We start from the raw sequence: 57,671 nt of genomic DNA on the forward strand, positions 1-57,671 counted from the left end.
TTACCGAAACACCCATCTGGAAAAGCGCTAAATGAATTAAGTGAGGAAGAATTAGCGGAAATCCAAGGGGCATCGGATGTACAACCAGAAACAACACCACTTTGTGTGGGAGTAATTATAGGAATAACGGCATCAATTAAAATTTGTAAGTAGATAGGTTTCATTCGAAAGGGGTATTCATCTCCTTTTGAATGAAACAGATTCCAATATTCGAATGCGAAAAATCGAATGTTGGAATCTGTTTCCCCTGAAGGGGACCAATTTATTGGAATATGGATTTTAAAATAAGGAAGGGGATTAAATTATTATGTTAATTCACTCATATATAAATGAAAAGGCATTTGCGAAGAGTCTTAATTTGAAAGAGCGTTATAAAACGCTAAAGAGTAGAAGAGATTTATTATTATCGGAGGATTTAAATTTAGCCCAATTAAATAAATGGATAGATAAAATGTTTAGAAGTAATAAAGCTGATTTTGATTTTAAATTAAAAATGAATGAAATGACAAAAGAAGATTTTGCGAGTTTAATTGAGAAAATCCCTGAATCAAAAGAGCATTTATATATAGATGAATTAAATGAACATGTGAATTTGCGCGTGTTAGAAATAGGAATAGAGTTGTGTGAAAGTAAGCCATTAAGTGCAGAGGAAGATTTAGGGTTTATAGAATTTGTTAGGCCGTTTGCACTTTATGCAGCCGAAATGATAGATAGTTCGTTGAAATATAGATTAAATAAGATACGTTATGAGCATGAAGAGATTAAAGAAATGCTAGTGCGATCTTTAGTAGAAGAGTTATTAAATAATGCGGTGCGATCACTAGTCTTAGAATTTAATATTGCAAAACTAAGGGAAGAACTAGTAGGAGAGACTCCAGAAGAGCGATTTCTTTCCTTTGTCAGAGAGAAAGCTAGAAATAAGGAGAATTTAATTGCGTTCTATGAGGAATACGCAACATTAACACGAAGGTTAATTTTGAGAACAGAGTATTTTATACAAAATGTTCAAATGTTACTATTTCGTTTGAATGAAAATTGGCTACAGTTACAAAAAGAATTTCAATTGCAGGATGTATCATTAAGCGAAATTAAGGTTGGATTAGGAGATACACATCAAGAAGGGAAAACAGTTGTCCAGCTTGTATTCTCTTCAGGTAAAGAAATTTTATACAAGCCAAAGTCTATGGAAATTACGAAATCGTACCATGCATTTTTAGAATGGATGAATGAGGTAAGTGGAAGTATACAACTTCCATCATATAAAGTTTTAGACTTTGGTGAATATGGATGGGAAGAAAAAATATTGTATAAACCGTGCTCTTCTAAAGAAGAGGTGGAGCGCTACTATTTACGTTTTGGTAAGTTGATTGGTTTAATGCATATGTTAAAAGGTGCTGATTTGCATTTTGAAAATATAATTGCTCATGGAGAGTATCCATACATTATTGATTCGGAGACGATTTTTCATCAATATCCAAAACTGAATTTTCCGGATAGTGCGGAAGTAAAATTGAAATATGAACAAAGCGACTCAGTGATAGGATCTGGATTGTTACCGCAAGCTATGTTTCAAAACATCGATGGAAAAGGTATAGATTTAAGTGCTTTAAATGGAAAAGAGCAAGATTTGCCGTTTAAGGTGCTGGCCTTAAGTCAAAATAGTAAGGATGAAATGGAATTTACTATGAAAGAAGCCAAAAGTCAAAGTGCTAAAAATCTACCGAAACTTGGAGTAGAAGAAATTTATGTAGAGGATTATTTAACCTTTATTATTGATGGTTTTCAGGAAATGTGTAAATTTTTTATTGAGTATAAGGAAGAGATTTTATCAGAAAGAGGACCTTTAATTACATTTAGAGAAAATAAAATTCGCATTGTTGCTAGGGCGACTCAACAATATTGTAATTTCTTACAAGAGTCTACACATCCAGACTATATGAGAGATTCAATTTTATTGGAACAATTATTTGAAAGAGTATGGTATTACCCATATGAAAATAAGGGGCTAGTCATTCATGAGATTCAAGACTTATTACGTGCGGATGTTCCTATATTTACGACTTTTACAGATTCACGAGATCTATATAGTAGTACAGGTGAAAGGATGGAAGACTTTTTTAAGGAGAGCGGTTATGAGCAAGTATATAATAGAATTTATCATTTTGATGATAAGGAATTGGAAAAGCAACGAGGGTGGCTGAAGTTGGCAATACAGGGAAATAGAGATGTTGATATTAAAGTGAGAAGAAAAGAGGATTACAGAAGTGAATTATTAGAAAATCATCAGGAGACAATCTTGCAGGAAGCTATAAATATCGGAGAGTCTTTAGTAGAGAATGTAGTATTATCAGATGATAAAACAACAGCATCATGGTTACAAGCAAATGTTATTCACGACAAGTGGTATGTTGCCCCGATGAAGCAAAATTTATATGACGGTTTAGGTGGCGTAGCACTATTCTTATTGTATCTAAATAAGGTTACAGGAAACGAAAAATATTTAGAGGTTGCTCATAAGGCGTTGAAGTCAGCGATGAACCCTTTATCGAAAGCGAAGGGGCTTCTATCGACCTTCTTGGGTAAATATTCATTGTTATATCCATTAGCACATTTTCAATCTATAAGTCCTAGAAAAGAATATCAGGATTTTTTAGAAGAAATAAAAGTAGAATTAAAAGAAAGGCTCAAAGAAGAAGAAGAGTTTGATTTGTTAAGTGGCTCAGCAGGAGTTATTCAAGTGGCTCTTAATTTATTTGAAATGACAAAGGATCAAGATTATTTAGATCTTGCTGATATGTACAGTAAGCATTTGGTGGAAAATGTATCAATATTAGAAAGTGGAGTAGCGTGGAAGAATAAACATACTAACAGTTATTTAGGCGGTTTTTCTCATGGGACGAGTGGTATCGCTTGGAGCTTATGGCGTTCAGGGATTATGAATAGGAATCAAGAATATATTGATTTAGCTAAAAAAGCATTTGCTTATGATCGATCATTGTTTGAAAAAGAAGAAAGTGCGTGGAAAGACACAAGAGAGAGTGAGAAGAAGTGCTTACATCAATGGTGCCACGGTTCCACTGGAATAGGATTGAGTAGAGTTTTAGTAAGAAGCTATGAAGAAGATGTAGAAATGGACGAAGAAATTCGAGTGGCTGTAGATAATGTACGAAAGTATGGATTTAAAAATAATGATACATTATGTCATGGGAATATGGGGGACACGGAATTACTATTGGCTGTTTCACAGTTGTATGGTAATAAAGAATTGTATGAACAGGCGTTACAAATTGGCATACAAGTTATTAATAATTATAGAGAAACTGGTAGTTATCAATGTGATGCACCAGATGATATTCAATCATTTGGTATGTTTGTAGGGATAGCAGGAGTTGGTATGCAGTTGTTAAGACTATTACAGCCGAATGAAATTCCATCCGTTATGACATTAGAGAATGTAAAAGGATAAATGAAAAGACATTCTACCTTTTGGTAGAATGTCTTTATTATACATTTACATTTATTATACCTTTTCGAACAGCTTCAGCTAATGCTTCAGAACGAGAACTCACCTTGAACTTTTTAAACAGTTTCGTTAAATTATATTCAACAGCCCTAGAACTCATATATAATTCATCTGCAATTTGTTTATTACTTTTTCCTTTCGCAATGGATTCAAGAATTTCTAATTCTTTTTGTGTAATTGTAACATGGCTTGATGCTCTTTTCGTATCTAAGTTATCAACAGTCATATCTTCAACTCGAAGTTGTCGCAATAAAGAAATTGGAATTAAAGTATACCCATTTAAGACGGCCCGAATAGCCATTAATAACTCTTGCTGTGATGCTGATTTGCTAACAATACCGCTAATACCAGAATCTATTAATAAATTAAATTGTGATAAATATTCGAAGCCTGTGTAGAGAATAATTTTTGCATCTGGTTGTATGTGTAAAAGTTTTTGAGCCACATCAAGTCCACTATAATTAGGCATGTTCATGTCTAAAAGATATATATCAAAAGGTGTTTTTGAACTTTGAGAAATTGCTTCCTGTTCGTTTAAAATGTATGTTGCTTGAATATCTTCTTCTAATTCGATCATATTTTTCGTACCTTCACCCACTATTTGGTGATCGTCTACAATCAAAACGTGTATCATTTTATTCACCTCGGTATAGTAATATTTACTTGTAGTCCATTTCCTATTTCTGAAATAAGCTGAATTTCGCCTCCTATTCCTTGAACGCGCCCTTTGATTCCAGATAAACCCATATGTTTATTTGAAGAATAGGGGGCTTGGGTATTAAAACCGATGCCGTTATCACGATAATCTAGATAAATACAATTATTTTCTTCCCATAAAAATATATTAATTAAGGTTGCATTAGAGTGCTTATCAGCATTGTTTAATAATTCTTGGATAATACGATAAACAGATAAAATTTTATCAAATTCGTAATGATTCTCCTGTATTGAGTCATATTCAAATTGAATTCGGAAATTAGTACGTAGTTGCATTTGTGCTAATAGCTCTTTAAGTGCACCTATAAGACCAATTTCAGATAGAAGAGCCGGTTTTAATTCATTACAAGTGTCACGAATTTGTTGAATAACATCAAACATACCGAATTTTATTTTTTCTAATTGTCCCTGCAATTCACCTGGTACAGTATGTTCTTTTAATACAGTTTCTAGTTTACGATACCAGACAATTTGGTCTTGCAGGGCAGCGTCATGAAGATCCGCAGCAAGCCGACGCCTTTCAGTTTCTGAGATTTGAAATAGTAGGCGTGAAAGAGTTGCTGAGTGTGTTTTATTTGCTATGCTTTCTTTTTCTAAAGATTGAATGATTTGATTAACTGAATTTAGGTTTTCATAAACTAGACGTACATATTTTACGATAGCAATAAACCAAGTTTTTTCATTGATATTAAATTTAATATTGTTGGTTTTATTTCCAACCCAAATGTAATGCTTTGTGTTTTGGGTAGAATATAAATAAATACCGATGCATCCGTCATCTTCTAATAAATCATTTATATACCCTGATTCCATTCCCCATTGTTTCTTTTTCGAAAGATTAAATTTTTCTGTTTCTCCGTAACTTTTATAACAATTGTATGTATTTTGTTTTGTATCAAACTCAATAAATTGTATAAAACACGGTTTTAGTAGGGAGATAATTTCATTCATAAATTTTTTCTCTAAATCTTTTACTTTCATAATGGAAGAAAGTTGTTGTGCGAATTGATCAATACTTACATGTAAATTGGTTTTGCTTCTGAATAATTGATTGCGAAATGTGAAATCTAATCGTTCTTTTATTACAAGAAACAGTATGTTTAAAGGGAAAATGATAATGAAATTTTGCATGAGTCTAATAAAGAATCGCTCATCAGGATTAATACCCCAGCTTATAATTAATGTAATAATGATAGTTGGAAGTAATGAAAGCAAAGAGTAGTACCGAACACGATCAAACATAAAATCAATATCAAAGATTTGCTTTGTTAATATTAAATAAAAGTAGCCAATTGGAATGCAAAATAGGAATAATGCTGCAATATCAGCCCTAATAATGGCTGCATTAAATAATATCCTTGGAAGAGCATATAGCATTATAAATGGCCCGAAAGAAATACATTGGATAACTAACATAAATTTAAAAAAAGGCCTGTGTAAAGTATTTCTATATTTTATGTATCCTTTTAAAAGGAAATATACACTTAAAAGAATACTAAAACATAAATAAGCTAAATCTGTGTAAGCAGAGACTTGTTGCAAATTTGGAAGAAAGGTAACGGATAATAAGCCGGTAGTAATAACGGTCATGTATAGAAAAATGTGAAATCTAATCACATTTTTATGTATAATAATAATTTCCTTCCGCTTAAACAGCTGATATAAAAATAAAGTAAGAAATAAAGATACACTTTGAAAAGAGATACTTATAATTAAGAGTCCGCCAAAATCAGATTTACTAGATATAGAAGAGGCGGAAAGGCTAATAGAGGTTGCTAATAAAAAAAGCATAAAATAACGCTCTTCTCGCCTTATAGCTTTATTTCTATAGACAATAAAGCATAAGCTTAAAATGGTCAGAGAAAAAATCATTGGTAGATATAATGTAATAATTAGCTCTTCGTTGTCTGAAGTAGCTGTTGTGCTATAAGTAGAAATCCTATCATTCTGTATAGTTTGAATTTCAGTTGCATTTAAAAATTGATTTTGGTATCGCTTGAAAACCCCTAAATAAGGATTCGCCCCATCCACTTTGTAAATTTCATCACCTGCTTTTAAGGCTGTTTTTGCAGCCCAACCCGACGTATCAATTTGACTGATTGTATATGTATTATGTTTTTCTTTAGAAGCGATAATGCCACTGTAAGGCTGATAAAAATTGTAGAGGATGTAACTTTGTATGATTAAGTAAAAAATTATTAATGAAATTACGAAATAAATTGGACGTTGTTTAATCATTGCTAGAATTACCTCACTATCATATATAATTTCGGAATCCCGCAATAGGATTGCGGATAATAGCAAAAGAATATGTAATAATATAAAACTATAAAAATTGGTGGGGTGAACGATATATGATTAGAGAATTAGTTGAACGTATATTAGAAGATATTCAATTTAAAAATGTGTGTAGTCAAGGAACAATAGCCATTGATGGTATATCAAAACAAGAATTAGAAATTATTTTAGGTACTTTAAATAAATCGTCTTTACTTAGTAAAGCTGCTGAGACATGGAAGTAAACTAAATTAGAGTATCAATTAACCTATCCTTATTTGCTTGACTGAGTGAAAGTTGTTCGATGTATCCTTTTGATTTGTATACATATAGGTTCTGCATAACGGAGCAGTACTCCATTGATCCACCGTACAGTAATATGTGTTTTAAAGAATCTAATGTTTGATTATTTAATTCATCATATTGTATCTCTTGATTAAAGAACTTTTTTATAAGTATAAAGTTATCATTTTTACTATTTAAATAATATAGTATTGGTAAAGTTTTCTTTAAATTAAGAAAATCATTTTTCTTATCCCATTGCATAATATCACGCATGTCGTTTTTTATTTGATTAATAACGCCTATACATAGTGCGTAGTTTTCAATTAAAGAACGCTGGATAGGGTTGATATTCCCTGTTCCTAATAAGCATGCAAGTTTAATTAGATATCCAGATTTGTGAGTTACCATATCAATATAATCTTTCTCGGAATGGATTTCATTTTTAAGATCTAGTTGTTGTCCATTAATAGAGTTTAAAATAGAAGAGTGTATTTCATTTTTGAGCCAGTTTTTCATTTGAATTGAAAGGGAAGCCTTGTCAACTTCTTGCAAACAAATAAGTAAAAATCCCATAATTATATTGAGATTTGTGGCAATTGGATGTTTTGTCCAAGGTCCTTCTAAGAAATCTTCGTCTTGAATATCATCCATAATATCTAGAGCGAGCATAAGTAATTCTATAATTGTTAGCAGTAATTGTTTTTCCTCTTCATTTTGGTTATCTTGAAATATTTCATAATGTACGAGAGTGATGTTAGCAAAACGAGTAGAATCATTGAATTTGTATTCAATATATTCTGAAGAACATTGACGTAATGTAGATTCGAAAAAATGTCCATAAACCAGTTTTTTTGCACGCAAAATTAATTCATTTTGTAATGAATAAATCACTCGCAGCTCCCCTTTTGTAAAAATTCGGAATATTCCAATTGTAACATAAGAGGGACATCTTCACAATTAAGCATATCGCAAATGCGATATGTTTTTTTTATGAAGATGTTGCGGAGAATCCCGCTAATTTGTTTGCGGTAACTACAACGTGCATTGCGGACAATAACGTTTAAAAGAAGGATATGATATGAGTACAGATTAAGACAACACAGTTTAATAAACGAGAAAAAATAATCTAATATGGATTGAGAATAAAGGAGGAGAATGATGAAGAAAGTTTTAAGTGGTCGAGAAAAAGAAGTAGCTGTGTTGATTGCACGAGGTTTGAAGGATGTTGAAATAGCAAGGGAGTTATTTATTAGTAGAAGGAGAGTGGGGGAATTAGTAGCCTCAATTAAAAGAAAGTTAGAAATACATTCAAGGGTCCAAATTGGAATAGCTGCATATTTTTTAGGATTAATTACATTTGAATTTAATTTTAATCATGGTAACCATGAGGGTGTTGCTATGATTAATAGTTAAAGAGATAGGGGGGAATAAAATGGCAAAGGTGCCCTTTATAGAACAGATGGAACATAGCGAATGTGGATTAGCCTCATTGGCGATGGTCTTTAGTTTTTATGAAAAGCATGTTTCGTTAGCTGAATTAAGAGAAGAGTTTGGTGTTCCGAAAGGTGGTACATCTTTATACCAGCTTATGCATATTGCTAGGAAAAATGGTTTTCAAGTAAAAGGATATAAAGCTGAATATGAAGCTTTAAGTGAAGTTAAATTACCAGCAGTTATCCATTGGGAACATAAACATTATGTAGTCCTAGAGAAAGTGACAAGAAAGGGGGCTATAGTTATAGACCCTGCTTACGGAAGAAATAAAATCTCTAAAAAAGAAATGGAGGAAAAGTATTCTGGATTTGTATTAACACTAGAACCAGATGAGTCATTTCAAAAACAAAAAGGTGTCTCTCATTTGCAATTCTTTTTATCGTTTGTGTTAGGGAAAAAGAAATTAATAGCTTTAATTGTATTAGCCTCTTTGATAATTCAGGCTTTTGCGCTGGTGATTCCATTTGTCACAAGTTGGATGACTGACCATGTAATTATTCCGAGAGATCCGAGCTATATGAATATGATAGGTTACAGCATTTTAGTATTGCTAATAAGTTATCAAGTATTTGCTTCGTTAAGAGGTTTCCTAATAGCGAAGTTGCAAACGGCAATTGATATGTCTTTAATGCAAAGTTTTATAGAAAAATTATTAAGTCTTTCTTATAACTTTTTTGAGAATCGCTCTATGGGAGAACTGTTATTTAGAGCAAATTCCAATGTATATATTAGACAAATATTATCTACTAAGGTAATTTCCTTTCTTATAGATGGAATTCTGCTTTTCACTTACTTATTCTTCATGTTTCGTTATTCGACCTTATTAGGATTCGTTGTGTTAGCAGTTGGGAGTGTTATATTCGCCCTACTTGTCATGAGCACGACTGTTTCTAAGAAGTTAGCTGATAAAGAGGTTTCGGCTCAAGCTCAAGTTCAAAGGATTTTGTCTGAGAGTATTAATGGGATTAGTGACGTGAAGGTTATGGGATTGGAAAAGCAAGTGTATAAAGAATGGCAAGAACGCTTTGGTTCTCAGCTTATTCATGCAGAGAAGAGATCTATATGGACGGCATTGATGAATACATTAGCGGGTTCTATTCAATTTATCTTACCGTTGTTTCTGCTTTGGTTCAGTGGACAACAGGTGCTAGCTGGAAATATGACATTAGGAAGTGTACTCGGCTTTAATGCGTTAGCGATTTCGTTTATAACTCCGATTATCTCCATTGGGAGTGGCTATGGTGAATTGATTTATATTAGCTCCTATATTCAGCGGATTTACGATGTAATGCATGCGAGATCGGAGAGAGAGGTCAATCAATTTTCAGGAATTAAGAAACTGAATGGTGATATTGAGTTTGACAATGTTTCTTATCGTCACAATTATTTCAGTGAAGATGCAATTCAGAATGTTTCGTTTAAAATCAAAGCTGGTGAGAAGGTCGCAATTGTTGGGGCGTCTGGGTCTGGAAAAAGTACAATTGTAAAAATGCTTCTCGGACTATATACACCAACGAATGGGAAAATCCGATTTGATGGGATTGAAAGCGAAAAGTTAAATTTGAAATTTTTAAGGAAATCAATAGGCGTTGTTTTCCAAGAAGCGAGATTGTTTAACAAAACGGTAGGAGAAAATATCATTGCGCAAAGGAAAGGGGTGCCTCCGAATGGAGTAATTGAGGCATCGAAGCAAGCGAATATATTAGAAGATATTATGATGCTACCATTAAATTTTCAAACGATGGTATCTGAATTTGGAGTTAACTTCTCTGGTGGGCAAAGGCAAAGGTTAATATTAGCTAGAGCATTGGTAACAAACCCATCTATTTTAATATTGGATGAAGCGACAAGTGCACTCGATACATTGTCTGAAAGAGTTATTGATGAGAATTTAACTGATATGTTATGTACAAGGATTGTCATTGCACATAGATTAAGCACGGTTAAGAATGCAGATAAGATTATTGTTATGGATAAGGGAGCAATTGTAGAGATAGGATCACATACAGAGCTACTTGAGAAGCAAGGATATTATTATCAATTGTCAAAAGCTCAGGAAGTAAAAGGAGGGATTAAAAGTGAAAGATTGGCTTAAATATCGAAACACAATAGCGAAAATAGGTGCTGGAATTACTGTGGGATTATTATTAAACCTTCCTATAGTTGGAGTTAGTACGATAAGCGCTGAAGAAATGAAACATAATCAAATTAAAGAAAATTCGTATGTGTTTACATTGAGGCAAGGTGAAAATACGGATGAGATGATAAAGGAAATTAGAGATAAATATCCCGATTTAAAGCTAGAAGTAATAAAAGAAATTAAGATGCTGAATATTGAAGGTGATAATTTAGAAAGAGTACAAGAAGCGAAGCAGCATTTATTAAAAAATTATAAAGGGATAATTGAAAAAGCAGGTAGAGAGGATGTAGTGGAATTAAAGCCGCCCACTATAGTAAAGAATCCTTCAAATAAAATAAAATACGCACCTTCACAATTAGAACAAGAAGAGGCCGATTATAGCAAATGGAAATGGGATGTCGATAAGGTAACAGAAAATGGGGAGAGCTATAAAATTGAACAAGGAAATCATAGTGTAAAGATTGGTGTTATTGATAGTGGGATTGATGTAAATCATCCTGCGTTAAAGGGAAATATAGTTAGTCAGGGGAAAATTTTAGTTCCGAATGTAGAATCAATTGAAGATAATATTGGTCATGGAACAATGATTGCGGGGTTAATAGCTGCTGATGGGAAAATAAAGGGGGTAGCGCCCAAAATTGGGATTGTACCATATAAAGTATTTCAAGGTAGTTCTGCAGATTCAAGTTGGATTATTAAAGCTATTGTAGAGGCTGCAAATGATGGTATGGATGTTATTAATTTAAGTTTAGGAACATACAAGTCCATTAAAGATCCAGAAGAAGGAGCTGTGTACTTAGCTTATAAAAGAGCAATAGAGTATGCGAATAGTAAAGGGAGTTTGCTAGTGGCTTCCTCTGGAACAGAAGGATTCGATATTTCAAATCCTTTTCAATTAGCTAAGCAAAGAGGATATGAAAACGACTTACAACTTCATATGCCAGGAGGTTTACCGGGGGTAGTAACTGTTGCGGGAACAAATAAAGATGATCGATTAGCTTATTACTCTAATTATGGAACCAATGTTGATATTGCAGCTCCATCAGGAGATTATGGATCTTTGTGGGAAAGTGAAAAAGTGGGAGATGAAACAGCTATGGTATTAACCACGTATCCTACAAACCTTCCGCAATCCCAGCTAAGTGAATGGTTAGGGTTTGATAGAGGGTATGAGCTGATGATTGGAACGAGTCTAGCAGTTCCTAAAGTTTCTGCTACAGCCGCACTTGTAATTGCGGAATATAAAGAAAAATTTAGGCTGAAGCCTAGTAATGGATTTGTTAAAACAAGATTATATCAGGGGGCAAAACCGGCATTAGATGACGGAAAAAAATATTTTGGAAAAGGTATTGTAAATGCGAAGGGTGCACTTGATTTTCGAAATACAAATTTCAAAAAATGGGAGAGATAAAGATGAATTTTAAAAAGTTTTTACTTATGATTGGCGGAATTGCTTTAGGAATGGCAGTTATTTACTTTATTAAACAGTAAAGGGGATGTTATATATGGCATTTGAAATTCAAGGATTAAATAAAACATTTGGTGAATATAAAGCCGTTAATGATTTAAATATACGTGTAGAAGAAGGTGGGATTTTAGGGATGCTGGGCCGAAATGGTGCTGGTAAGACGACAACGATTCGTATGATCTTAGATTTAATCAAACCGGATAGCGGCCAAATTCTATGGAATAATCGCCCTTTTTCAAAGAAAGACCTATCTATTGGCTATTTACCAGAAGAGCGTGGATTATACCCGAAAATGAATGTAGTGGAGCAATTGGTGTATTTCGGCAAGTTAGAAGGAATGCCAGCTAATCTTGCAAAAAGGCATGCGTTACAGTGGCTAGAAAAATTAGAAATGACACCACATTTAAAGAAGAAAACAGAGGAATTGTCAAAGGGAAATCAACAAAAAATTCAATTGATTTCAGCGATATTGCATAATCCGGAATTCATCATACTAGATGAACCATTTAGTGGATTGGATCCTGTAAATGCAGAGATGTTAAAAAATGTTGTGCTCGAGTTAATCGCGCAAAGAAAAACGATTATCTTCTGTAGTCATCAAATGGACAGTGTAGAAACGTTCTGTGAGGAAATTTGTATTATGAAAAATGGTCAACTTGTATTATCGGGTGCCTTGTCAGATATTAAGAAAAGTTATCAATACAAATATATGACGTTGCAAACGGAAGGGGATATTGAACCTATTCTTAAGAAGAAAAATTTCAATTTTGAAAAAGTTAATCGTACGTTCATGATTAAAGTTAATGATGGAGAGGATGCATTTTCGCTGCTTGAAGACATTAAAACTAAACAATATATCCGAGATGTTTCTATTAAAGAACCTTCTTTACATCAAATCTTTGTTGAAAAGGCGGGTGCATAAGTAATGAGGAATTTCTGGATTGTTTTAGGGCAAACGTATTGGGATCGTGTGAGGACGAAAATATTTATTGGGATGACATTGTTATTAATAGGGGGAGGGATATTCTTATTCTCCTTTCCAACTTTAGTACAAAAGTTTTCTGGAGAGAAAGAAAAAGCAAAAGTTGTATTTATTTCCGAAGCACCTAATGTTACTTTGGATCAATCTAATCTTAGTAAAGCTCTTCCAGAATGGGATTGGTCTTTAGGTGATAAAACAAAATTAAATCAATATAAGCAAGATTTGTTAGATAAGAAAGTCGAAGCGCTCTTTATATTAAAAGAGGGTGCGGGTGCTGAACCAGTATTAGATTACTTTATGAAGGTGGATAATCCTAAGTTGATTCAAAGTGCGCAGGTATTTGTACAAAATCAGTATTTTCAAAGTGCGGTAGTTAAACAACAGTTATCAGAAGAGGCTGTGAAATCACTGACGATGAACGTGCAAGCGAAAAAGCAAAACTTAAATAACGAAGAAACAAGCTCATTCTTACTGGTGTATTTATTAGTGGCGATTATGTACTTAGCAATTACTTCGTATGGAAATGCGATTGCTACAGCGGTAGCGTCAGAGAAGGCGTCGCGTGTTATGGAAGTGATGGTAACGAAGGTGTCGCCTGTTCACATGGTCTTTGGGAAGATATTAGGAGTCGGTCTTGCTAGTTTGACACAGTTATTTATTTTCTTCCTTAGTATGGCGCTATATATTAAATCTGGAATTTTTAAGGTATCGGATTCGTTTTTTGGAGTGAATATTGATGTAAATATGATTACAGGTGAGCATGCTGCATATTTCTTGTTATATTTTGTTCTCGGTTACTTCGTTTATGCGGCACTTTTCGCAGTGTTTGGTTCTATGGTAAGCAGGCCAGAAGAATTATCCGGAACAACGATGCCGATTACTCTTATATTGATGGGAAGCTTAGTGGTGGAGTTATTAGTAGTACTTGATAACCCTGAAGGGCTAGTATCAAGGGTGACATCATATGTTCCGTTTACAGCCCCAATTAGTATGGTAGTTAGGATTATTAATGGATCCGTTGGGAGTTTAGAAATTATTACATCTATGGTTGTATTACTGGCTAGCATTAGCTTAATTGCTATGTTTGCAGCGAAGGTCTATCCGAAAGGTGTATTAAGAAGTGGTAAGAGCCTTAAATTCATTCAATTGTTAAAAAATAATTAATTGCAGGGGGGAATAAATTATGGGATTTTTTTCGAAAAGAAAACAAAAAATGATGGATAGTAATAACGAGAGAAGCGTGAAAAAAATAGTTGAGTTGTCTGTGGAAGAGATGAGAGGAATTCAAGGAGCGTCTAGTGAATCGAACGATTATCTCTATGATTCCTATGTAATTAGGAATCAAAGTTCCTTAGCTTTAAATAAGAGGTTTCTTTCTTAATTAAGTATCGTAAAAGAGTAGTTAGGCATAGTGAAGTGTCACTATACCTAAACTGCTCTTTTTATTTTGGAATTGAACAGAGATAAATTTAATGTTGTTATATATAAAATTAAGGGTTACTATTAGTATGTGGTAACAAATAATTGAGTTTATTATTTTCTTTCAATATTATTCAAATTTAGGTTGTAAGTTGTAAATCTCATTAATACATATAAATTAATAATATTTTGGAATGGGTGTCTGCGTGAGGATTCTCCTTTTACCAAACTTATTGTACAATAGAAACAAGGGGGAGATTAGTTTGAAGGCAAGTCTTTTACAAGAACAAAGCTTACGTTTGGCAATGACACAAGAGTTAAGGCAAGCGATTACAATGCTCCAGTATAATGTACAAGAATTATCGGAGTTTTTGTATGAGCAATCGTTAGAGAATCCCCTTATTGAGTTAGGTGGTTTTGAGAGGGAGAAGAAAAAGAGCTCTAACAACAGTAAAAGTACCAGCAAACAAGTCGAGAATCAGATGGAGATCTACAGTGTGGATTCTACAACGATTCAGCAACATTTATTAAATCAAATACAGTATTATAAAATAGATGAAGAAGAGCGAAAAGTAGCTTCTTTCATTATTATGAACATGGATGGAAATGGATATTTACAAGAAACGAATGAAGAGTTAGCAGAGCTCCTTTCTGCGCCCATTCATGTAGTCGACCGCTCTGTAGAGCTTGTCCAATCACTGGAACCAGCAGGGGTAGGGGCGCGTAATATTCAGGAATGTTTAACTTTGCAATTGAAGCGCTTACAAAGACGGAATGGATTAGCAGAAGAGGTTGTAGAAGATCATTTCGCTTATTTTGTGAAGAAAGATTGGCGAAAGCTCGTTCAAGTGTTGAAGTGTAGTAATGAGGAATTGCAGAGTGCGGTAAATTGTATAACGTCATTACAACCAAAACCTGGTCTTGCGTTTTCTTCAGATAAACCACTTTACATTGTACCTGATATGGCGGTGAAAAAAGATGGCGATCGCCTCATTTTACAAATGAATGAGAGAAATATGCCGAGAATTGAAATTCACTCTGAATATAGTGCGCTTCTTAATAATAGTGAAAGTGAAGTAGCATCTTACGTATCAGAAAAGTATCAGCATGTGCAGTGGATTATGCGTAGTTTGAAGCAGAGAAAACAGACATTGCTGCAAGTAATGACTATTATTATGGAAAAACAACGTGATTTCTTCTGGAAAGGTCCAGAGTATTTAAGACCTCTCGCTTTAAAAGAGGTAGCGGAAGAGTTAAGTGTGCATGAATCGACAATTAGTCGTGCGACGCGAAATAAATATGTTCAAACACCACACGGTTTATTTGAGATGAAATCGTTCTTTAGCAATGCCGTTTCGACGACTGAAGATGAAGCAGTTTCTACAAAACGTGTAAAACAATTTATTCAAACGCTAATTGGGGCAGAGGATAAGAAAAAGCCACTTTCAGATCAAAAGATTTCAAAATTATTAGAAGAAGAGCATGAAATTGTTATTTCTCGAAGAACAGTGGCGAAGTATAGAGAACAAATGCATATCCCAGCTTCGTCATTACGAAAAACGATCGGATAGGTGAAGAAGATGAAAGTTGTACTGTATACTAAAAAAGATTGTGGCCTTTGCGTGAAGGCGAAACAAGTTTTAAAGGAAGTACAATGTGAATATTCTTTTCAAATCGAGGAAATAGATATATATGAAGATAATGACCTTTTAGAAAAATATCACTTAATGATTCCGGTTGTAGAAATGGACGGAAAACAAGTAGAATATGGTAACATTCACAAAGGTGTCATAATAAACTATATAAAGAATGCAGTTAAGAGTTGAATAAGTTTCTATCTCCTGTTACAATAATACACGTAGCAGGGATTATTTTTTTAACCTATGTGGGACACAAAATGTCACTACGGGACGTAAAGTGACCACGAAGGAAAAATGAACCGATGTAGTGAGGAGAAAAGATATGCGCTCATGGATTCAGAACACAAAAAAATTATTACCTGATCTGCTACCTGTTATGCAAACGAGAATGCAAATTCTTCAATACATTAGGCTCATGCAGCCGATTGGAAGAAGAAACTTATCAGCAAGTCTCGGTATGACAGAACGAGTATTGCGAAGTGAAGTTCAAGTTTTGAAAGAACAAAACTTAGTTCACGTCGCTTCTTCTGGAATGACTTTGACAGAAGAAGGAACAGCTTTAGTTCTTGCTTTGGAAGACTTTATGAAAGAAATTTCCGGGTTAAAGGTTTTAGAAAAGCAACTTAAGGAAACATTAGACTTGGATGAAGTTTTCGTTGTCCCTGGTGATAGTGATGAATCACCTTGGGTCAAACTGGAGATGGGCCGTGCTTGTGTGACTTGTATAAAAGACCGTCTGACAGCGAATAATATCGTTGCTGTGGCTGGAGGAACTACGCTAGCTGCTGCTGCGGACATGATGCAACTTGATTGCAAAGATTTACATATGCTATTTGTCCCAGCACGTGGTGGAATTGGAGAAGGCGTCGAATTAGAAGCCAATACCATTTGTGCCAAGATGGCACAAAATACGATGAGTAATTATCGCTTATTGTATGTTCCAGACCATGTTAGTAGCGAAGCATATGCGTCTATTGTGACAGAGCCTTCCGTGAAAGAAGTTCTTGAGTTGATTCGATCTTCCAATATCGTCATTCATGGAATAGGTGATGCGTTAACAATGGCACGTCGCAGAAGTACTTCAGAAGCAGATTGGTTAAAGATTCAGGCAAGCGAAGCAGTTGGCGAAGCTTTCGGTTACTACTTTAATGAAGAAGGAAATGTTGTTCATAAAGTAAGAACAGTTGGTATGCAACTAGAGGATTTACAAAATGTATCTCACGTTGTTGCAGTCGCTGGAGGTTCTTCAAAGGCAAAAGCAATACAGGCTGTAATTAAACAAGGGCACACTTCAATTCTAATTACAGATGAAGGTGCAGCAAAACAGTTAACAAAGGGTTTTACCCTTTAATATAATCCCCCAAGGAGGAAATTCAAATGACTAAAATTGGTATTAATGGATTTGGACGTATCGGACGTAACGTATTCCGCGCAGCTCTTAACAACTCTGAGGTAGAAGTAGTAGCAATCAACGACTTAACAGATGCTAAAACATTAGCTCACCTTTTAAAATATGACACAGTTCACGGAACTTTAAATGCAGAAGTATCTGCTAACGAAAACAGCATCGTTGTTAACGGTAAAGAAATTAAAGTTATCGCTGAGCGTGACCCAGCTCAATTACCATGGAGCGACTACGGAGTAGAAGTAGTAGTAGAATCTACTGGCCGTTTCACTAAAAAATCAGACGCTGAGAAACACTTAGGTGGATCAGTTAAGAAAGTTATCATCTCAGCTCCAGCTTCTGACGAAGATATCACTGTAGTTATGGGTGTTAACCACGAACAATACGATGCAGCTAACCACAACGTAGTATCTAACGCTTCTTGTACTACAAACTGTCTAGCTCCATTCGCTAAAGTATTAAACGAAAAATTCGGCGTAAAACGCGGAATGATGACAACAATTCACTCTTACACTAACGACCAACAAATCTTAGACTTACCACACAAAGATTTACGTCGTGCTCGTGCAGCAGCTGAAAACATGATCCCAACATCTACTGGTGCAGCTAAAGCTGTAGCATTAGTATTACCAGAACTTAAAGGCAAATTAAACGGTGGCGCTGTACGTGTTCCAACTGCTAACGTTTCTCTAGTTGACCTAGTTGTTGAACTTGACAAAGAAGTAACAGTTGAAGAAGTAAATGCAGCATTCAAAGCAGCAGCTGAAGGCGAATTAAAAGGTATCCTTGGATACAGCGAAGAGCCATTAGTATCTATCGACTATAACGGATGTACAGCTTCTTCTACAATCGATGCATTATCTACAATGGTAATGGAAGGTAACATGGTTAAAGTACTTTCTTGGTACGATAACGAAACTGGTTACTCTAACCGCGTAGTAGACCTAGCAGCTTACATGACTTCAAAAGGTCTTTAATTCTTAATTATATAAGTTATCAATGACAAAACGAGGGAGAGGGTTTGTTCCCTCTCTCTCTTCTTTCGTTTTAAAAGCAAATGTGTTAAGCTTTTGAGTGGGTTTTGTCAATCCTAACTAGTAGTCGGAGGGAAATCCAATGAACAAAAAATCAATTCGTGACGTAGATTTAAAAGGTAAGCGTGTATTTTGCCGCGTTGATTTCAACGTACCTATGAAAGAAGGCAAAATTACAGATGAAACTCGTATCCGTGCAGCTCTTCCTACAATTCAATATTTAGTAGAGCAAGGTGCGAAAGTTATTTTAGCAAGTCACTTAGGCCGTCCAAAAGGTCAAGTAGTAGAAGAAATGCGTTTAACTCCAGTAGCAGCACGTTTAGGCGAGCTTCTTGGTAAAGACGTTAAAAAAGCGGACGAAGCGTTCGGACCAGTTGCACAAGAAATGGTTGCAGCAATGAACGAAGGCGACGTATTAGTTCTTGAAAACGTACGTTTCTATGCGGGCGAAGAAAAGAACGATGCAGAACTTGCGAAAGAATTTGCAGCACTTGCTGACATCTTCGTAAACGATGCATTCGGTGCAGCTCACCGTGCTCACGCTTCTACAGCAGGTATCGCAGACTACCTACCAGCAGTATCTGGTCTATTAATGGAAAAAGAGTTAGATGTACTTGGTAAAGCACTTTCTAACCCAGAACGTCCATTTACAGCTATTATCGGTGGTGCGAAAGTAAAAGATAAAATCGGTGTAATTCGTCATCTATTAGACAAAGTAGATAACTTAATCATCGGTGGTGGACTTGCTTACACATTCGTTAAAGCTTTAGGTCATGAAATTGGTCTATCTCTATGTGAAGACGACAAGATCGAACTAGCTAAAGAATTTATGCAACTTGCAAAAGAAAAAGGCGTAAACTTCTACATGCCAGTTGATGTTGTAATCACTGAGGAATTCTCTGAAACTGCAACAACTAAAATCGTTGGTATCGACTCTATCCCTTCTAACTGGGAAGGCGTGGACATCGGTCCTAAAACACGTGAAATTTATGCAGATGTAATTAAAAATTCTAAGCTTGTTGTATGGAATGGACCAATGGGTGTATTCGAAATGACTCCATTCGCAGAAGGTACAAAAGCAGTAGGACAAGCATTAGCAGATGCAGAAGATACATACTCTGTTATCGGCGGTGGTGACTCTGCAGCAGCTGTTGAAAAATTCGGTATGGCTGATAAAATGAGCCACATTTCTACTGGCGGCGGTGCGTCATTAGAATTCATGGAAGGTAAAGAGCTTCCAGGTGTAGTTTGTCTTAACGACAAATAAGTAGCAGCCAAAGAAAAAGGACGGTGCAAAGCATGCGTAAACCAATTATCGCAGGTAACTGGAAAATGAATAAAACTCTATCAGAAGCAGTTAGCTTCGTAGAGGAAGTTAAAGGTCAAATCCCAGCAGCTTCAGCTGTTGATGCAGTAGTTTGCTCTCCAGCTCTATTCTTAGAGCGCCTTGTAGCAGCAACTGAAGGAACTGACTTACAAGTAGGTGCACAAAACATGCACTTCGAAAAAAATGGTGCATTCACTGGCGAAATTAGCCCAGTAGCACTTAGCGACTTAAAAGTTGGCTATGTAGTACTTGGCCACTCTGAGCGTCGTGAAATGTTTGCTGAAACAGATGAGTCAGTAAACAAAAAGACTATCGCAGCATTTGAACATGGTTTAACACCAATCGTATGTTGTGGTGAGACTTTAGAAGAGCGCGAAAGCGGAAAAACATTTGATCTAGTAGCAGGTCAAGTGACAAAAGCACTTGCAGGTTTAACAGAAGAGCAAGTTAAAGCAACTGTTATCGCTTATGAGCCAATCTGGGCTATCGGTACAGGTAAATCTTCTTCTTCTGCAGATGCAAACGAAGTATGTGCGCACATCCGTAAAGTTGTTGCAGAAGCTGTTTCTCCAGAAGCTGCAGAAGCTGTTCGTATCCAATACGGCGGTAGCGTAAAACCAGAAAACATTAAAGAGTATATGGCACAATCTGACATCGACGGCGCTTTAGTTGGCGGTGCTAGCTTAGAGCCAGCTTCGTTCTTAGGTCTTCTGGGGGCGGTAAAATGAGAAAGCCAACAGCTTTAATCATTCTTGACGGTTTCGGACTTCGTGAAGAAACTTACGGGAATGCTGTAGCACAAGCTAAGAAACCTAATTTTGATGGTTACTGGAACAAATTCCCTCACACAACGCTTACAGCTTGTGGCGAGGCAGTAGGTCTTCCAGAAGGTCAAATGGGTAACTCTGAGGTTGGTCACTTAAATATCGGTGCTGGCCGCATTGTATATCAAAGCTTAACACGCGTTAACGTTGCAATTCGTGAAGGTGAGTTCGATAAGAACGAAACGTTCCAAAGTGCAATTAAAAGCGTAAAAGAAAAAGGTACTGCACTTCATTTATTCGGTTTACTTTCTGACGGTGGTGTGCACAGTCACATGAATCACATGTTTGCTCTTCTTCGCTTAGCAGCTAAAGAAGGCGTTGAGAAAGTATACATTCATGCATTCTTAGATGGCCGCGATGTTGGACCAAAAACAGCAAAAAGCTATATCGATGCAACAAATGAAGTAATTAAAGAAACAGGAGTAGGACAATTCGCGACTATCTCTGGTCGTTATTACTCCATGGACCGTGACAAGCGTTGGGATCGCGTAGAAAAATGTTACCGTGCTATGGTGAATGGTGAAGGCCCTACTTATAAATCAGCAGAAGAGTGTGTAGAAGACTCTTATGCGAACGGTATCTATGATGAATTCGTATTGCCGTCTGTAATTGTTAACGAAGATAACACGCCAGTTGCAACAATCAATGATGATGATGCAGTTATCTTCTATAACTTCCGTCCAGACCGTGCAATTCAAATTGCTCGTGTATTTACAAACGAAGACTTCCGTGAGTTCGATCGTGGTGAAAAAGTACCTCACATTCCAGAATTCGTATGTATGACACACTTCAGTGAAACTGTAGATGGTTACGTGGCATTCAAGCCAATGAACCTTGATAACACTTTAGGTGAAGTTGTTGCGCAAGCGGGATTAAAGCAACTTCGCATCGCGGAAACTGAAAAGTATCCGCACGTTACATTCTTCTTTAGCGGTGGTCGTGAGGCTGAATTCCCAGGAGAAGAGCGTATCTTAATTAACTCACCAAAGGTTGCAACGTATGACTTGAAACCTGAAATGAGCATTTACGAAGTAACGGACGCTTTAGTAAATGAAATCGAAAATGATAAACATGATGTTATCATTCTTAACTTTGCGAACTGTGATATGGTTGGCCATTCTGGGATGATGGAACCAACAATTAAAGCAGTAGAAGCAACTGACGAATGTTTAGGAAAAGTTGTAGAAGCGATTCTTGCAAAAGATGGTGTAGCACTTATTACTGCTGACCATGGTAATGCGGATGAAGAATTAACTTCTGAAGGAGAGCCAATGACAGCTCATACAACTAACCCGGTTCCTTTCATTGTTACTAAGAACGACGTAGAATTACGTGAAGATGGTATCTTAGGTGATATCGCTCCAACAATGCTTACACTTCTTGGTGTTGAGCAACCGAAAGAAATGACAGGTAAAACAATTATTAAATAATTTGCTTATATAAAAAGGAGAGAATTTATTATGTCAACAATTATTGATGTTTATGCTCGCGAAGTCCTTGACTCTCGTGGTAACCCAACTGTAGAAGTAGAAGTTTACACAGAAAGCGGCGCTTTCGGACGCGCTATCGTACCAAGTGGTGCATCTACTGGTGAGCACGAAGCAGTAGAATTACGTGACGGTGACAAATCTCGTTACCTTGGTAAAGGTGTTGTTAACGCAGTAAACAACGTTAACGAAATTATCGCTCCAGAAATCGCTGGTTTCGATGTAACTGACCAAGCTGGTATTGACCGTGCTATGATCGAATTAGATGGCACTCCAAACAAAGGTAAACTAGGCGCTAACGCTATCCTTGGTGTATCTATGGCAGTAGCTCACGCAGCAGCTGACTTCGTAGGTCTTCCATTATACCGTTACCTTGGTGGATTCAATGCAAAACAATTACCAACTCCAATGATGAACATCATCAACGGTGGTTCTCACGCTGATAACAACGTTGACTTCCAAGAGTTCATGATCTTACCAGTTGGTGCTCCAACATTCAAAGAATCAATCCGTATGGGTGCTGAAGTATTCCATGCACTTAAAGCTGTATTACATGACAAAGGTCTTAACACTGCAGTAGGTGACGAAGGTGGATTCGCTCCAAACCTTGGTTCTAACCGTGAAGCTCTAGAAGTAATCATCGAAGCTATCGAAAAAGCTGGTTACAAAGCTGGCGAGAACGTATTCTTAGGAATGGACGTTGCTTCTTCTGAGTTCTACAACAAAGAAACTGGTAAATATGACCTTGCAGGCGAAGGCCGTACTGGCTTAACTTCTGCAGAAATGGTTGATTTCTATGAAGAGCTTTGCAAAGACTTCCCAATCATCTCTATCGAAGATGGTTTAGACGAAAACGACTGGGATGGTCACAAATTATTAACTGAGCGTATCGGTGATAAAGTACAATTAGTTGGTGACGATTTATTCGTAACTAACACTCAAAAACTTGCTGAAGGTATCGAAAAAGGTATCTCTAACTCAATCTTAATTAAAGTTAACCAAATCGGTACTTTAACTGAGACTTTCGAAGCTATCGAAATGGCTAAACGTGCTGGTTACACAGCAGTTGTATCTCACCGTTCTGGTGAAACTGAAGATGCTACAATCGCTGACATCGCAGTTGCAACTAACGCTGGACAAATCAAAACTGGTTCTATGAGCCGTACTGACCGTATTGCTAAGTACAACCAATTATTACGTATCGAAGACGAGCTAGGCGAAGTAGCTGTTTACGATGGTGTAAAATCTTTCTATAACATCAAACGATAATTGTAGAAAATAAACGACAGACCGTGAGAAATCACGGTCTGTTTTTTTATGCTAAAATTGTTCACCCGTCATAAGTGACATGAAATGTTTGAAGAAGCGGTTATAATCAAAATCAATTGCTATTTGATGACTCGGCCAATCAATAAATGGTTTAGATTCTCCTAAAGAGCGAAATTCTCCAATGCTTGCCCCCTGTGCATAAGATTCTGTCATGACAACGATAGGTGATTTGTGATAGGTAAACATAGAGTTATCAAGTAAAGCGAGTATTGGTATTGTGTCATGGAAGGGGCTCCCCTTTAAATGTGGTAGGGCGTCTTTATAATATCCGTAGTAATAATGATCAAATAACGGTTTGACAAGTGGAGCTTTTCCTTTTGCCTCAATGTATTCTGCCATTTCTGGTGTAATGATGGAGTATTGAGTGACGTTTAATGGGTATATGTACATGCTAGCTGTGGATTGAAGGACTATATTAGCGGCAGTAGGATCGCCATAAAAGTTTGCTTCGGAAATAGGGGTAACATTACCAGGATGTAAAAAGGCACCGCCCATTACGTAGTAAGATTTAACTTGCTTCATTAACTGTTTACATACGATGAATAAAATTGCTAGGGAGGTAAGTCTTCCTAAACTTACAATGATTAATTCATCTTTATACTGTTCAATAAGAGGAATGACTTCAAAAAAATTCTCCATTTCTCCGTTAGTCACATTCACCTTTGGAATAATTGGACCGAGCCCCTGTTTCCCATGTACATCCGTAAAAAACGCAGGTGGGGCACCAGTAAGGGGACGTTCTGAACCACCGAATATCTTGATATTTCTATTCTTTGTTTCGTTATTAAAAAAATGAGCATTTTCTACGGCCATTTTTTTTGGAACATTGCCGTAATCAGCAACGATACCGACAATTTCTATTTCATCGATAAAGAATGCTAAGAGGAGAGCCATCGTATCATCAATCCCAGGATCACAAAAAATGAGAACTTTTTTGGGCATATGTTCACCACCTATCTTGTTTATCCCGTACAAACCAGCTTGGTGAGGGCTAATAATCAATAAGGATGAGGGGAATCTCATTGATTAAAGTTTTACTTTATATATATGTAAGTTTAAGAATAAAAAGATTATTTTATTGAAATAATAGTCTTTTAAATTCAGAAAATAAAAACTTTTTATATTAGGTCAAGGTTTTTGACGTAATTTTCGTTTAGAAATGCAGTCATATCAAGGTTGTAAGCGTATAACATAGGCTGTTTTTGTTGTCAAGTTGATAAATTGCAGCTTTTTACAATTTATACTATGATAAAGATATTAACAGAAGATCGTATAAACATGAGGGATGATGAACATGAAATTTACAAAGATTCTTGTCCAAATTGCTGCTCTTTACGTTTTTTATATGGTTGGAACTTGGGTACAAGAAATGTTAAATATTCCGATCCCAGGAAGTTTGATTGGAATGTTCCTCTTACTTGTTTTACTTAGCCTAAAAGTTCTTCCAGTGAAATGGTTCGATTTAGGAGCAGAAACACTCGTTGCTATTATGCCGTTTTTATTAATTCCGCCAACGCTTGGCCTAATGAATTACGGTGCTTTTTTTATGAGTAAAGGAATTTCTCTTTTCATTACAGTTGTAGCGAGTACATTTTTAATTATTATTGTCGCAGGACATACAGGACAATATCTTGCGAATAGGAAGGAAAGAGAGTCGCGATGAGCCAAATATTAATCGGAGTCGGTTGGGTTCTTTTTACGGTGCTATTATATCAATTATCTAAAAAAATCTATAAATTATTTCCAACACCATTCACCATTCCAATGCTTGTAGCAACTGGATTAATGGCTTTCTTATTTATCGTGCTTGATATACCATATCAACATTATATGGAAAGTGGTGGTGGCTGGATTGCAAAGTTACTTGGACCCGGTGTTGTAGCATTTGCAATTCCTCTTTATAAACAACGTCATGTTCTGCAAAAATATGTTGTACCGATTGCTGGTGGCGTATTAGTAGGTACAACAGTTGCAATCGCTAGTGATTTTGCGATTGCTTCACTTATGGGAACGGATAAAAGCTTAATCTTATCGTCTTTACCAAAATCGGTGACAATGCCAGTTGCGATGAGTGTTTCAGAGCAAGTCGGTGGTGTACCTTCCTTAACAGCAGCTTTCGTTGTTATCGCAGGTATTACTGGAACGATTACAGGACCCCTTTTATTAAAATGGAGTCGTGTTACAAACTCAGTTGGTAAAGGTATCGGATTTGGATGTGCTTCTCATATTATGGGTGTTATGAGAGCGATGAAAAATAACGAACATGAAGGTGTTATTGGATCGGTAACAATGACATTAACAGCAATTTTGACATGTTTACTTGGACCGTTATTTGCGATGATGTTTATGTAATAGAAGAAAAGCGAGAGCGCCTCTATAGCTCTCGCTTTTCTATAGAATTTATGCTACAGTTACAATAACTGAATCTTTGTAGGAGGTACGCCAAGTGCATACGTTATTATCAGTTTTACTTATTATTGTATCGATTTTAATGATTGTTATGGTACTTATGCAGTCTAGTAATAGCTCAGGCCTTTCAGGTGCAATTTCAGGCGGTGCAGAGCAATTATTTGGTAAGCAAAAAGCACGTGGAATTGAAGCGGTATTAAACCGCATTACAATTGTTTTAGCTGTATTGTTCTTCGCATTAACAATTGGTGTTACGTACTTGAACTTATAGAATTGAAAGAAGAAGCGTTAGTGAATGGTACTAATGGTTCTTCTTTTTTTGTTTTGCTATTTGAAAGATGTTTCTAATTAGATTATAGAAATACAAATATGGTACACTAGATATAGAAAGAATACGACTAGATTACAGAAGAGAAAGAGGAGAAATACATGATGAAATTAGCATCTCCGAAACCATTTACATTTGAGGGTGGAGACCGCGCTGTTTTATTACTACATGGATTCACAGGGAACTCAGCTGATGTACGTATGTTAGGGCGTTTCTTAGAAAAGAAAGGCTATACTTGTCATGCACCAATTTATAAAGGGCACGGTGTACCACCAGAAGAGCTTGTTCATACAGGTCCTGAAGATTGGTGGCAAGACGTAACGGAGGCATATCAGCTTTTAAAAGATAAAGGTTTTGAGAAAATTGCTGTTGTTGGATTGTCACTTGGCGGCGTATTTTCTTTAAAATTGGGTTATACAGTACCGGTTTTAGGTGTAGTACCAATGTGTGCACCTATGTATATTAAGAGCGAAGAAACGATGTACCAAGGTATATTGGCATATGCCCGCGAATATAAAAAACGTGAGCAAAAATCACCAGAACAAATTGAACAAGAAATGTTGGAATTCCAAAAGACACCGATGAATACATTAAAAGCATTACAACAATTAATTGCTGACGTACGTAACAATGTGGATATGATTTATGCGCCAACATTTGTTGTACAAGCACGTCATGACGAAATGATTAATACAGATAGTGCTAACATTATTTATAACGGTGTAGAATCTACGTTAAAAGACATTAAATGGTACGAAGACTCTACGCATGTCATTACACTTGATAAACAACGTGACGAGCTACATGAGGATGTATATAACTTCTTGGAGCAACTAGATTGGTAAGATCTAGTTGCCTCTTTTTTTCATAAGGAATTTTTTGTGAAAACTGTAAAAATCATAAGGGGAGTATTGAAGTTTCACTTTATACATCCTCTATCTTTCGGATACACTAAATAATATAAGGTTTTAAAGGAGGTATTTTTGCTTGGAAGAAATCATACAAGAACATATTGATAAGTTGTTATTATTTATGAGAGAAGAAGCGTATAAACCGCTAACGATACAAGAGTTAGAAGAGGCATTTGGAATTGAAGGTTCTGAGGGCTTTAAAGATTTCGTAAAGGCACTTGTAACGATGGAAGAGAAGGGACTTGTTATTCGTACTCGTAGCAACCGTTACGGTCTTCCTGAAAAGATGAATTTAATACGCGGTAAGTTAATTGGACATGCACGTGGTTTTGCATTCGTTGTACCAGATGAGAAGAAAACGGGAGACGATGACCTTTTCATACCGCCTACAGAATTAAACGGTGCGCTTCATGGCGATACCGTATTAGCACGCCTTAGTTCCCAATCGAGTGGTTCGCGTCAAGAAGGTTCAATTGTACGCATTTTAGAACGCGGAACGAAAGAGTTAGTTGGTACATATACAGAATCGAAAAACTTTGGGTTCGTTATACCTGACAATAAGCGCTGGACAAGTGACATTTTCGTATTGAAAAGTGCATCTATGGGCGCTGTAGAAGGTCATAAAGTAGTTGTGAAAATTACGAGCTATCCAGAGAATCGTTTAAGTGCAGAAGGTGAAGTTATTCAAATTCTAGGTCATAAAAATGATCCAGGAGTAGATATTTTATCTGTCATTCATAAACATCACTTGCCTTTAGCGTTCCCTGAAGAAGTGATGGAACATGCAAACAGTGTACCAGAAACGATTTCAGAAGAAGATTTAAAAGATCGCCGTGATCTACGTGACCAAATGATCGTAACGATTGACGGTGCAGACGCAAAAGATTTAGATGATGCTGTTACAGTAACGAAGCTTGAGAACGGTAACTACAAGCTAGGCGTTCACATTGCGGATGTAAGTCATTACGTTCAAGAAGGCTCTCCAATTGATGTTGAAGCAGCGGAAAGAGCGACGAGTGTGTATCTTGTTGACCGTGTAATTCCGATGATTCCACATCGTCTATCTAACGGTATTTGTTCATTAAATCCGAAAGTAGACCGTCTGACATTATCTTGTGAAATGGAAATCAACAACTTAGGTGATGTTGTTAAACACGAGATTTTCCAAAGTGTGATTAAAACAACAGAGCGTATGACGTATGCTGACGTAAGAAGCATTTTAGAAGATGAGGACGAAGAGTTAATTAAGCGTTATGAGCCATTAGTACCGATGTTTAAAGAGATGGGCCAATTGGCACAAATTTTACGTGAAAAACGTATGCGCCGTGGTGCAATTGACTTTGACTTTAAAGAAGCGAAAGTATTAGTGGATGAAGAAGGAAAACCGACAGACGTTGTCATGCGCGATCGTTCTGTATCAGAGAAGTTAATTGAAGAATTTATGCTTGTTGCGAATGAAACAGTAGCAGAGCACTTCCACTGGATGAACGTACCATTCATGTACCGTGTCCATGAAGATCCGAAAGAAGATAAGCTTGAGCGTTTCTTCGAGTTTGTAACGAACTTCGGATATGCAGTAAAAGGACGTGCGAATGAAGTGCATCCTCGCGCGCTACAACAAATTCTTGAAATGGTTCAAGGACAGCCAGAAGAAGTAGTTATTTCAACAGTTATGCTTCGTTCTATGAAGCAAGCTCGTTACGATGCGGATAGTTTAGGACATTTCGGTTTATCAACTGAGTTCTACACACATTTCACATCACCAATTCGTCGTTACCCAGATACAATCGTTCATAGATTAATTCGTGAATACATTATTAACGGTAAAGTCGACAACGAAACGCAAGCAAAATGGCGTGAAAAATTACCTGAGATTGCAGAGCATTCTTCTAATATGGAACGTCGTGCTGTTGAAGCAGAGCGTGAAACAGATGAGATGAAAAAAGCAGAGTATATGGTTGATAAGATCGGTGAAGAGTATGACGGTATGATTAGCTCTGTAACAAACTTCGGTTTATTCGTAGAGCTTCCAAATACAATTGAAGGTCTTGTACACGTTAGTTATTTAACGGATGATTACTACCGTTATGACGAGCAACATTTCGCTATGATCGGAGAACGTACAGGAAACGTATTCCGCATCGGTGACGAAATTACAATTCGCGTTATTAACGTAAACAAAGACGAGCGTGCAATCGACTTTGAAATCGTTGGCATGAAAGGCACACCTCGCCGTAAGTTCAAAGATCGTCCAGTCGTTATCGAGCAGCCAAGAACAGGCAGAAAGAAACGCGGTGGACGTAGCGAGCGCAGTAATGAGCGCGGCGGTGAACGTGGCACAGGTAGAAAATTTGACCGTGGTGGTAAAGGAAAAGGAAGAGGATCTGCATCTGCATCTGCTAGCCAGCCGGGAAAAAAAGATGGTAACGGTAAGAAGAAAAAAGCATTCTTCGAAAACGTACCAGGATTCAAGAAGAAAAAGAAAAAGCGTAAGTAAGAAAAGAGTGGCTTCGCTTTGATGAAAAGCGGGGCTTTTTCTTTTTTCTTGGTGGCTTGAGAGCGAGCCACTTTCGCTTTTTATTAACATTTGTTACAATAGTAAAAATAGAGGAGGGACGTTATATGCCAAAGGGTACAGGTAAGGTTATTGCACAGAACAAAAAAGCATTTCATGATTATTTCATCGAAGAAACATACGAAGCAGGGCTTGTCCTTCAAGGAACGGAAATTAAGTCGATTCGCGCTGGACGCGTAAACTTGAAAGATGCGTTTGCACGTGTACATAATGGTGAAGTATGGGTTCATAATATGCACATTAATACGTACGAACAAGGGAATCGTTTCAACCATGATCCACTTCGTACGAGAAAATTACTTCTGCATAAAAAAGAAATTGATAAACTAGCGGGCGCTGCGAAAGAAACAGGTTACGCATTAGTTCCACTTAGAATTTATTTGAAAAATGGATTTGCAAAGATGGCACTTGGTTTAGCAAAAGGTAAGAAGCAATATGATAAACGTCACGATTTAAAAGAGAAAGAAGCTAAACGTGAAATTGCACGCGCGTTCCGTGATCGCCAAAAGATGTAATACAGATATTTACATTTGTAAAATGGAGCGCGTATGTTATAATAACTTATGTAAGGTTGTTGCACATTGAAAAACAGCTCTTAGTAGCTATCACGATATTTTCTTCGTATGCTCCATTTTTATCATGGGGACGTTACGGATTCGACAGGGATAGTTCGAGCTTAGGTTGCGAGTCGAGGGGATCGGCCTCGTTAAAACGTCAAAGCCTATAATTGGCAAACAAAACAATCTTTCTTTAGCTGCTTAATTGCACTAAAGGTTCCTCCCTCCATCGTCCATGTGGTAGGGTAAGGGACTCAAACTAAGTGGACTACGCCGGAGTTCGCCGTCTGAGGACAAAGGAAGAGAACAACCAGACTAGCAACTTGGAAGCCTGTCGATAGGCCGAAGAGTTCGCGAAATGCTAATATATCGACTACACTCGTAGAAGCTTAAGTGCCGATATTTTTGGACGTGGGTTCGACTCCCACCGTCTCCACCAATACATATTTGGTGGTTTTTTTATTTTGTATGATATGAACCATAACTTTGCCAGGTTGGCAAGGTTATGGTTCTTTTTGTTTGTGGTTTTATAGAATGCTGAAGTTGATGGGACGATATCCCTGAAATAGAAAATGAAGAAATGGTTATTGACGATAAGCAGGTAGATAATATAGCTGCTAGTAAACGCCCAATTGTTGAGTTCTTATTATTTTTTCACTTTATTCGAATCTTCATATGTTTTGTGTTTTTATCCATACCTATTGTAAGATTATATAGAGTTCTCCTAATAAACTGTTTTAATGGATTATTTAGGGGTTTTAAATTTATAAATCTTAAATTATTTTTTCGGGATAATTTTTTTATCTAAATAATTTATATTGAAGTAGAGGTGAACCATCGGTGAAGCAGGTGTTGGTGATTAAAAATGAACGGTCTTCAGCAAAGAAAATCGTAAGCGGTTTAACGCAAGAAGGTTACTTCATTTTAAAACTTCACAATGAAAACGAAGGTTTAAATATAATATATGAACAAGATTGGGATATTATCATATTGGATTGGGATTCATTAAGTATATCTGGACCAGAAATTTGCAGACAAATACGACTTGTTAAAACGACACCGATCATTATTGTGACTGACAATATTTCTAGTAAGGATTGCGTAGCAGGGTTACAAGCAGGAGCAGATGATTATATAAGAAAACCATTTGCGAAAGAAGAATTAGTAGCAAGAGTTCAAGCAATTTTAAGGAGAAGTGATTGTAACCAGCAAAAGGAGATAAACTTTTTTCAGTTTAAAGATCTCTTTGTTGATGCATCTAGCAATATTGTGAAAAAAGGTGGCAAAAACCTCTCGCTTACTAAGCGGGAGTACGATTTACTTGTATTTTTAATCAAGAATAAAAACACAATATTGAGCCGTGAAATGCTTTTGAATCAAGTATGGGGATATAATATAGTAGTAAATCCAAATGTAGTAGACTTATATATTGGGTATGTAAGAAAAAAGTTAAAGTGCGAGAAGAAAGAGAGATATATTCAAACGATACACGGCAGAGGCTATTCAATGATTGAATGATAAAATAAGGTAATAGAAAAAGAGTAAAACTATTTCATTCAGTTTTACTCGTTTTTTTATTAAATGTGATAATCAAATAGTTTCTGAGAAATATTAATAGATGAAAACTGTAAAAAGAATATTTCTATCAGGCAATGGATTATGAAAACATTAGCTATTAATGAGCATCTTTTGGATAGTGTGGAGGGGACGAGTTGAGACCAGATCTACTGAAAGTTTCTACTCGAAAAAAATCGACACGCTCTGAAGAATAAAGGTTAATCAATACACCCAACTTCACATATTACTTTCTATGCCTGATTTTATGAATTCACACCATTCACAAGATTTTCACAGAATTAATGACTATACTAATTAACAGGATGTTCAAATGAAAATGATTATCAATAGCGATTCGATTGAATAAAAGTTACCTTCTAATTCAATCTATGGATGTCATCATTTTCGAAATAAATCACACTATAAGGAGTATACATATGAAAAAATCTATGCTTTTAAAATTAGTGAGTATTCTAGCAATTTTCACTTTAATGTTAGTAGCTTGCTCAGATTCAAGTAAAGAAACTTCGAAGGCTAATAATAAAGATAATGGTAGTGATAAGCCAAAAACGGTTGAAATCACTGATGCTCATGGAACTGTTAAAGTCCCTGTAAACCCAAAGAATGTAGTTGCTTTGGATAACAGAACGTTTGAAACTTTATCTGATTGGGGAATTAAATTAGCGGCTGCTCCAAAGGATATCATGCCTGCTGATTCAGCATATAAAAAGGATGAAAAAGTTCAAAATATTGGGAATCACCGTGAACCAAATCTAGAAATTATTGCAGCGGCAAATCCTGAACTTGTAATTGTTGGTCAAAGATTTGCTGACCATTACGAAGAAATCAAAAAATTAGTACCAAATGCAGCAGTTATTGATCTTAATTTTGATGTTTCTGAGAAAGCTACTAAGCCTGGCGAAAACTTAGTAAAAGGACTTAAAGATTCTACAGTTACTTTAGGAAAAATCTTTAATAAAGATAAAGAAGCTAAACAATTAGTAGCTGATTTTGATAAATCTATTGAAAAAGCAAAATCTGCTTATAACGGAAAAGATAAAGTTATGAGTGTTATCGTTACTGGTGGTAATATTGGTTTTGCTGCTCCACATTCTGGTCGTGTTTGGGGACCAATGTATGAAATTTTCGGTTGGACTCCAGCGTTAGAAGTTTCAAATTCTACTGCAGGTCATAAAGGTGATGACGTTTCTGTTGAAGCTATTGCACAAACAAATCCTGATTGGATTTTCGTATTAGATCGTGATGCTGCAACATCTGATGCAGCTAAGTCAACACCTGCTAAGGATGTTATTTCTAAATCACCTGCTCTTCAAAACACAACTGCTGTTTCTAAAAAACAAGTTATTTATGCACCAGAAGATACTTACACAAATGAATCAATTCAAACTTATATAGAGTTATTTGGAAATATGGCAAAAACTTTAGCTAAGTAGTGTAAAGGGGTACGAAACAGTGTCAAAAAATATGATTTCTAGGGTTGAGAATATTTCTCAACCCCAGTTTTATAATCAAAATAAAATATGGACAAAACCTTTTATAATAGCAGTTATAGTTGTTATAACTTTAGGGATTATATCACTGTTTACTGGAGTTTATGATATACGTGGACAAGAGGACGGGACAGAGATGTTTTTCATAACTCGTGTTCCGAGAACAGCTGCATTAATGCTTACTGGAGCTGCGATGGCGATGGCAGGGCTCGTAATGCAACTCATTACACAGAATCGCTTTGTTGAACCTACTACAACGGGGACTATTGAATGGTCAGGCTTAGGCCTGCTTTTTGTGTATTTATTATTTCCTGCCCCGACTTTAGTTCAAAGAATGACTGGTGCAATCATTTTTTCTTTTATAGGAACTATGATTTTCTTTCTATTTTTAAGAAGAGTTAAGCTTCGTTCGTCTTTAATTGTTCCGATTATTGGATTGATGCTTGGAGCAGTAATTTCTGCAGTGTCTACTTTTTTAGGACTCCTTTTTCAAAAGACGCAAAGTATTGAAACTTGGTTTGTAGGTTCATTTGCTAACATTCAGGTGGGAAGATATGAATATTTATGGCTGATTGTTATCATTACTTTTCTTATTTTTATGTATGCTAATAGATTGACTTTAGCTGGACTAGGAGAAGATGTCGCAACAAGTCTTGGAGTTAATTACAATAGAATTGTTCTTTTTGGGACTGCTCTTATCTCTGTTGCAGTTGGAATTGTTGCAGCTGTTATTGGACACTTACCTTTCTTAGGATTAATTGTGCCAAATATCGTTTCAATGTTTAGAGGTGATGATCTTAGGAGTAATTTACCTTGGGTTTGTGTGATCGGAATGGGATCAATAACTGCCTGTGACATCATTTCTCGAACAATTATACAGCCTTTTGAATTACCTGTTTCTTTAATACTTGCAACAGTGGGAGCAGTCGTGTTTATTACTATTTTATTGAGACAAAGAAAACCAAGGAGGCTACGATGATCACATTAGAATATAGAAAAAAAGAAAATGTCGAAATCGATTCTAGCCTTCATAATGAAAGTAGATCAGCTAGCGCTTTTCGGTCTAAGAAGGAAGCAAGACGTTATTGGATTTTACTGATAACATTGATTGCTTTAGGTCTTCTTTCTTCATATGGACTTTTAGTTTATAACAATCCAGTTCCGATAGATTCACCTTCTTTTATCCCAGTCGTTAAGAGAAGGATAGTAGCTATTGTTGCAATGATTATCGCTGCAGTTTGCCATAGCTTGTCGACAGTTGCTTTCCAATCTATTACGAATAATAAAATTATTACTCCATCGCTTTTAGGTTTCGAATCACTTTATTCAGCAATTCAAACGAGTACAGTATTCTTCTTTGGTGCTAGTGCGTTAATAAATTTTAATGGAATTGGATCATTTTTATTCCAAGTTGTTGTTATGGTCTTCATGAGTTTGATACTTTATGGATGGTTACTTTCCGGTAAATACGGGAATTTACAACTTATGCTTTTAGTTGGAATTATTATTGGTACCGGGCTAAATTCTGTGTCAACTTTCATGAGAAAACTACTTGCGCCTTCAGAATTTGATATCTTACAAGCAAGATTATTTGGTTCTGTTAATCATGCAGATCCTGCATATTTTCCTATTGTAATTCCTATGATCATAATTGTAGCGGTATTAATTTTTGCTCATTCTAAGAATTTGAATGTTTTGTCACTAGGAAAAGATGTTGCTACTTCTTTTGGAGTTAAATACCAACCTAGTGTAATTTATACGCTTGTATTAGTAGCTATTTTAATGTCCATTTCAACAGCTCTAATTGGGCCACTTACTTTCTACGGCTTTTTAGTGGCAACTTTGAGTTATCAGGCAGCGTCAACTTATGATCATAGATATATTTTTCCGATGGCTTTTGCTATAGGATTTTTAATAATGACGAGCGCATACTTTTTAATGTATCATGTATTCCATGCTCAAGGTGTAGTTTCAGTTATTATTGAATTATTCGGTGGAATCATATTCTTAACTATAGTTTTAAGGAAGAGGGCTTTATGATAAAAATTGATAATGTTAAAAAGTTCTATACTGATAAGGTAAAAATAGGACCTTTGGATATTGAAATACCAAAAGCAGGCTTTACTTCTTTAATTGGACCAAATGGCGCTGGAAAGTCAACGACACTTTTGATGATTGGCAGACTTTTAGATATGGATGAAGGTCAAATTCAGGTAGCAAATATGGATGTTTCTGAATCCAAATCAAAAGACTTAGCAAAAGTTTTGACTATATTGCGACAAGAAAATCATTTTGTAACTAGGCTTACTGTGAGACAACTAGTTGGATTTGGGCGCTTTCCTTATTCAAAGGGAAGATTGACTAAAGAAGATGAGGCTATCATCTCTAAATATATCGATTTCTTAGATTTAACTAGTTTAGAGAATAGATATTTAGATGAGCTTTCTGGTGGTCAAAGACAAAGGGCATATGTAGCAATGGTATTGTGCCAAGAGACGGAATATGTACTTTTGGACGAACCTTTGAACAACCTTGATGTTGCTCGTTCTGTTCAAATGATGGAGCATTTGAGACGTGCAGCTAATGAATTTGGACGAACAATTTTGACTGTTATGCATGACATAAATTTTGCAGCTAAATATTCGGATAAAATTTGTGCTATGAAAGATGGACAAATTGCTGCTTTTGGAACAGTAGAAGAAGTTATGGACCCAACACTTTTGACAGATATTTTTGAAACAAAAATAGAGATTATTAATGGTCCTTATGGGCCGATCGCAGTTTATTAGTTATAAAATGTCTTGCGTAGATTATGCAAGACACTCTAGTTGAAGTTGCTGTCTGTATTTTATAGGCAGCAGCTTTTTTTATGTGATTACTCATAAAATGCAAAAGAATGCTTCACCTTTTCAAGTATGTACCAAGTGGAAAAAATATCTCTGTATAATTTTTCAAAAGAATTCAGCTTGTTTTTTTATATGTAATATTGCATATCAGAGTGTATTGATAAAAGTGTAAGGGGTCACTATAATGAGGGCATAAAGATAAATCAAAATTTCGTAGCAATAAAAAGGAGGAAATAATATGGAAATCGCAATGGCAGTTTTAAAATTTGTAGGTGGCGTAATCCCGTTAATTCAAGAACTTTTAAAAGCATTTATGTAAATTTATTAGTTAGCAATCATTATTATATTTTACTAAAAAAAGAACGGGGTGATTTTTCTGAATATTAAGAAAAACACTAAAAGAAGAAAGTTCCTTGCATGTTTATTAGTTAGTCTATGCACTATTAATTATTCATCTATTTCCTTCGCAGAAACACAAGCAAGTAATGCAACTGATGTAACCAAAAATGCTAGTGGCATTGATACTGGTATAGCAAATCTTAAATATAATAATCAAGAGGTTTTAGCTGTAAATGGTGATAAAGTAGAGAGTTTTGTTCCGAAAGAAAGTATCAATTCAAATGGTAAATTTGTAGTAGTAGAACGCGAAAAAAAATCACTTACAACGTCACCAGTCGATATTTCAATTATTGATTCTGTAGTGAATCGCACGTATCCAGGAGCTGTACAACTTGCAAATAAAGCTTTTGCAGACAATCAACCGAGTTTATTAGTGGCTAAGAGAAAGCCTTTGAATATTAGTATAGACTTACCGGGCATGAGAAAAGAAAATACAATCACTGTCCAAAATCCGACATATGGTAATGTAGCTGGAGCAGTAGACGATTTAGTATCTACTTGGAATGAAAAGTATTCTACAACACATACGTTGCCTGCAAGAATGCAGTATACGGAATCCATGGTTTATAGTAAATCGCAAATCGCAAGCGCTCTTAATGTTAACGCTAAATATCTTGATAACAGTCTAAACATTGATTTTAATGCGGTTGCAAATGGAGAGAAAAAAGTGATGGTAGCGGCGTATAAGCAAATATTTTATACGGTAAGTGCTGAACTACCTAACAATCCATCCGACCTTTTTGATAATAGCGTTACTTTTGATGAGTTAACTCGAAAAGGCGTAAGTAATTCGGCTCCACCTGTTATGGTTTCAAATGTAGCTTATGGTAGAACGATTTATGTAAAATTAGAAACAACATCTAAGAGCAAAGATGTACAAGCTGCTTTTAAAGCCTTACTTAAGGATAACAGTGTTGAAACAAGTGGACAGTATAAAGATATTTTTGAAGAAAGTACCTTTACTGCTGTAGTATTAGGCGGAGATGCGAAAGAGCATAACAAGGTTGTTACTAAAGATTTCAATGAAATCCGAAATATTATTAAAGATAATGCTGAATTAAGTCTTAAAAATCCAGCATACCCAATTTCATATACAAGTACTTTCTTAAAAGATAATGCAACTGCTGCTGTTCATAACAATACAGATTATATTGAGACGACAACTACAGAATATTCAAGTGCTAAAATGACACTTGATCATTACGGTGCTTACGTTGCTCAATTTGATGTATCTTGGGATGAATTCACATTTGACCAAAATGGGAACGAAGTACTAACACATAAAATATGGGATGGTAGCGGAAAAGACAAAACGGCTCATTACTCTACAGTTATCCCACTTCCACCGAACTCAAAAAATATAAAAATTGTTGCAAGAGAATGTACAGGTCTTGCATGGGAATGGTGGAGAACAATTATTAATGAACAAAATGTTCCATTAACAAATGAAATAAAAGTTTCAATTGGAGGAACAACATTATACCCAACAGCTAGTATTAGTCATTAAGTATAAAAAAAGCGCCCTATAAGTAGGGCGCTTTTTTACTTAGTCACAAATTTTATTTTGTATCGGTATGTTTTTAGGTTTTGTAAATCATCAACTATAAGGTGGGAATATTGTGAAGACGAAAAGCTACATGTTTTTCGTCTTTTCGTTCTCTTGCTTAATAAGAAAGATCCTGCAACTCAGTACAGGATCTTTAATCAAACGTATTTAAAAACTAAATTGTGGCTTCATATCACCTTTATAAGGTTCATGTTCAACGAATATGGTGATATCTTTACCTGCTTGATCTTTACCAGTTCTTTTATACGTAAATTTATTCTTATTTAGTTCAGTAAGTTCAAGAGCAGCACCGTATTTGTTATTTCCAATTGAAACATGGGCTCTTATTTTATTTTCGTGTACAACATCGAAGTAGCCATAATCACCGCGGCTTTGACCTGTTTCGCTATTGAAAAACTCATATTTATTAGATTTGTCATCAAATTTTGCTAAACTTATAAAATTCGAATTAAACTGTGTTACATCGTTACCAGCTTCATCTACTACTTTTGTTCCGTGCCAAAGGGTACCGCCTAAAATTTTATCTCCATCAACGTTTTTAACAATATCTCCTGTAGTCGTGTTCAGCTGCTTGTCCGGATCAGTGAAAGAAAGTTCTTTTTCTTTATATGGGACATGTTCAACGAAAACTTCTACATCTTTACCGTTAGCGTCTTTACCCATTCGTTTATAAGTAAATACATTTTTATTTAGTTTTGTCATGTCAACGACAGCTTGATACTTCATTGATTCTGAAATTAATATTCTCTTCTTCCCATCATTTGTGACAAAGAAAGTGCCTTTATCGCCACGACTTGCACCTGTTTTAGCATCAAAAAATTCATATCTGCCTGACTTCGCATCATATTTTGCAAGACCAATGAAGTTTGCATTCTCTTTTGTTAAGTCATTCTTATCTTTGTCATACACTCGTGTACCTTGCCAATTTGTCTCGCTAAGAATATTAGCCATTTTTTGCCCTTTAGTTAATTTATTTTCCTTTTTTGTTTCTTTAGCAACTTGTTCTTGTTTTTGTTTTCCATGATTTTCTTCAGCTTTAGTACCAGCACACCCTGTTAATGCTAATGTGAATCCGAGCAGTACGGATGAAAGTGCTTTTGCTTTTTTGTTCATGTTTTATCGTCTCCTTATTTTATGATTTCAAGTAGTACGGTTAGCGATTATGGTAGCAGTGCGTCATATATGAACTTAGTTGCTACGTTTCTTATGTTAATACCTGACTATAAACTGCCTCTAAATAAAACATTAAAAAAAGATAAACTAATTCCTAAAATTTGTTCATATTTATAAAAAATCGCTAGCTTGCTGTAGTGCCTACGAGTAATCCAAAAAATACATTGTAAAGAAGAAGGAAAGCCGCTAATAATAATGTAATTGCTAATATAGCTAATCGATTGTAGTGCAAAACTTTTGAGAAAAACTGTAGGGGTGGTGTTTTTGTAGGATTCTTTCGTTAGCAATCGGTTGTACATCATCATAAATTTGAACACCTACTGTATCGGGTAAGAAGAAAGTAGCCCCTTCATTGTTCGCAATATGTTGTACGTGAATAACTGTTTTATGTTTTTCACGAAATGCTTTCAAAACTTCTTTCGCTTTTTGTGCGGCTTTTTCAGGTTGATGTAATTCCATATTGCCACCTTCAAAGTAATCATTTTGTATGTCTACTAATAGCAACGCTTCGTTCATCGTTATGCCCCCATACTTAGTGATTCAGCACGTTATTTGTACTGTACCGTTATTATATAAATTGTAGCTATGCGGAAGTAATAACGTTGTGAAACGATTTTGGGGTATATAGTTTCAGTGTGAAAAAAGTGAAAGTTGCTATAAGTACAAATGGATTTTGTGGACTTCACGGCAAAGTTATAGATAGAGTGGCATTGCAGGGTTAAAAACCATAACTTTGCTGGAGGAGCGGGTTATGGTTTTTTTATGAGGAAATACGATTTTAAGTTTTTGCTGAAGGTGTTTTTCTAGGATATGCTGTGAGTGATTGGAGTGAGGTAGTGTCAGATATTGTCGACCAATCGATATATTGGAAAAATCGTTGATATATTGTGAGTTATGATAGATATATTGAAAAAATCGTTGATATATTGTGAGTTGTGATAGATATATTGGAAAAATCGTTGATATATTTGTAAAGGGGTGTTTGAGGTGATTGTGAAAGAAAGAAAAATGCCGATTTATATAAGACAGTTAGAAGCACTGCTTAGAAGGTTACCTGTACATCATCCAAAACGAAATTTAATTGGAGAAAACTTGGCAAAACACATGGCGGGGTATAAAGGGGAGCAAGCAATTGATTATCCACTTAGTTTTATTTCTGAGAAAGAGTATAGTGTTTTACATGATGTTCGCTTATCTAATCATGATCAATACTTTCAAATTGATACTATTATCATTTCCACAAAGTTTCTTCTTTTTCTTGAGATAAAAAATATAGCAGGTACATTAATGTTTGATGCAAAGTTTAATCAACTTATCCGAATAACAGAAGGAAATTCAGAGGGATTTCCAGATCCGGTTTTACAAATAAAAAGGCAAGAAATACAATTAAAGAAATGGTTAAGCTTACATGGATTTTCCTCTAGTCTTCCAATCGAGTCCCTCGTTGTTATTAGCTCGCCTCGTACCATTATAAAATCTTCAGATGACAATCTTCTTCATACAATTATTCATAGTGCAAATTTACCTCATAAAATAAAGTGGTTTGAAAGTAAATATAAGAGAAAAGTTATAGATAATGTAGATAGGCTCATTCATCAAATACTAACGGATCATTCTCCACTTCAACAAAATATACTTGAGCAATATAAAATAGAAAAAGAGGAGTTGTTAAATGGAGTACAATGTGAGAAATGCTTAGTTATTCCAATGGTTAAAGTGAAGAAGGGCTGGCGTTGTACAAGTTGTAAAGATTTTTCAAAAGTGGCACATGAGGATGCTATACGAGATTATGCATTGCTCATTAGTACGACATGTACGAACGGTAATTTGAAAGAGTTTCTCCATGTTTCGTCGGGTATGGTTGTAAACAGAATTCTCCACACACTAAATCTCCCCTACACTGGCAACAACAAAGGACGAATATATGATTTAACTTCTTTCCAATCGTAATTTTGCTATAATAAATAAGTACTTATACGAAGGGGAGTCTAAAGAGAAAATGAAGTCATTTAATATCGATCATGTTATAGCTAGTGTTTTGCAATGGATATTAAATATAGCTTTAATTATATTATCCATTGTGTTATCGATTTTCTTAGTGAATGAGACAATTACGTTTGTGCAGTATATTTTTTCGGCAAAAGAGTATACGTCTTATAAATTGGTTGAAAGTATCATCGTCTATTTCTTATACTTCGAGTTCATTGCATTAATTATTAAGTATTTTAAATCGAACTATCATTTCCCGTTACGTTATTTTATTTATATCGGAATTACGGCCTTAATTCGATTGATTATTGTGTCTCATGAGGAACCGATGGAGACGTTATTATACGCAGGAGCAATTCTTGTTTTAGTTATTGCTTTATACATATCGAATATGAGAGATTTGAGAAAAGAGTAGTAGTGCAGACGTAAGTTTGCACTACTTTTTTACATCTTGACCTTCAAGTTGCTTGAAAGTTTACAATGAAATTAGGGCGTTTGAAATCGAAAAAAATTGAGAAATTAAGTGAAGAGGTTTCTTTTACTTGGAGGTTATAGAAATGAATCAGGAATTGAAGTTACGTCCATTAGAACGAGAAGATTTAAAGTTTGTACACGAACTGAATAATAATGCGCATATTATGTCGTATTGGTTTGAAGAGCCGTATGAGGCATTTGTGGAGCTGCAAGACTTATATGATAAACATATACATGATCAAAGCGAACGCCGATTTATCGTTGAGAAAGACAATGAAATGGTTGGATTAGTTGAGTTAGTAGAAATCGATTATATTCACCGTAGAACAGAATTCCAAATCATTATTGATCCGAATTATCAAGGATATGGTTATGCAGTGGATGCGACGCGTTTAGCGATGGATTACGCTTTTTCCGTACTAAATATGCATAAAATTTATTTAGTTGTGGATAAGGAAAATGAAAAGGCAGTACATGTTTATAAAAAAGTTGGGTTTATGGTAGAAGGTGAGCTTATCGATGAGTTTTTCGTTGATGGTAACTATCATAATGCGATAAGAATGTGTATGTTTCAGAAGCAATATTTTGAAAACAAGTAGTTGAAAGATTCGGAAGTAATGTTGACGCTTCGTAAAACCGTATGCTAAAATCCTTTTTAAGTATTAAGGAAGGTGCATAATATGCTTTATATAAAATTTGTAAAACTCATTAGAAAACTTTGCTCCGCACAAATGTATACGGTGAAGCGTTGTACGGAGCTTAATCAAAGGGCATAAATCCCCTATATTCATCGGCTGAATAACTTTTCTAAAAAAGTATAGTTTATCTATGCTTATTTTGTTATGGTTTTTCAGCTGGTGTATAAAATAGATTAAGGGGCCATAGACAATGCTTTGTCTATGGCCCTTTGTGTATATTATTCCGATGAGTCTTTACTATAAATTGGAGTAGTATAGGAAAAACCACGAAGCAGAGGGCTAGTGTCGAATGACGCTATCTCTCTGCTTTTTTTAATTTCAGGAAAAGAGGAATAAAAATGAGTTTACTTAAAGTGGAAAGTTTATCACATAGTTTTATAGATAAAGTATTATACGAAAATGCTTCTTTTGATTTGCATAAAGGGGAGCATATGGGAATTGTTGGACAGAATGGTGCAGGAAAAAGCACATTAATGAAAATATTGGTGGGGGAAATTATTCCTGATAAGGGAGACATAAAGTGGCAACCTAATATTCAAATTGGACATCTTGATCAATACGCAGAAATTGATGAGGGTTACACCATTTCACAATATTTAAAGAGAGCCTTTTATGATTTGTATGAAATGGAAAAGAGAATGAACAAGTTATATGAAGAAAGTGCGATGACTGGAGATGAAAATCAACTATTGAAAGCGGCAGAAATTCAAGGACTGCTCGAGGCTCATGATTTTTATTCAGTAGATAGTATTACGAATAAGGTGGCAGCCGGTTTAGGTATTGATGTGATTGGGATGAATCGTGTGATTGGTGAATTAAGCGGAGGGCAGCGTGCAAAGGTAATTTTAGCGAAGCTCTTATTAGAAGAGCCTAATATTTTATTGCTAGATGAACCGACGAATTTTCTCGATAAGGAGCATGTGGAGTGGCTTGCTAATTATTTAATGAATTTTGAAGGAGCGTTTATTGTCATATCACATGATTTTGATTTTCTGGAAAAGGTAACTTCTTGCATATGTGATGTAGAGTTCGGGACAGTTAAGAAGTATTACGGCAAATACTCAGATTTTGTAAGGCAGAAGGAGCATTTGCGAAAAGATTATATTCGCCAATATTATGCACAGCAAAAGAAAATTGAAAAAACGGAAGAGTATATTCGTAGAAATATTGCTGGGGTGAATTCAAAAATAGCGCAAGGTCGTCGAAAACAATTACAGCGTATGGAAAGAATTGCGCCACCAAGTTTTACTCATAAACCGTCTATTCATTTTCAGGAACTTCCCATTTCAGTTCAGACAGTTCTTGAAGTAAATAACCTTGAAGTTGGTTACGACTTCGCTCTCTTACCAAAGTTGAATTTTTCAGTAATGGGTAGGCAAAAACTTGTTATTACAGGTTTCAATGGAGTAGGAAAATCTACTTTATTAAAAACAATCGTTGGAAATATTGATAGTATTTCTGGAGAGTTTCACTTTTCAGAGCAAATAAAGATTGGATATTATGAGCAAGATTTAAATTGGAGCAATGATTCTTTAACGCCGCTTCAAATTATTTCAGAACAGTTTCCTAAACTGAATATGAAGGAAATACGCCATCATTTAGCTGCGTGTGGAGTGAAGGATACGCACGTTTCGCAAGAAATTCGTACGTTAAGTGGTGGTGAACAATCGAAGGTGAAACTGTGCGGATTATTATTATCACCTTGTAACTTATTAATTTTAGATGAGCCGACAAATCATTTAGATGCAGAAGCGAAGGAAGCTTTGCAAAAGGCGTTAATTAAGTTTAAGGGCAGCATTATACTCGTATCTCACGAAGCGAGTTTTTATCTTGATTGGGCAGATAGTATCTTTCATATAGAGACGGGATTAGTTAAGGGGGTGTGAAACATATGAGTGAAAACAATTGGAAAACGAAAATTATATTATTTTTGACCGCTCAAACTATTTCGTTGTTCGGTTCCTCTCTCGTACAATACGCGATTATATGGTATATCACCCTTACAACATCATCAGGAGTGATGTTGACTATTTCAACTGTTTGCGGTTTTCTACCACAAATTGCGATATCTTTGTTTGCAGGTGTTTGGATTGATCGTTATGACCGTAAAAAGATGATTATGTTATCGGATGGAATTATAGCGATTGCGACGTTAGTTTTAGCAATTTTATTTTTAACAGGATATAAAAGTATTTGGTTACTTTTTATTGTGTTACTCATTCGTTCAGCTGGAACAGGAGTACAAACGCCAGCTGTGAATGCATTAATTCCGCAAATCGTTCCGAAAGAGTATCTTATGAAAGTAAATGGAATAAATAGCAGTATTACATCTTTAATTATGTTTCTTTCTCCAGCAGCAAGTGCGGCGATTCTTTCTATTGCCAGCATTGAAACAACATTTTTTATTGATGTTATTACGGCTATGATTGGAATTAGTATTATGCTTATCATTCAAGTAGAGGGACATGTGAATGCAGAGAATAAGCAAAAATCTAATCTACAAGGAATTAAAGAAGGATTCTCTTATTTAAAAGAAAATGTATTTATTAAAAGGCTAATCGTTTTATTGATTATCATCATGATTTTAATAAGTCCAGCTGCTTTTTTAACACCTTTAATGGTAACTCGTTCTTTCGGGGCCGAAATGTGGAGACTTACTGCTAGTGAGATGACCTTTAGTGCTGGTGCGGCAGCTGGTGGCGTATTGATTGCCGCGTGGGGTGGTTTTCGTAATCGTATGCATACAACAGCGCTAGCTTGTGCATTATATGGACTGCTTATGATTGGACTCGGAATAGCACCGATATTTATTATGTATTTAGTATTTAATTTTTTAATTGGTATAACGATGCCGTGCTTCAATACACCAGTTACTGTGTTATTGCAGGAAAAAGTAGAACCATCAATGCACGGACGGATGTTCAGTCTTGTACAAATTGCGAATTCATGCGCGCTTCCTCTAGGAATGATAATATTTGGGCCATTGTCGGATATGTTTAGTGTAGAGATTTTGTTAATTTATGCTGGGATATTCGTGCTATTTTGCGCAATGTATATTGTATTAAGCAAGAGGTTTGAAGTGTAAATATTTATAATACAGAGGGTTTGCGAAGTGATTTAATATGCTTCGTAAACCTTTTTGTTATTATTCTAGTCAATAATTATTTATTGTTAAACGATAAATAATTATTGACTGTTAATGGTTTTTTGGATAATATGATGTTAAGAATCTAAGGAGAATTACATGAGTAGAGGAGAATGTGAAATGAAAAATAAATACGTAGTAGCTATTTCTTTCATGATTTTAGCGATTATTTCTTTAACTATACATGCTTCAAACAGTAAAGTAGGAGCGGATGGATTCCTTGAAGAACCTTTCTTTTTCCTAGTACCGATAAGTTATGTATTGTTCCTTAGTGGTATTGGCGTATTATTATTTGGATTTATTACTTCAAAGCTGAAAAAGGGCAATAAATAGGGGTTACCAATAGGGACAAAATACTCACTATGAAATAGAAACATACCATATGGAAGAAAAAGAATAAGTGAGATGAATCATGATGAACCATCATTTTTATAATGGAAGACAAGTAGGAGCAGCTATTACGCTGGCTGGGGCACAGGGAACAATTCATGCTATGAATCAAGCTATTCAAATGCAACAACAAGCATATTTTGCACAAATGATGCAAAGTCAGTATATGCCGTATTCACAGCTTCCGATGCAAATTGTACATTACGATGTACATCCAGCTGGTTTATTTTCTATTCCATATGGCGGGACATATTTCTTATGAAAGAAAGCGACTCAATAGAGTCGCTTTTTTTCATATTCCGCCTAGCTTCATTCCAAGGAATGCGAAGAGGATACCAATTATGTACGTAGCGCTTAAGTATAAAAGGAAAGTGCTAATATTTTTTCGATTGAGAAGTTGAACGGCTTCTAGTTTAAACGTAGAAAATGTAGTGAATGCACCCATAAATCCAGTACCTAATAATAGTTGCCAGCCTGTAGTAACTCCGTTGCCGATTATATATCCAAGTAAAAACGCCCCTGTTATATTAATAAGGAATGTAGCAAGTGGAAATTGTGTTTTATTTCTTTTCTTAAACCAATTGCTAATTGCAAATCGTGTAATCGCACCGAAAAATCCTCCTGTTGCGACTAATAAGGCTTCTATCATGAGTAATCACCTTCCGTAAGAGATTTCTTAATTAAGAAATCTCCAAGTGTATAGCCAAGGCCAGACATAATGAGGCCACCAAGTATGCTACATGATACATATAAGAAGGCTATGCTCCACTCAGAATGATTGATCAATTGCACAGTTTCTACACTAAATGTTGAAAAAGTCGTAAAGGAACCGATGAATCCAGTTCCGATGCCTGTGATGACCTCTGAAGGTAAGATGTTTAGCCGGGCGATATAAGTAGTTAGCCACGCTAAGAAGAAGCAACCGATTAAGTTAATGAGTAATGTTGCTAATGGAAATGAATGATGCCAAAATGTGGTGATATTAAGACCTAAATAATAACGAGAAAGAGCTCCTAATATACCGGCAATGCCGACGATAATATAAATCAATTTTCTCACCTCTTTAAATAGATTGCTCAAAAAAATAGACTCCTACCAGTATGTATACTGGTAGGAGTCATTAGCTAAGCAGCGTTTATGGCGAACTCCATCGCCTAGGATTATTACATATAGTGTACTAAATATACCGTTTAAATTCCAGTGAGGAGGTGGGTGTAACGTTTCTTTTTTTGATGTCTGAAGGTTTTTCAAGTAATTAAAATGGGATCGATTACTTATCAACTAAATATAGTGATATACGGTTTTAATTATGATAAAATGTTTCTTATGTGTGTCGTTTTGTTTTATTTGACTGAAAATAAAGAAAAATAAATTCGCGTGAAAAGGAGTCATTTATTTGAAGAAATTTTTAAAAATCGTATTTACATGTGTTTTAGTAGTAGCGGGCATTGTAGGAGGATTTCTAGCGTATATGACACTTACTAAAGAACAGCCTGCTGATGTTATAAGCTTGAAGGTGGAGAATAATAAGGAGCGCGTATTAGCGACTGGAAATGAGTTTAAAGTTACAACATTTAATATTGGATATGCTGGGTTAGATAAGGATCAAGATTTCTTTATGGATGGTGGAAAGGGATCTGGTTCAAGTAGTAAGGAGCAAACGGAAACTAATTTAAAGAATATGCTTTCGTTTTTACAAAATGAGAATAGTGATTTTGCACTATTACAAGAAGTTGATATAAAGTCACTTCGTTCATTTGATGTAAATGAACATGAATTTTTGAAAAAAGGATTACCTGATTATGTTTCGTCATTTGGCAAGAACTACGATACGAAATGGGTTCCAGTGCCAATAATAAATCCAATGGGATATGCGGAGGCTGGATTAAGTACGTTTTCTAAATACACTGTTCAAGAAGCGAAGAGGTTCCAGCTTCCTGGAATGGAGCCTTGGCCAAAGCGTTTGTTTGATTTAGATCGAGCAATTGTGGAATATAAAATTCCTGTTAATAATGGGAAACATGTTAGACTCGTAAATTTACATTTGTCTGCTTATGATGAAGGCGGGAAAATTAGAAAACAGCAAGTAGAGTACTTAAAAGAATATATGAACAAGCATTATGAAAATGGTGATTACGTAATAATGGGCGGAGATTGGAATCAATTAGTTTCAAACGCTCAATTAAGTGATCCGAAGTTCGTGAAAGAGCGCCCTGAGTGGTTAGTAGAGTTACCGAAGGACTTTACAGACGGTGGCTTTAAGTGGGCTGTAGATCCGTCTGTTATGACTGTGAGAGATGATGTAAAGAAATATGTAGAAGGTGAAAATTTCGTCACTATTATTGATGGCTTTATCGTTTCACCGAATGTAGAGATTGTAAATGTACAAGGGAAAGATTTAAAGTTTGAAAATAGCGATCATAACCCAGTAAGTGCGGTATTTAAACTGAAGTAATTGATATGTATAAGTAGAAGGTGGGGCTTCATATGGAGTGGTTAAAGAGGACTTGTTTTTCTAACCTTGAGAAAGAATCACAGAAAAATCATTTATTACTGTTTATAACGATTTGTAGTTTCTTTCTTGGGATAATCGCAATTGGGTATTATGGATATATTTTTACAGAGAGAGCAATAGCGTTTTGGATTTGTGGTATTTCTGTCGTTGCATTTGGAACGCTTTTTACTTTTATAAAAAGTATGGAATCAGCGTATAAATATATCATGACATTTATGTTGCTTACAATGTCTTACATTATGGTACAAGCCTTTAATGAAAGCCCGGCTGTATTTCAAATGGTCTATTTTACATTAGCTGTTTCACTTATTTACTTAAGTGAGCGCCTCATTTTAATTCTTGGCGGGGTAGCTGTTGTGATCACATTTATCCTTTGTAGCTATTGGCCGGAGCAATTTTTTGCTTATACAGCCTCGTCTGAAGCTGCTAATTTCGCAAGTTTGTTAGCGATTGTAACAATCGCTATGTGGGGCGTCACGAAAATCGGTTCTAATCTGCTCCTTCGTTTAAGTGATGAGAAGCAAGAAGTAATGAGAAAAGCTCAGGAGTTAGAAGAGACGCAAAGACTTATTGAAGAAACAGTTGTGAAACTAGATAGTAATTTCAATCATTTAAGACAAAATATGAACACGTCGATGGAATCGATGTGTGAAATTAATTTTGCCTTTGAAGAGGTGGCAGTTGGTACGCAATCACAATCAGAGATGATGTATCGTTCGGTAGAAGTATTGAATGATATGGAGGGAAATATTGAACAAATCATCTCTCAAGTAAGAACTGCATCGGCTCGTGTGGATGAAAGCTTAGAAATTTCAAAAGGTAGTGTACATACTCTAAGAAATTTTGAAACTAACATGAGAAGTTTAAATGATGTTGTTTCACAGTCTGGAATTATATTTAGAGATTTAATGATGCAATCGAAACAAATTAATGAAATTGTAGATGTAATAACGAATATTTCAAGTCAGACGAGTTTGCTAGCTTTAAATGCAAATATTGAAGCTGCGAGGGCAGGCGAGCATGGAAAAGGTTTTGCTATTGTAGCGAGTGAAGTGTTAAAGCTTGCTGAAGAATCAAATCGTTCTGCGGGAAGAATTCAAGGGATTTTGAAGGAGTTTAGTAATCAAGCAAGTAAGGTAGAAGTACAAGTAGAAAAGTCAGAAAGAGTACAAGAAGAATGTAACGAGATGTTAGCAAGCGTTTTAACAAATGTAACTGATTTAGGGAAGTTTATTGATGCGATTAATGAAGTAATGCGAGAGGTTGTTGTTCATCAAGAAAGTTTCCAAGTTAAAACGACGAATATCGTAAAGGATGTTACGCATGCTTCTAACGTAATTCAGCAAACTTCTACAGCTACAGAAGAAGTGCTAGCGAGTGTGGAAGAAGAAAAACATCGAAATGATACGTCAGTGAAGACGTTACAAACTGTTAGCGAGCAAGTGAAGTTGTTAGAAGATATTTTAGAAAAGTAATATTGCTTGGAAAGAGCACGAATGATGTGCTCTTTTTTCATTGAAACGAATACTTGATAGGAATTTAATTGCTTTTCTGCGCGTTTTCTGCCAAGCTTAAGGAGATAAAATTCAGCTAATAGCGGAATTAAAATACTTCAAAGAAAGAATTAAATAGGTGACGCATATGATCGAAGTTAAGACTTCTGAACTTAGTGATGGAGAATTTAATAGAGGTGTATTTGCAACTCGTGATATTAAAAAAGGTGAGTTGATACACGCAGCACCAGTTATCTCTTATCCGAATGAACAGCATGAACATATTGAGAAAACATTACTTGCTGACTACGCATTTGAGTATGGAATCAATCATACGGCAATCCTTTTAGGATACGGTATGTTATTTAATCATTCATATACACCGAATGCAACGTATGATATTGTCTTCGAGAACCATACGTTTAACTTCTATGCTTATAAGGATATAAAAGCAGGAGAAGAAATTTTAATCAATTATAATGGTGAAGTTGATAACGATGAGCTGTTATGGTTTGATAAAGAAAAAGAAGAGAACGAAAAGTAATATAAAGAGTATAGAAAGAGCACATTCTGTCGGATGTGCTCTTTTTTTATTGATGTAAATAAAGTAAAAAGTACAAAAAAATACCACTTTCTTTTTGTGTGGTATAGTAAGATACTGAGGGATAGTGTTTTGAAAAAGTCACATATTTTACAAATTGTTGTCTTTCTGATGACATGTCAAGTTTAGTAGTCCATTTGGGTTGCTTTATTATGCAATATATATTTTAATATGAGTGGCACCTCTTATAAATTAAGAGGTTTATAGGTGTCTCGAATTGATTTTGGGTACACTGTATCCACCACTTTAGGTTCTTTCATGTACGTGGGGATATTATGGGCCCGTATAACGGGATAAAATGAATATAGAAATAGAGGAATCGTAAAATGAATATGCAAGAGGTTTATAAATATTTAAGTACGGTATTGCCTGAAGGACATGTTAAACAAGATGAAATGTTAAAGAATCATACGCATATTAAAGTTGGCGGAAAAGCAGATGTTTTTGTTGCGCCTACAAATTATGATGAAATTCAAGAAGTTATCAAATATGCGAACGAATATAATATTCCAGTTACGTTTTTAGGAAATGGATCGAATGTCATTATTAAAGATGGTGGAATTCGCGGGATTACAGTAAGTTTAATTCATATTACAGGTGTTACTGTAACAGGAACGACGATTGTAGCACAGTGTGGTGCAGCAATTATTGACGTATCACGTATTGCCTTAGACCATAACTTAACGGGTCTTGAGTTTGCTTGTGGTATTCCAGGTTCAGTTGGCGGAGCATTATATATGAATGCTGGTGCATACGGCGGTGAAATTTCGTTTGTATTAACAGAAGCTGTCGTAATGACAGGTGATGGAGAGCTACGTACTTTGACGAAAGAAGCATTTGAATTTGGATATCGTAAGAGTGTATTTGCGAACAACCATTACATTATTCTTGAAGCGAGATTTGAACTTGAAGAAGGTGTACATGAAGAAATTAAAGCAAAAATGGATGATTTAACGTTTAAACGTGAGTCAAAACAGCCTCTAGAATATCCTTCATGTGGTAGCGTATTTAAGCGCCCACCAAATAACTTTGCTGGTAAGTTAATTCAAGACTCAGGACTACAAGGTAAGCGAATTGGTGGAGTAGAAGTTTCTTTAAAACACGCTGGGTTTATGGTGAATGTTGATAACGGAACAGCACAAGATTACATCGATTTAATTCACTTCGTACAAAAGACAGTTGAAGAGAAATTTGGCGTGAAGTTGGAGCGAGAAGTAAGGATTATTGGAGAAGATAAGGAATAAAGAAATGCGTATGAAGATATGAATTATTTTAAAATAATATTTGGGTATTGTTGACAATTTGTTTTCAATTCAATATAATGGCTAATAATTTAACAAATAACATACGTTGAAAGAGCCCAGTAGCAGTTTGTCACTGTTAACGAGAGAGCTAGGGGTTGCTGGAACCTAGCACAAACAAACTTGTGAATTACACTCTGGAGTATCTTAGGTAATGCTAAGCGGACTGGCAATCGATATTATTGCTAAGAGTGGTATGAGTAGCTATGCTATTTATACAAACTGGGTGGTAACACGGTGAATAATCGTCCCTATGTCTATCGTAGACATAGGGGCTTTTTTGTTTTTAAAAAATAAAGGGGATGACAAAAGATGAATATTATTGATGAATTAGAATGGCGCGGCGCCGTTAATCAGCAGACTGACGAAGAAGGCTTACGTAAGCTAGTAGAAGAGAAAAAGATTTCACTATACTGCGGAGTTGATCCAACCGGTGATAGTATGCATATCGGACATTTGATTCCGTTTATGATGATGAAGAGATTCCAATTAGCCGGCCATCATCCTGTTATTTTAATTGGCGGGGCAACAGGAACAATTGGTGATCCGAGTGGACGACAATCAGAGCGTCAACTTCAAACGTTAGAAGTGGTTCAGCATAATGTAGATGCGTTAACAGCACAAATGAAAAAGCTATTTGATTTTGGTGGAAATAGCGAAGTGAAGATGGTAAATAACTATGATTGGACACATGAAATAAATATTATTGAGTTTTTACGTGATTACGGGAAAAACTTTAGCATCAATAGCATGTTAGCAAAGGACATCGTAGCAAGCCGTTTGGATACAGGTATTTCTTTCACGGAATTCACGTACCAAATTTTGCAAGCGATGGACTTCCATCATTTATACACGAAAGAGGATGTTCAACTGCAAATTGGTGGTAGTGACCAATGGGGCAATATTACGAGTGGTTTAGATTTAATTCGTAAGTTAGAAGGTCATGAGGCGAAAGTATTCGGATTAACGATTCCGTTATTATTAAAATCGGACGGTACGAAGTTTGGTAAATCAGCAGGCGGCGCTGTTTGGCTTGATCCTGAAAAAACGACACCGTTTGAATTTTATCAGTTCTGGGTGAATACGGATGATCGTGATGTCGTTAAATACTTGAAATACTTTACATTCTTAACGAAAGAACGCATTGATGAATTAGCGATTAAGGTGGAAACAGAGCCTCATAAACGTGAAGCACAAAAAGTATTAGCGGAAGAAATGACGAAGTTTGTTCATGGAGAAGAAGCATTCCTGCAAGCTGAGAAAATTACAGCAGCGTTATTTAGCGGAGATATTAAATCGTTAACAGCTGATGAAATTGAACAAGGCTTTAAAGAAATGCCAACATTTCAGTCTTCAAAAGAGACGAAAAACATCGTAGAATGGCTAGTTGATTTAGGCATTGAACCATCTAGACGACAAGCGCGTGAAGATATTAATAACGGAGCGATTTCTATGAATGGTGAGAAGGTAACAGATGTGGGTACAGATGTTACGGTAGAGAATTCATTTGATGGACGATTTATTATTATCCGTAAAGGGAAGAAGAATTACAGCCTTGTGAAGTTAGGCGAATAGTTTGTGTGAAAGGATGGGAGTAGGAAGAATACTTCCATCTTTTCGTATACACAATTTGGACATAAAATAATCAGTAAATTTAGATAATTAAAAGGGTTATACGATTCTTCTGCCGAATAAATAAGTTAGAGAAAATTACGGATAAAGTGAAACTTTAATCAGTGGGGGGGGGGGTTCCTCCCCACTGATTATTAGTTGAACCAATCGGGCTTTTACGGGCAGTTAATCTTCCAACTTCATCCCTGCATTCACTGTATTTTAAGGTGGAGGTTTTACTGCCCGTTAATGCGGGATAAAAATAGCCCGAACCATGCAGGGCATGATTCGGGCTTATATTCAGATTAGTAAGCTAAGCTGAATAGACCTTTAATGTGTGATAAGTAACGAACGTTACTTGCTTCTTTCATTAATGATGCTGGTAAGCCTTTAAGTGGAGTATTGCTTGCTCCAATTGTAGCAACCGCATCTTTACGTCCTAGACTAGCAAGTGTTCCAGAGTTTACAGGTGCGAACTCTTCGAATGCTTTGCCTTCTAGTGCTGCGTATAAGTTGTATCCAATTAACTCACCCATTTGCCAAGCGATTTGTGCAGTTGGTGGGTATGGACGTCCGTCTGGAGCGAAGACAACAGCGCTGTCTCCAGCAACGAATACGTCTTTGTGAGAAGTAGATTGTAGGTATGCATCAACTGTTGCACGTCCACGGTTAACTTCAAGACCTGATTCACCGATTAATGGGTTACCTTGTACGCCGCCCGTCCAAACGAATGTGTTAGCAACAAGTTTTTGACCGTCTTTTAAGTCGATTTCGTTGCCAGCAACGTTTGTTACAGGAAGACCAGTTAAGAATGTAACGCCGCGCGCTTCTAGGCTAGTAGTTGCACGTTCGATTAAGTGGTCTGGTAATACTGGAAGGATTTTTGGACCTGCTTCAACAAGAAGAAGTTTCACTTCTTTTGGATTTACGCCGTGGCTTTTTGCAAGTTTAGGCATAATGTCAGCAAGCTCACCAACTAGCTCAACGCCAGTTAATCCGCCACCACCGATTACGATTGTAGCATCAGCTTCGTTTTTCGTTTTCGCGTATTCACGAATACGGTCTTCAACGTGTTTGTAGATTTTATTTGCATCAGCAGCAGATTTTAATACCATGCTGTTTTCTTCTAGTCCTGGAATACCGAAGTAAGCAGTTTTACTTCCTAAAGCAACTACAAGTGCATCGTAAGATAAAGTAGTGCCGCCAGCTAGTTTGATTTCTTTGCTATCAACTGAGAATGACTCAACTGTTGCGATTTTAAGATCGATATCTTTACCTTTGAAAAGCTTTGTAAGTGGCATTGCAACTGCTTGCTCAGACACGTTACCAGCTGCAAGGCGGTGTAGTTCAGTGATGATTTGGTGCGTTGGGTATTGGTTAATCACTGTAACTTGTGCTTCTGATTTACTGTAATATTTACGTACGTTTAAAGCGGCAAGAAGACCGCCATAACCAGCGCCTAAGATGACAATTTGTTTTGACATAGTATGATATCCCCCGTCTTTACTAATTGTTGTTATAAGTTAACTTATTTATTGTTACGTTCTGCACTAATTTGAAGATATGCATTCACAAAGCGGAACATTTTTTGTGCTTGTGGATCTTTTAATAATTTTAATAGACCGAACAGGCCGATAACTTCGTTGCTTTCGTCAGCACGATCTTTCGCTTCGATTGCAGTTGCAGCCATGCTTTTCACTGTATCTTTTACAGGTTCTACAAGCTCTGTGATTGCACCAACAGTGTCGCTTTTTAATACTTCATCAGTAGCAACAGTTTGAGCGAAGTCATAAGACTTAGTTAAAATGTTAACAAGCTCAGTTAATTTTGGAAGCTGTTCTACTAGTGTTGTTAATGATTCTTGTACCTCAGGTTTTAACAACTGATCAAGTACATCAAGTTGTCCTTGGCTAGCAGAAATTTGTACAGTTTCTTGTTCTGGCTTTGTTTGAGTCATAGTTTCTGGCATCTCCAATTCTCCTTTACGATAGCAATACTCTTATTTTTTATAAGTAAGATAGTAAACGGTTACGAAACTTTATACAAAGTTTCACAAAACACAATAAAATGCCTTTAAATTTATGACAGCAAGTAAGCTGAGATAAATCTAAAACCATAACGTCTTACTTATTATTTATGAACTGTCCGATACATGGCTTGTCCGCATAATGGAAAAGCTCCGTTACCGGAAAGTGTATATAATATATATCCTATATTATATACTATATACACCTATGTTAACATAAAAATGATTCCTAATTATTTGATATTGAGTGTATAACGTAGTGCTGACAAGGTATGAAAGCGTATAAAATATTTTGTTCCAGTTAGAAATGTACATATATATATAAAGAAAAAAAGGAAAAAATGAACAAATTCATGTTCGTTTTTTCCTTTTTCCTATTATTCACCTTCTGCAATTAGCATCGATGTGTTACCTTCTTTTTCAAGATGGCATTCGCCCCAAGAACAAAGAGAATCAAGAATGGATTCTAAAGACCAACCGTAGTCGGTAAGAGAATATTCTACTTTCGGTGGGACTTGGTTGTATACTTTTCTTTGAATGACGCCGTCGTCTTCTAATTCACGTAATTGCTGTGTTAACATTTTTTGTGTAATACCAGGCATGGAACGTTTTAGTTCACTCGTTCTCTTTGTACCTTTCGTTAAGTGACAAAGGATAACAACCTTCCATTTTCCGCCGATAACTTCTAAAGTTGCCTCTACAGGAATATTGTATTTCTTCATATGAAATCCTCCCTTTGTGAGTAAAATAAGTTAAATCATACAAATGTTACTTTTTAGTACCTATAGCACTTTAAAGTACGTACTTTTTATTATGTTAAATATGTTTCATAATAGCACATGTAAGAGGCAAATGAGTAGTACGGTACCAAAAAGTGACTATGTTACTTTTTAGTGCCTATCGTACTTTAAAGTGCGTTCTTCAAAAAAGGAATGAAACCATTCATAATAGCATTTGTAAGTATGAAATATATTTTTTAGAAGATAAAAGGGCCTTTTTATCATACTATTATGATTGGATTTCTTGTAATAAGGAGGAATTCAATTGAGTTCATATACAGTACCATCTTCGGAAGCTCAGACGAGCCGAAGAAGTATGTTTGCTTTATTAGCGCTAGCAATTAGTGCGTTTGGGATTGGTACGACCGAGTTTATTAGTGTCGGTTTACTACCATCTATTTCAAAAGATTTAAATGTTTCGGTTACAACAGCCGGTTTAACGGTTTCCTTATATGCGTTAGGAGCAGCGGTAGGAGCTCCTGTTTTAACAGCGTTAACGGCTAGTATGTCGCGAAAGACATTATTAATGTGGATTATGGTTATTTTCATTATTGGTAATGGCATTGCGGCGGTAGCAACAAGCTTCACTGTATTAATTATTGCAAGAATTGTATCTGCGTTTGCACATGGTGTGTTTATGTCAATTGGATCTACAATTGCAGCTGCAATTGCAGCTGCAATCGTACCAGAGAATAAACGTGCTAGCGCAATTGCGATTATGTTTACTGGATTAACAGTTGCGACTATTACTGGTGTGCCAATTGGAACATTTATCGGTCAACAATTTGGCTGGAGAGCGTCATTTATGGCGATTGTTGTAATTGGAATTATTGCTTTCATCGCAAATAGTATACTCGTCCCATCTAATTTAAAAAATGGTGTACCTGTATCGTTTCGTGATCAATTTAAATTAATTAAAAATGGAAGATTATTACTTGTTTTCATTATTACTGCACTTGGATACGGCGGTACATTCGTAACATTTACGTATTTATCTCCGTTATTACAAGAAGTAACAGGATTTGAAGCAAGTACCGTTACGATCATTTTATTAGTGTATGGAATTGCAATTGCGATAGGGAATATGGTCGGCGGAAAATTATCGAATCATAATCCGATTCGAGCGCTATTTTACATGTTCTTGATTCAAGCAATTATATTATTTGTTTTAACATTTACAGCGCCATTTAAAGTAGCTGGATTAATCACAATTATTTTCATGGGACTATTCGCATTTATGAATGTTCCGGGGCTACAAGTATATGTAGTTATATTGGCAGAGCGCTTTGTTCCAAGTGCGGTTGATGTTGCTTCAGCAATTAATATTGCCGCATTTAACGGAGGAATCGCTTTAGGTTCTTATATAGGTGGCCTTGTAACGAATTCGTTAGGATTAATCCATACTGCTTGGGTAGGCGGTCTTATGGTAGTAGCCGCTGTTATTTTAACAGCGTGGAGCATGACA

Annotated in this window: 52 protein-coding genes, 1 other RNA gene, 1 pseudogene, 1 riboswitch and 1 other annotated feature (1 of these 56 running past the window's edge); of the genes and pseudogenes, 43 read left to right on the plus strand and 11 right to left on the minus strand. The window is 35.8% G+C overall.

Annotation, left to right across the window (positions count from 1 at the left end; translation table 11 throughout):
• Positions 1-153 (plus strand): mersacidin family lantibiotic (locus ACTFSL_RS25385; RefSeq protein ID WP_440042621.1); only part of this gene is annotated, 153 nt, incomplete at its 5' end.
• Between the two features lie 154 nt (positions 154-307).
• On the plus strand, positions 308-3,466 hold the full coding sequence (locus ACTFSL_RS25390; protein ID WP_322211366.1) for a type 2 lanthipeptide synthetase LanM family protein: 3,159 nt from the start codon (positions 308-310) through the stop codon (positions 3,464-3,466).
• 37 nt (positions 3,467-3,503) lie between these two features.
• Here ACTFSL_RS25390 and ACTFSL_RS25395 read toward each other — a convergent pair whose 3' ends face one another.
• Both ACTFSL_RS25395 and ACTFSL_RS25400 read right to left on the minus strand, forming a co-directional pair.
• Positions 3,504-4,157, minus strand: coding sequence for a response regulator (locus ACTFSL_RS25395; RefSeq protein WP_000582194.1), 654 nt, complete (start codon positions 4,155-4,157; stop codon positions 3,504-3,506).
• Positions 4,158-4,162: 5 nt separating this feature from the next.
• Positions 4,163-6,478 (minus strand): sensor histidine kinase, encoded by a 2,316-nt coding sequence (locus ACTFSL_RS25400; RefSeq protein WP_440042600.1) that lies wholly within the window; start codon positions 6,476-6,478, stop codon positions 4,163-4,165.
• 116 nt (positions 6,479-6,594) lie between these two features.
• Here ACTFSL_RS25400 and ACTFSL_RS25405 point away from each other — a divergent pair, with 116 nt between their 5' ends.
• Positions 6,595-6,762, plus strand: coding sequence for a hypothetical protein (locus ACTFSL_RS25405; protein ID WP_000617614.1), 168 nt, complete (start codon positions 6,595-6,597; stop codon positions 6,760-6,762).
• A 1-nt stretch (position 6,763) separates the two neighbouring features.
• Here ACTFSL_RS25405 and ACTFSL_RS25410 read toward each other — a convergent pair whose 3' ends face one another.
• The gene (locus ACTFSL_RS25410; protein WP_000640554.1) at positions 6,764-7,693 is read right to left on the minus strand and encodes a polyprenyl synthetase family protein; all 930 of its coding nucleotides are present in this window, start codon (positions 7,691-7,693) and stop codon (positions 6,764-6,766) included.
• 267 nt (positions 7,694-7,960) lie between these two features.
• Here ACTFSL_RS25410 and ACTFSL_RS25415 point away from each other — a divergent pair, with 267 nt between their 5' ends.
• The 14 genes from ACTFSL_RS25415 (at position 7,961) to eno (ending at position 23,291) form a co-directional block, all read left to right on the plus strand.
• A complete protein-coding gene (locus ACTFSL_RS25415) occupies positions 7,961-8,215 on the plus strand; it encodes a response regulator transcription factor (protein ID WP_000757187.1) in 255 nt (84 codons plus the stop codon).
• Positions 8,216-8,234: 19 nt separating this feature from the next.
• Positions 8,235-10,391: a peptidase domain-containing ABC transporter gene (locus tag ACTFSL_RS25420; protein ID WP_440042602.1), complete on the plus strand. Its 2,157-nt coding sequence runs from the start codon at positions 8,235-8,237 to the stop codon at positions 10,389-10,391.
• Positions 10,375-11,847 carry a S8 family peptidase gene (locus ACTFSL_RS25425; RefSeq protein ID WP_440042604.1) on the plus strand — a complete coding sequence of 491 codons (1,473 nt, stop codon included), beginning with the start codon at positions 10,375-10,377 and terminating at the stop codon, positions 11,845-11,847. The genes ACTFSL_RS25420 and ACTFSL_RS25425 overlap by 17 nt, the downstream gene beginning before the upstream one ends.
• Before the next feature lie 94 nt (positions 11,848-11,941).
• The gene (locus tag ACTFSL_RS25430) at positions 11,942-12,826 is read left to right on the plus strand and encodes an ABC transporter ATP-binding protein (RefSeq protein ID WP_000863493.1); all 885 of its coding nucleotides are present in this window, start codon (positions 11,942-11,944) and stop codon (positions 12,824-12,826) included.
• Positions 12,827-12,829: 3 nt separating this feature from the next.
• Positions 12,830-14,050, plus strand: coding sequence for an ABC transporter permease (locus ACTFSL_RS25435; RefSeq protein WP_001243601.1), 1,221 nt, complete (start codon positions 12,830-12,832; stop codon positions 14,048-14,050).
• Between the two features lie 19 nt (positions 14,051-14,069).
• The gene (locus ACTFSL_RS25440) at positions 14,070-14,267 is read left to right on the plus strand and encodes a hypothetical protein (RefSeq protein ID WP_000505575.1); all 198 of its coding nucleotides are present in this window, start codon (positions 14,070-14,072) and stop codon (positions 14,265-14,267) included.
• Between the two features lie 301 nt (positions 14,268-14,568).
• Complete coding sequence (gene rpoN, locus ACTFSL_RS25445; protein ID WP_000647957.1) at positions 14,569-15,876, plus strand: RNA polymerase factor sigma-54; 1,308 nt, start codon at positions 14,569-14,571, stop codon at positions 15,874-15,876.
• 9 nt (positions 15,877-15,885) lie between these two features.
• Positions 15,886-16,131 carry a glutaredoxin family protein gene (locus tag ACTFSL_RS25450; RefSeq protein WP_000869726.1) on the plus strand — a complete coding sequence of 82 codons (246 nt, stop codon included), beginning with the start codon at positions 15,886-15,888 and terminating at the stop codon, positions 16,129-16,131.
• Positions 16,132-16,267: 136 nt separating this feature from the next.
• Entirely contained in the window at positions 16,268-17,296 is a 1,029-nt protein-coding gene (cggR, locus tag ACTFSL_RS25455) for a gapA transcriptional regulator CggR (RefSeq protein ID WP_001258185.1), read from the plus strand.
• A gap of 26 nt (positions 17,297-17,322) precedes the next feature.
• Positions 17,323-18,327 (plus strand): type I glyceraldehyde-3-phosphate dehydrogenase, encoded by a 1,005-nt coding sequence (gap, locus tag ACTFSL_RS25460; RefSeq protein ID WP_000161236.1) that lies wholly within the window; start codon positions 17,323-17,325, stop codon positions 18,325-18,327.
• 139 nt (positions 18,328-18,466) lie between these two features.
• Positions 18,467-19,651, plus strand: coding sequence for a phosphoglycerate kinase (locus ACTFSL_RS25465; protein ID WP_001036350.1), 1,185 nt, complete (start codon positions 18,467-18,469; stop codon positions 19,649-19,651).
• A 32-nt stretch (positions 19,652-19,683) separates the two neighbouring features.
• Complete coding sequence (gene tpiA / locus ACTFSL_RS25470; protein ID WP_001231038.1) at positions 19,684-20,439, plus strand: triose-phosphate isomerase; 756 nt, start codon at positions 19,684-19,686, stop codon at positions 20,437-20,439.
• Complete coding sequence (gpmI, locus tag ACTFSL_RS25475) at positions 20,436-21,965, plus strand: 2,3-bisphosphoglycerate-independent phosphoglycerate mutase (protein WP_440042606.1); 1,530 nt, start codon at positions 20,436-20,438, stop codon at positions 21,963-21,965. Before tpiA ends, gpmI begins: the two co-directional genes overlap by 4 nt.
• A 30-nt stretch (positions 21,966-21,995) precedes the next feature.
• Positions 21,996-23,291 carry a phosphopyruvate hydratase gene (gene eno / locus ACTFSL_RS25480; protein WP_000103955.1) on the plus strand — a complete coding sequence of 432 codons (1,296 nt, stop codon included), beginning with the start codon at positions 21,996-21,998 and terminating at the stop codon, positions 23,289-23,291.
• A 51-nt stretch (positions 23,292-23,342) separates the two neighbouring features.
• Here eno and ACTFSL_RS25485 read toward each other — a convergent pair whose 3' ends face one another.
• The gene (locus ACTFSL_RS25485) at positions 23,343-24,293 is read right to left on the minus strand and encodes a nucleoside hydrolase (protein WP_224201254.1); all 951 of its coding nucleotides are present in this window, start codon (positions 24,291-24,293) and stop codon (positions 23,343-23,345) included.
• A gap of 352 nt (positions 24,294-24,645) precedes the next feature.
• On the opposite strand from ACTFSL_RS25485, the gene ACTFSL_RS25490 reads away from it, so the two are divergent.
• The 13 genes from ACTFSL_RS25490 to alo all read left to right on the plus strand — a co-directional run bounded on the left by ACTFSL_RS25490 (position 24,646) and on the right by alo (position 37,951).
• Positions 24,646-25,014 carry a CidA/LrgA family holin-like protein gene (locus ACTFSL_RS25490; RefSeq protein ID WP_000673222.1) on the plus strand — a complete coding sequence of 123 codons (369 nt, stop codon included), beginning with the start codon at positions 24,646-24,648 and terminating at the stop codon, positions 25,012-25,014.
• The gene (locus ACTFSL_RS25495; protein WP_000078309.1) at positions 25,011-25,703 is read left to right on the plus strand and encodes an LrgB family protein; all 693 of its coding nucleotides are present in this window, start codon (positions 25,011-25,013) and stop codon (positions 25,701-25,703) included. Before ACTFSL_RS25490 ends, ACTFSL_RS25495 begins: the two co-directional genes overlap by 4 nt.
• A 94-nt stretch (positions 25,704-25,797) precedes the next feature.
• Positions 25,798-26,031, plus strand: coding sequence for a preprotein translocase subunit SecG (gene secG, locus ACTFSL_RS25500; protein WP_000557262.1), 234 nt, complete (start codon positions 25,798-25,800; stop codon positions 26,029-26,031).
• A 161-nt stretch (positions 26,032-26,192) separates the two neighbouring features.
• Positions 26,193-26,933: a carboxylesterase gene (gene estA / locus ACTFSL_RS25505; RefSeq protein WP_000761976.1), complete on the plus strand. Its 741-nt coding sequence runs from the start codon at positions 26,193-26,195 to the stop codon at positions 26,931-26,933.
• 142 nt (positions 26,934-27,075) lie between these two features.
• Positions 27,076-29,496, plus strand: coding sequence for a ribonuclease R (gene rnr / locus ACTFSL_RS25510; RefSeq protein ID WP_000391088.1), 2,421 nt, complete (start codon positions 27,076-27,078; stop codon positions 29,494-29,496).
• Between the two features lie 125 nt (positions 29,497-29,621).
• Positions 29,622-30,089, plus strand: coding sequence for an SsrA-binding protein (smpB, locus tag ACTFSL_RS25515; RefSeq protein ID WP_001123919.1), 468 nt, complete (start codon positions 29,622-29,624; stop codon positions 30,087-30,089).
• Between the two features lie 126 nt (positions 30,090-30,215).
• Positions 30,216-30,570, plus strand: a transfer-messenger RNA (tmRNA) gene (gene ssrA / locus ACTFSL_RS25520).
• A 401-nt stretch (positions 30,571-30,971) separates the two neighbouring features.
• Complete coding sequence (locus ACTFSL_RS25525) at positions 30,972-31,649, plus strand: response regulator transcription factor (protein WP_000815816.1); 678 nt, start codon at positions 30,972-30,974, stop codon at positions 31,647-31,649.
• Positions 31,650-32,125: 476 nt separating this feature from the next.
• The gene (locus ACTFSL_RS25530; RefSeq protein WP_139019786.1) at positions 32,126-33,142 is read left to right on the plus strand and encodes a siderophore ABC transporter substrate-binding protein; all 1,017 of its coding nucleotides are present in this window, start codon (positions 32,126-32,128) and stop codon (positions 33,140-33,142) included.
• A 19-nt stretch (positions 33,143-33,161) separates the two neighbouring features.
• Positions 33,162-34,178 carry an ABC transporter permease gene (locus ACTFSL_RS25535; RefSeq protein ID WP_440042607.1) on the plus strand — a complete coding sequence of 339 codons (1,017 nt, stop codon included), beginning with the start codon at positions 33,162-33,164 and terminating at the stop codon, positions 34,176-34,178.
• The gene (locus ACTFSL_RS25540) at positions 34,175-35,239 is read left to right on the plus strand and encodes an iron chelate uptake ABC transporter family permease subunit (RefSeq protein WP_000631245.1); all 1,065 of its coding nucleotides are present in this window, start codon (positions 34,175-34,177) and stop codon (positions 35,237-35,239) included. The genes ACTFSL_RS25535 and ACTFSL_RS25540 overlap by 4 nt, the downstream gene beginning before the upstream one ends.
• A complete protein-coding gene (locus ACTFSL_RS25545; protein WP_000590061.1) occupies positions 35,236-35,988 on the plus strand; it encodes an iron ABC transporter ATP-binding protein in 753 nt (250 codons plus the stop codon). Before ACTFSL_RS25540 ends, ACTFSL_RS25545 begins: the two co-directional genes overlap by 4 nt.
• A gap of 424 nt (positions 35,989-36,412) precedes the next feature.
• On the plus strand, positions 36,413-37,951 hold the full coding sequence (alo, locus tag ACTFSL_RS25550) for an anthrolysin O/cereolysin O family cholesterol-dependent cytolysin Alo (RefSeq protein ID WP_440042609.1): 1,539 nt from the start codon (positions 36,413-36,415) through the stop codon (positions 37,949-37,951).
• A gap of 207 nt (positions 37,952-38,158) precedes the next feature.
• On the opposite strand, the gene ACTFSL_RS25555 is transcribed toward alo, so the two are convergent.
• A complete protein-coding gene (locus ACTFSL_RS25555; protein ID WP_061457860.1) occupies positions 38,159-39,124 on the minus strand; it encodes a DUF4822 domain-containing protein in 966 nt (321 codons plus the stop codon).
• A 303-nt stretch (positions 39,125-39,427) separates the two neighbouring features.
• Positions 39,428-39,700, minus strand: a pseudogene (locus tag ACTFSL_RS25560) (isochorismatase family protein); the annotation flags it as partial.
• Between the two features lie 477 nt (positions 39,701-40,177).
• On the opposite strand from ACTFSL_RS25560, the gene ACTFSL_RS25565 reads away from it, so the two are divergent.
• The 7 genes from ACTFSL_RS25565 (at position 40,178) to ACTFSL_RS25595 (ending at position 46,142) form a co-directional block, all read left to right on the plus strand.
• Positions 40,178-41,134, plus strand: a complete 957-nt coding sequence (locus ACTFSL_RS25565) for a nuclease-related domain-containing protein (RefSeq protein WP_440042622.1) — start codon at positions 40,178-40,180, stop codon at positions 41,132-41,134.
• A 49-nt stretch (positions 41,135-41,183) separates the two neighbouring features.
• Complete coding sequence (psiE, locus tag ACTFSL_RS25570; RefSeq protein ID WP_000834708.1) at positions 41,184-41,588, plus strand: phosphate-starvation-inducible protein PsiE; 405 nt, start codon at positions 41,184-41,186, stop codon at positions 41,586-41,588.
• A 142-nt stretch (positions 41,589-41,730) separates the two neighbouring features.
• Positions 41,731-42,246, plus strand: coding sequence for a spermidine N1-acetyltransferase (gene speG / locus ACTFSL_RS25575; RefSeq protein WP_001071092.1), 516 nt, complete (start codon positions 41,731-41,733; stop codon positions 42,244-42,246).
• Positions 42,247-42,683: 437 nt separating this feature from the next.
• Positions 42,684-44,231: an ABC-F family ATP-binding cassette domain-containing protein gene (locus ACTFSL_RS25580; RefSeq protein WP_440042610.1), complete on the plus strand. Its 1,548-nt coding sequence runs from the start codon at positions 42,684-42,686 to the stop codon at positions 44,229-44,231.
• Positions 44,232-44,236: 5 nt separating this feature from the next.
• On the plus strand, positions 44,237-45,430 hold the full coding sequence (locus tag ACTFSL_RS25585) for an MFS transporter (protein WP_001293752.1): 1,194 nt from the start codon (positions 44,237-44,239) through the stop codon (positions 45,428-45,430).
• A 180-nt stretch (positions 45,431-45,610) separates the two neighbouring features.
• Complete coding sequence (locus ACTFSL_RS25590) at positions 45,611-45,823, plus strand: DUF3955 domain-containing protein (protein WP_025118109.1); 213 nt, start codon at positions 45,611-45,613, stop codon at positions 45,821-45,823.
• 79 nt (positions 45,824-45,902) lie between these two features.
• Positions 45,903-46,142: a DUF3947 family protein gene (locus ACTFSL_RS25595; protein WP_000980930.1), complete on the plus strand. Its 240-nt coding sequence runs from the start codon at positions 45,903-45,905 to the stop codon at positions 46,140-46,142.
• Positions 46,143-46,172: 30 nt separating this feature from the next.
• Here the strand turns inward: ACTFSL_RS25595 and crcB (ACTFSL_RS25600) are convergent, their stop codons facing one another.
• Together crcB (ACTFSL_RS25600) and crcB (ACTFSL_RS25605) are read right to left on the minus strand one after the other, a co-directional pair.
• Positions 46,173-46,529, minus strand: coding sequence for a fluoride efflux transporter CrcB (crcB, locus tag ACTFSL_RS25600; RefSeq protein WP_000568587.1), 357 nt, complete (start codon positions 46,527-46,529; stop codon positions 46,173-46,175).
• On the minus strand, positions 46,526-46,930 hold the full coding sequence (gene crcB / locus ACTFSL_RS25605; RefSeq protein ID WP_000639315.1) for a fluoride efflux transporter CrcB: 405 nt from the start codon (positions 46,928-46,930) through the stop codon (positions 46,526-46,528). The genes crcB (ACTFSL_RS25600) and crcB (ACTFSL_RS25605) overlap by 4 nt, the downstream gene beginning before the upstream one ends.
• Positions 46,931-46,984: 54 nt before the next feature.
• A riboswitch (Fluoride riboswitch) is annotated at positions 46,985-47,044 on the minus strand.
• Positions 47,045-47,276: 232 nt separating this feature from the next.
• Here crcB (ACTFSL_RS25605) and ACTFSL_RS25610 point away from each other — a divergent pair.
• The 5 genes from ACTFSL_RS25610 (at position 47,277) to tyrS (ending at position 53,365) form a co-directional block, all read left to right on the plus strand.
• Positions 47,277-48,335 carry an endonuclease/exonuclease/phosphatase family protein gene (locus ACTFSL_RS25610; RefSeq protein ID WP_000714050.1) on the plus strand — a complete coding sequence of 353 codons (1,059 nt, stop codon included), beginning with the start codon at positions 47,277-47,279 and terminating at the stop codon, positions 48,333-48,335.
• Between the two features lie 32 nt (positions 48,336-48,367).
• Positions 48,368-49,870 (plus strand): DUF4077 domain-containing protein, encoded by a 1,503-nt coding sequence (locus ACTFSL_RS25615; protein WP_440042612.1) that lies wholly within the window; start codon positions 48,368-48,370, stop codon positions 49,868-49,870.
• 166 nt (positions 49,871-50,036) lie between these two features.
• Complete coding sequence (locus ACTFSL_RS25620; protein ID WP_000573649.1) at positions 50,037-50,432, plus strand: SET domain-containing protein; 396 nt, start codon at positions 50,037-50,039, stop codon at positions 50,430-50,432.
• Between the two features lie 383 nt (positions 50,433-50,815).
• Positions 50,816-51,733, plus strand: coding sequence for a UDP-N-acetylmuramate dehydrogenase (murB, locus tag ACTFSL_RS25625; protein WP_001057102.1), 918 nt, complete (start codon positions 50,816-50,818; stop codon positions 51,731-51,733).
• A 97-nt stretch (positions 51,734-51,830) separates the two neighbouring features.
• Positions 51,831-52,046: a binding site (T-box leader), on the plus strand.
• Between the two features lie 56 nt (positions 52,047-52,102).
• Positions 52,103-53,365, plus strand: coding sequence for a tyrosine--tRNA ligase (gene tyrS, locus ACTFSL_RS25630; protein WP_440042613.1), 1,263 nt, complete (start codon positions 52,103-52,105; stop codon positions 53,363-53,365).
• A gap of 341 nt (positions 53,366-53,706) precedes the next feature.
• Here the strand turns inward: tyrS and ACTFSL_RS25635 are convergent, their stop codons facing one another.
• The 3 genes from ACTFSL_RS25635 to ACTFSL_RS25645 form a co-directional block, all read right to left on the minus strand.
• Complete coding sequence (locus ACTFSL_RS25635; RefSeq protein ID WP_000043202.1) at positions 53,707-54,885, minus strand: NAD(P)/FAD-dependent oxidoreductase; 1,179 nt, start codon at positions 54,883-54,885, stop codon at positions 53,707-53,709.
• 44 nt (positions 54,886-54,929) lie between these two features.
• Complete coding sequence (locus ACTFSL_RS25640) at positions 54,930-55,370, minus strand: DUF1641 domain-containing protein (RefSeq protein WP_001115309.1); 441 nt, start codon at positions 55,368-55,370, stop codon at positions 54,930-54,932.
• A 434-nt stretch (positions 55,371-55,804) separates the two neighbouring features.
• On the minus strand, positions 55,805-56,149 hold the full coding sequence (locus ACTFSL_RS25645; RefSeq protein WP_000760481.1) for a winged helix-turn-helix transcriptional regulator: 345 nt from the start codon (positions 56,147-56,149) through the stop codon (positions 55,805-55,807).
• Between the two features lie 373 nt (positions 56,150-56,522).
• Here ACTFSL_RS25645 and ACTFSL_RS25650 point away from each other — a divergent pair, with 373 nt between their 5' ends.
• A protein-coding gene (locus ACTFSL_RS25650) for an MFS transporter (RefSeq protein ID WP_440042624.1) crosses the window boundary here: on the plus strand, positions 56,523-57,671 show its 5' portion. The gene runs 27 nt beyond the window's last position; only the first 1,149 of its 1,176 coding nucleotides appear in the window; the start codon lies at positions 56,523-56,525; the stop codon falls past the right edge of the window.

This window comes from Bacillus cereus group sp. MYBK108-1, assembly GCF_051917185.1.
Taxonomy (GTDB): Bacteria; Bacillota; Bacilli; order Bacillales; family Bacillaceae_G; genus Bacillus_A; species Bacillus_A cereus.

Coding starts and splice junctions, on each gene's coding strand:
- ACTFSL_RS25390 (WP_322211366.1), top strand. CDS start 308: ATGTTAATTCACTCATATATAAATGAAAAGGCATTTGCGAAGAGTCTT.
- ACTFSL_RS25395 (WP_000582194.1), bottom strand. CDS start 4,157: ATGATACACGTTTTGATTGTAGACGATCACCAAATAGTGGGTGAAGGT.
- ACTFSL_RS25400 (WP_440042600.1), bottom strand. CDS start 6,478: ATGATTAAACAACGTCCAATTTATTTCGTAATTTCATTAATAATTTTT.
- ACTFSL_RS25405 (WP_000617614.1), top strand. CDS start 6,595: ATGATTAGAGAATTAGTTGAACGTATATTAGAAGATATTCAATTTAAA.
- ACTFSL_RS25415 (WP_000757187.1), top strand. CDS start 7,961: ATGAAGAAAGTTTTAAGTGGTCGAGAAAAAGAAGTAGCTGTGTTGATT.
- ACTFSL_RS25420 (WP_440042602.1), top strand. CDS start 8,235: ATGGCAAAGGTGCCCTTTATAGAACAGATGGAACATAGCGAATGTGGA.
- ACTFSL_RS25430 (WP_000863493.1), top strand. CDS start 11,942: ATGGCATTTGAAATTCAAGGATTAAATAAAACATTTGGTGAATATAAA.
- ACTFSL_RS25435 (WP_001243601.1), top strand. CDS start 12,830: ATGAGGAATTTCTGGATTGTTTTAGGGCAAACGTATTGGGATCGTGTG.
- ACTFSL_RS25440 (WP_000505575.1), top strand. CDS start 14,070: ATGGGATTTTTTTCGAAAAGAAAACAAAAAATGATGGATAGTAATAAC.
- ACTFSL_RS25450 (WP_000869726.1), top strand. CDS start 15,886: ATGAAAGTTGTACTGTATACTAAAAAAGATTGTGGCCTTTGCGTGAAG.
- cggR (WP_001258185.1), top strand. CDS start 16,268: ATGCGCTCATGGATTCAGAACACAAAAAAATTATTACCTGATCTGCTA.
- gap (WP_000161236.1), top strand. CDS start 17,323: ATGACTAAAATTGGTATTAATGGATTTGGACGTATCGGACGTAACGTA.
- ACTFSL_RS25465 (WP_001036350.1), top strand. CDS start 18,467: ATGAACAAAAAATCAATTCGTGACGTAGATTTAAAAGGTAAGCGTGTA.
- tpiA (WP_001231038.1), top strand. CDS start 19,684: ATGCGTAAACCAATTATCGCAGGTAACTGGAAAATGAATAAAACTCTA.
- gpmI (WP_440042606.1), top strand. CDS start 20,436: ATGAGAAAGCCAACAGCTTTAATCATTCTTGACGGTTTCGGACTTCGT.
- eno (WP_000103955.1), top strand. CDS start 21,996: ATGTCAACAATTATTGATGTTTATGCTCGCGAAGTCCTTGACTCTCGT.
- ACTFSL_RS25485 (WP_224201254.1), bottom strand. CDS start 24,293: ATGCCCAAAAAAGTTCTCATTTTTTGTGATCCTGGGATTGATGATACG.
- ACTFSL_RS25490 (WP_000673222.1), top strand. CDS start 24,646: ATGAAATTTACAAAGATTCTTGTCCAAATTGCTGCTCTTTACGTTTTT.
- ACTFSL_RS25495 (WP_000078309.1), top strand. CDS start 25,011: ATGAGCCAAATATTAATCGGAGTCGGTTGGGTTCTTTTTACGGTGCTA.
- estA (WP_000761976.1), top strand. CDS start 26,193: ATGAAATTAGCATCTCCGAAACCATTTACATTTGAGGGTGGAGACCGC.
- smpB (WP_001123919.1), top strand. CDS start 29,622: ATGCCAAAGGGTACAGGTAAGGTTATTGCACAGAACAAAAAAGCATTT.
- ACTFSL_RS25530 (WP_139019786.1), top strand. CDS start 32,126: ATGAAAAAATCTATGCTTTTAAAATTAGTGAGTATTCTAGCAATTTTC.
- ACTFSL_RS25540 (WP_000631245.1), top strand. CDS start 34,175: ATGATCACATTAGAATATAGAAAAAAAGAAAATGTCGAAATCGATTCT.
- ACTFSL_RS25545 (WP_000590061.1), top strand. CDS start 35,236: ATGATAAAAATTGATAATGTTAAAAAGTTCTATACTGATAAGGTAAAA.
- ACTFSL_RS25555 (WP_061457860.1), bottom strand. CDS start 39,124: ATGAACAAAAAAGCAAAAGCACTTTCATCCGTACTGCTCGGATTCACA.
- psiE (WP_000834708.1), top strand. CDS start 41,184: ATGAAGTCATTTAATATCGATCATGTTATAGCTAGTGTTTTGCAATGG.
- speG (WP_001071092.1), top strand. CDS start 41,731: ATGAATCAGGAATTGAAGTTACGTCCATTAGAACGAGAAGATTTAAAG.
- ACTFSL_RS25580 (WP_440042610.1), top strand. CDS start 42,684: ATGAGTTTACTTAAAGTGGAAAGTTTATCACATAGTTTTATAGATAAA.
- ACTFSL_RS25585 (WP_001293752.1), top strand. CDS start 44,237: ATGAGTGAAAACAATTGGAAAACGAAAATTATATTATTTTTGACCGCT.
- ACTFSL_RS25590 (WP_025118109.1), top strand. CDS start 45,611: ATGAAAAATAAATACGTAGTAGCTATTTCTTTCATGATTTTAGCGATT.
- ACTFSL_RS25595 (WP_000980930.1), top strand. CDS start 45,903: ATGATGAACCATCATTTTTATAATGGAAGACAAGTAGGAGCAGCTATT.
- crcB (WP_000568587.1), bottom strand. CDS start 46,529: ATGATAGAAGCCTTATTAGTCGCAACAGGAGGATTTTTCGGTGCGATT.
- ACTFSL_RS25615 (WP_440042612.1), top strand. CDS start 48,368: ATGGAGTGGTTAAAGAGGACTTGTTTTTCTAACCTTGAGAAAGAATCA.
- ACTFSL_RS25620 (WP_000573649.1), top strand. CDS start 50,037: ATGATCGAAGTTAAGACTTCTGAACTTAGTGATGGAGAATTTAATAGA.
- murB (WP_001057102.1), top strand. CDS start 50,816: ATGAATATGCAAGAGGTTTATAAATATTTAAGTACGGTATTGCCTGAA.
- tyrS (WP_440042613.1), top strand. CDS start 52,103: ATGAATATTATTGATGAATTAGAATGGCGCGGCGCCGTTAATCAGCAG.
- ACTFSL_RS25635 (WP_000043202.1), bottom strand. CDS start 54,885: ATGTCAAAACAAATTGTCATCTTAGGCGCTGGTTATGGCGGTCTTCTT.
- ACTFSL_RS25640 (WP_001115309.1), bottom strand. CDS start 55,370: ATGCCAGAAACTATGACTCAAACAAAGCCAGAACAAGAAACTGTACAA.
- ACTFSL_RS25645 (WP_000760481.1), bottom strand. CDS start 56,149: ATGAAGAAATACAATATTCCTGTAGAGGCAACTTTAGAAGTTATCGGC.